This is a genomic window from Dyella psychrodurans (assembly GCF_003363265.1).
Lineage (GTDB): Bacteria > Pseudomonadota > Gammaproteobacteria > Xanthomonadales > Rhodanobacteraceae > Dyella_B > Dyella_B psychrodurans.
This window is the reverse complement of sequence record NZ_QRBF01000010.1, coordinates 1-55,289: the sequence shown is the minus strand read 5'-3', so window position 1 is coordinate 55,289 and position 55,289 is coordinate 1. Positions and strand designations below refer to the sequence as shown.

The window sequence follows — 55,289 nt, the reverse complement described above, 5'->3', positions numbered from 1 at the left end:
CAGCGATCGAGCGGAAGCGCGAGTACTACCGCCTGGTCACTTACGGGTTGATCCACGCCGACGGCATGCACTTGTTGTTCAACATGATGACGCTTTACTTCTTCGGCAGGGAGATGGAGCCGTTTTACAACGACTCGCTTGGAGCGTTCGGATTCGGCCTGTTTTACCTGGGCGGCCTGATCATCTCGATTTTGCCGACCTATCTGAAGAATCGGCACAACAACAACTATCGCAGCCTGGGTGCATCGGGTGCGGTGTCTGCGGTGCTGTTCGGTTTCATCATGCTGTCGCCCTGGACACGCATCCTGGTTTGGTTCGTACCGATACCGGCCATCATTTATGCGGTGCTCTACGTCGCCTACTCCATCTACATGGACCAGCGAGGGCAGGGCAATATCAATCATAGCGCCCACCTTTGGGGAGCGGCTTATGGCGTGGTGTTCACGGTGCTGGTGAACCCCATGGTGTTGCCGCATTTCCTGGGTTCGTTAGCGCAACCCGGCATGTGAATTCCGGCACTTGCTCACGGCGCATACATCCTGATGATGACACTTTGACATCACCGACCACCGGCGGAGTACCCACGCATGGCAACGACCCGCAAGTCTGCCGCGAAGAAGTCCGCGGCCAGCAACGTATCCAAGCGCGTTAGTTCGACCAGGAAGAAGGCAGTCAACAAGCCAGCCGCTGTTCCGAAGAAAGCCCCCAAAAAAGCGGTGGCGAGCAAGAAGGCAGCGAAAAAGGCTCCAGCAAAGGCCGCAAAGAAAGCGGTAAAGAAAGCGGTTGGCAAGAAGACTGTCGTGAGCAAGACCGCGAAGAAAGTTGTTGCGAAAAAAACGGTAAAGAAGACAGCCGTTGCCAAAGCGCCGTTATCGAAGCAGGCAGGGCGAGTTCCGGTCAGCAATGCACCGTCCAAGAAGGCAGCGCAAAAAAAAGCGACGCGCCCTCGCTCTTTGGGCATAACCGCTATTTCCAACGAACCGTTGGCGGCGAAAAAACAAGCTCCAACGGTACAGCCCTCCGTCCTGAGAAAGCCGGAAGAGAGGTCGACGGCCGAGGCGCCGCCCACGACGGCGCATATCAGCCCTGAAGAGGCTGTCGCGCATATTCAGGCCTTGCTGCAAGCCAAGCAGCAGCGGGTCAAGCAAGGGCCGGCGTGGCCTGGTGCGAATTCGGCTCCGCATCCCGGCAACGGCGATGTCCATAACCACGCAGGCAACCATTCCGCGGAATCGGCGCACAACCATATTGCGCACGGACGCGGCGACCAGTCGAAGAACGGTAAAAGCTGATCGAAATCTTCTTTGCCGTATGCCTATGGGTGTAAGGGCCGGTTATCGCATCAGCGCGGGCCGGCCTTTTTTACTCAGAGCATATTCAACGGTTCAGGAGTATTGTATTGACGTAGAAGCATGGAGTCCCCGCCATGAAATCCATCATCAAACGAGTGATATCCGGCCTTGTTCTGGCCGCGCTAACGGGCCTGCTTTCCGGTTGCTACATCGCGCCGGGATACAGCTATGTGCAAGGCAACGGCTATGCGGGCGATGCCTATTACGGAACGGGACCTTCCGTCGTCTATAGCTACCCTTACTACGGTTATTACCCGTACGGTTACGGCTACGGCTACGGGTACTACGGCTGCTGCTATGGCCCGGGTGTCATCGTCGGCGGCTATTGGTACGGTGGTCATTACTACCGTGGCGGTGGCGGTTGGCACGGGCGTGGTGGCTGGTCCGGCGGACATGGCGGCTGGTCTGGCGGTCACGGCGGCTGGTCTGGCGGTCACGGCGCATCGCACGGGTCTTCGGGCGGCGGACACGGCGGCCACTGACCGCGGCTGAGTCTTAGGCCAGAATGCGGGAGATGACACGACTTCGCATTCTCCTTCCAAGCGCCAGACTGATCGGCTGCATCGTGGTGATCTCCGTGCTTGGTGCCTGTGCCGATCTCCGCTATTACGCTCACGTCACGCATGGCGAAAGCGCGTTGCTGTTGCGGCGACGGTCGGTAGACAAAGTCATTGCCGATCCCGCCACCGATGCCAAGCTGGCGGCGCGCCTCGCGCTTTCGCAGCAAGCGCGTCAATTCGCCTCCAAGCAGTTATATCTGCCGAATAACCGCAGCTACACCTATTACGTGGAGCTGCATCGGCCGTATGTGGTCTGGAATGTCTACGCCACGCCGCGTTTCTCGGTGGATGCAGTACTTCAATGCTTTCCGATTGCCGGCTGCGTGGCCTACCGGGGTTGGTTTGATCAGAAGAAGGCCGTCGACAGTGCCGTGCATTTGCGTGCACAGGGCAACGATGTGTATGTCGGCGGCGTTCCTGCGTATTCCACGCTCGGGTGGTTTGCCGATCCCATTCTCAGCAGCATGATGCGCTGGGACGATGATGAACTGGCCGGCACGATATTCCACGAACTTGCCCATCAGCTGATTTATCTGAAGGGCGACACGGCCTTCAATGAAAGCTATGCGATGTTCGTGGAGAACCAGGGGCTGCGCGAATGGCATCGTTCGCGCGGCGAGCCGGTCGGCGACGATCGCGGCCAGGCGATGGAAGACGGTTTCACCCAGTTGGTGCTCGACCTGCGATCACGTTTGAAGACGCTCTACGCAAGCGGCGCCGACGATGCGGCGATGGCTGCGGGCAAGGAACGCGAGATCGCGGATTTCCGCGCACGCTATGCCGCTTGGCGCGACAAGAACTGGCCGAACGATCACCGTTACGATGCATGGGTGGCGCGGCCCATCAACAATGCCACCTTGCTGCCATTCGGTCTCTACGACCAATGGGTGCAGGCATTCGCGGTGCTGTTCAAGCAGGCGGGCAGCCGATGGCCGGCTTTTTACGACAGCGTGCGCGAGCTGGCAAAAGCACCGAAGCAGGAGCGCGAAAACAGACTCAAGGCGCTGCTGAAAGAGTCCGGCTCACTGTCGACCGCGCTCGCGCATTGAGGCCGTCACTGCGTGACCTTGTGCTGCGCCATGTAGCGGAGGTACGCAAGCAACGCGTCCAGGTCGGCATCCGAAAGCGATTCCTTGGTCGGGAATCCGAGCATCTTTGCCTGCGGCCAAAGATGCAACGACTGCGGATTGCGGATGAAAGCGCGCAGCGTCTCGTCACTCAGGTAATCGGTCGGGCTGTGCGGAATGTTGAGATCCGGCCCCATGTGCGCGTCGCCTTCCCCGTTGAGGGTGTGACAAGCAAAGCATGTGCGCTGGAACACGGCGTAGCCATGGCGGATCGGGCTGTCTGTGGGCACGGATACGGCCGGTGCCGTGTGCGGAAAGCGCTCTGCGATGCTCTTTGTGCGCTGAATGCGTGCAAGCTGGTAAGGCCATTGCTCGGTGCTCACACCGGCGGCCGCGGGCCGGGTCCATACGACGTAAAACGGCCCCGCGTCTCCCTTGTTATTTGGCAGGCCGGGCCACGGCTTGTCGGAATCTTCGATGGCAAGCCATGCCTTGGCGCCGGCCGTGTTGAGGATCGTATCGGCGGGAATGTCGACAGAGAACCCGTCGCAGGCAACGAATTGCAGTTGATCGCCATGTTCCAGTCCAGGCAGCAGGCTGCGCAGTGGAACGGCGCGATAGCGCATGGTCTGGCGGAACGCCACATCGACGGGGATGGTCACGGTCTGTACGTCGGGGTGTGACAAAAGCTGCGCCGTGGTCCAGATGCGAACGCCGTGACCGGTATCGACACTCAGGTTCGCCGCGTGCAAGGGCAGGGCGAGGCATAGTGCAAAAAGGCATAGGCAACGACGTAGCATGGCAAGTCCCTTTAACGACAAGCACTTGGAAATGTGCGCACATGAAACCGTATGGTCCGGCGCACTGCAAGTTATAGAAAAGCTGAACCGATTCGATAGTAGCCTTGAACTTAGCCTGCAACGACCACACTAAAGACTCGTATCGCCGTGAGGCGACGACCGGGTGGCACAGAATATCGTGACATCCAGGGGTCGGTTCCTTTTTTACCCTCCCCCCGGAACGCGACCTAACAAGCCCCGGCAGTTACTCCCCTGGCTGCCGGGGTCTTATCTTTCTCTATTCATAACGATCGCTCCGGCAGGATAATTATCGAGTGCTGCGCCATGGCCGCGGCGTTTTTCTCCCCCGGCATGGAAGTGATCCATGATCGTCAGTTCGCTGCTCGACACCGACCTCTACAAGTTTTCGATGATGCAGGTGGTGCTGCATCAATACCCCGCCGCGCATGTGGAGTACCGATTCAAGTGCCGTAACCCCGGCATCGACCTGGTGCCCTATATCGACGAGATTCGTGAGGAGCTGCACGCGCTGTGCAGCCTGCGATTCACAGAGCAGGAACTCAATTACCTGCGCGGATGGCGCTTCCTCAAGAGCGACTTCATCGACTTCCTCGGTCTGTTCCAGCTCAACGCGAAGTATGTGGAGATAACTCCTTCTGCGTTGGGCAATGGCGAGATCGACATCAAGATTTGCGGTCCGTGGCTGCATACCATCCTGTTCGAAGTGCCGCTGCTGGCAATCGTCAACGAAGTCTATTTTCGCAACACGAACGCCGGTCTGGATCTGGCCGAAGGGCGCCGCCGCCTGCGCGAAAAGGTCTCGCTGTTGCGGGATACGGCCGGCTACGCCGAGTGCCGCATCGCCGACTACGGCACGCGTCGTCGCTTCTCGCGCGAGTGGCACAAGGAAGTGGCGACCACCTTGCGCGACGGCCTTGGCGCGCAACTGGCTGGCACCAGCAATGTATGGCTGGCATGGCAGCTCGGTTTGCGTCCCCTGGGCACGCTTGCCCACGAATACCTGCAGGCGCATCAGGCGCTGGGTCCGCGTCTGCGCGATTCGCAGGTGGCTGCGCTGGAGGCCTGGGCGAAGGAATATCGCGGCGACCTGGGTATCGCGCTATCGGATGTCTACGGTCTCACCGCTTTCCTGCGCGACTTCGACATGTATTTCTGCAAGCTGTTCGACGGCACGCGACACGACTCGGGCGATCCTTTCGCATGGGGCGAACGGGTGCTGGCGCACTATGAGGCCAATCGTGTGGACCCGCGCAGCAAGATCCTGGTCTTCAGCGATGGTCTGGATATCCCGAAAGTGATGAAGCTCTATCACCACTTCCACGGCCGGTGCCAGCTTGCGTTCGGCGTCGGCACCAATCTCACCAACGATGTGGGGCCGACACCGCTCAACATCGTGATCAAGATGGTTCGCTGCAACGGCCAGCCCGTGGCCAAGCTCAGCGACTCGCCAGGCAAGAACATGTGCGAGGACGACGCCTATATCACCTATCTGCGGCAGGTGTTCGACATTCCCGTGCCTGTCAAAGCCTGAGCGAAAAAAAGCCCGCACGGTTGGTGCGGGCTTTTTGTATGCGGAATCGACGGATCAGAACGCCGGCAGTACCGCACCCTTGTATTTCTGCTCGATGAACGCCTTGATTTCAGGGCTGGTCAACGCCTGGGCCAGCTTCTGCACGCGCGGATCGTTCTGATTGTCCGGACGGCCCACCAGATAATTCACATACGGCGAGTTCTTGTCTTCGATCAGCAGTGCGTCCTTGGTCGGATTGAGTTCGGCGGCGAGTGCGTAGTTGGTATTGATCAGAGCGAGATCGATCTCATCCAGCGTGCGCGGCAGCATCGCCGCTTCCAGCGGCTTGAACACGAGATTCTTCGGATTGGCCACGATGTCCTTCGGCGTCGCCAGCTCGTTGTTCGGATCGTTCAGCGTGATCACTCCGTTCTTGGCGAGCAGAAGCAGGGCACGGCCCTCGTTCGCCGGATCGTTGGGAAGCGTGACCGTCGCACCGCTGGGCAACTGGTCGATCGATTTGTACTTGCGCGAATAAGCGCCGAACGGTTCGATGTGAACGCCGGTGACGATCACCAGGTTGGTCTTGTGCTCGCGGTTGAACGTGTCCAGAAAGGGCTTGGTCTGAAAGTAATTCAGATCGATGGCCTTTTCGACGACCTGCGTATTGGGTTGCACGTAATCGGCGAACACCTTGATCTGAAGATCCACGCCTTCCTTCGCCAGGATGGGCTTGACCTGCTTGAGGATTTCCGCGTGCGGAACGGCGGTGGCGGCCACGGTCAGCGTCTGGCCGTTGGAGTCGCCGGAACCCGAAGACGAGCAGCCGGCCAAAAGAAGCGCGGCGGCGAGGAGTGCCATCAGCTTTTTCATGGGGATATTTGTCCTTGTGCGACGCAACAGAATAGCCGTCCATACGGCCGATTGCAAAAGCTATCCTCGTCACCGCCGCATTTTCAGACAAGTTTTAACGGCGGCTGTAATGCGCCACGATGTGGTCGCCGACCATCTGCAGCAGCTGAACCAGCACGATCAGCAGCAGCACCGTGACAACCATGTAGTCGGACTTGTAGCTCAGATACCCATACCGGTAAGCCAGGTCGCCCAGGCCTCCCGCGCCGATGGCGCCGCCCATCGCGGTATATCCGACCAGCGCAATGGCCGTCACCGTGACACCGGCCCAGAGACTGGCGCGCGCTTCGGGAAGCAGCACATGGCGGACGATTTGCCACGTGGTTGCACCCATCGCCTGCGACGCTTCGATCACGCCCTGCTCGACTTCGCGCAGCGCCGTTTCCACCAATCGCGCGAAAAAGGGCGCGGCCCCGATCACCAGCGGTGGTATCGCGCCGCGGATGCCCAGCTTGGTGCCGACCAACACATAGGTCAGCGGCATCAACACGATCATCAAAATGATGAAGGGAATCGACCGAAGCACATTCACCACCAGCGATAGCGCCGCATAGAGCTTCGGCATCGCATGCAGTTGGCCTTTTCCGGTGAGGAAAAGCAGCACGCCAAGCGGCAGTCCGATAAGTATCGTCAGCAGCAGCGATCCGCCCAGCATCAGCAATGTGTCGATGCATGCCTGGCCCATTTCGCCCCAGTCGTCGATGTTGGGAAACAGGGTTTGCAGCAAGGGTGCGGCGATCATCGTGTGAGCTCCTCGACGTCAATGCCAGCCTCGCGCAACGCCTTCAGCGCCGCGTCCACGCCGGCGCCTTGCATGGCCAGTGTCAGCTGACCGTAGGGCAGATCCTTGATGCGGTCGATGCGTCCGGCAAGGATGTTGAAATCCACGCCTGTTTCGCGCGTTATGCGCCCCAGCGTCGGCGACCATGTAGCTTCGCCGCGGAATGAAAGACGCATGATGCGCCCCGGCACATGCTGATAGGGTACGTTCGCGCCGGCTTCTTCTTCCGGGAGTGCTTCGCTGACGAACCGGCGCGTGGTCGCATGCGTGGGACGCAGGAACACGTCGGCGACGGCGCCTCGTTCCACAATGCGTCCTGCATCCAGCACGGCCACGCGGTCGCACACGCGGCGCACCACGTCCATCTCGTGCGTGATCAGCACGATGGTGAGTTTCAGCTCACGATTGATTTCGGCAAGAAGATCCAGCACGGATGCCGTGGTCTGCGGATCGAGCGCGCTGGTGGCTTCGTCGCACAACAGAATCGAAGGACGGTTGGCCAGCGCACGCGCAATGCCGACACGCTGTTTCTGGCCGCCCGATAGCTGCGACGGATATTTATTGGCGTGATCGCTCAGCCCGACCCTATGCAGCAATTCATTGACGCGCGAGCGAATGGCGGTCTGATCTTTTTCGCCCGCGATGCGCAGTGGAAACGCGACGTTCTCGGCGACCGTCTGCGAAGCAAGCAGATTGAAGTGCTGGAAGATCATGCCGATGCGCTGCCGCGCCGCGCGCAGTTCGGGTTCGGGCAGGGCCGTCATGTCGGTATCGCCGATCACGATGCGTCCGCCGCTTGGGCGTTCGAGCAGGTTGATCAGGCGTATAAGCGTCGATTTGCCGGCACCGGAATGACCGATGATGCCGAACACGTCGCCGTCGGCGATGTCCAGGCTGAAGGGTTCCAGGGCGGGAACGTCCTTGCCATCGACGCGGTAAGACTTGTGGACATCGACAAAACGGATCACGACGAACCTTGGACAGTGGCCGGAGCGTGCATTCTATGCCAGCAGGCCCTGGGGCTGGGGTAGACTGTCCTATCGACATCACCGGAGCGATGACCATGACCACCGTCTACGATTTCAGTGCGCGCGATATCGATGGCAAGGAACAATCGCTCGATGCCTGGCGCGGCAAGACCATGCTGATCGTCAATGTGGCGTCCAAGTGCGGGTTCACGCCGCAATACAAGGGGCTGGAGGCATTGTGGCGCGGTCAGCAGGACAAGGGGCTGGTGGTGCTGGGCTTCCCCTGCGACCAGTTCGGTCACCAGGAACCCGGCGACGAGGCGGAGATCAAGAACTTCTGCTCGACCAGCTACGACGTGACTTTCCCGATGTTTTCCAAGATCGACGTCAACGGCGAGAACACCCATCCGCTCTATCAGTGGATGAAGAAGCAGGCCAAGGGTCTGCTCGGCAGCGAATCGATCAAGTGGAACTTCACCAAGTTCCTGGTCGATGCCGAAGGCAACGTGGTGAAGCGCTACGCGCCCAACGACACGCCGGAGAAAATCGAAAAGGATCTGCAGAAGCGCTGAAGCGCGTGGATGCCGTGTTTCAGGTGTGACCCTGGAACGCGGCCAGCATTTCCGCAATCGCGTCGAGATCGCGGCTTGCGCTAGGGTCGTCGCCCTGGCGCACGTAGTTGTTGACCATCAGGGCGAACGCGAGCCGTTCGCCCGATGCCGTGGTGACGTAGCCGGCCAGGCAATGCACATACGTCATGCTGCCGGTCTTGGCTTGCACGTTGTCTGCCGCGGCGCTGTCGCGCATGCGGAATTCAAGCGTTCCATCCACGCCCGCGCTCGGCAGCGCGTTGCGCAGTTGCGCGCTGTAGGGTTGGTTCGACAGGTAGCTCAGCAGCTGCACCATCGCGTTGGGCGTGGCCAGGTCTTCGCGCGATAAGCCCGCGCCTTCTTCGATTTGCGCGGCGTCGGGCGCTATGCCTATACGATCGAGCAACTGGTGCATGGCGCGAATGGCCCACGCCTCGCTGCTCAGGAACCCCTCGCTAGGATCGCCCGATTGCTCCGCATTCGCCTGCGCCTTGACGCCTGCGATCTGCAACAGGTTTTGCAGGTAAAGATTCTGCGAACGCTTGAGTCCGCGCGAGAGCACGTCCATCACCGGCGGCGACAGTACTTGTGCCACGACGGTGGCTTTGTCCAGGCCGATGTGATTTTGTTCCGGCCAATGCTGGACGCGCACCTGGCCCTCGATGCGGATGCCGTGCCGGGCAAGCGCGCTGCGCAGCAACGTGCCCGCAAACCATGCGGGGTCGGCGATGGCGAGTCTGAATGTTTGCGGTTCCGCGCGTGCCGGCATGTTGCCGAAGGCGTAAAGCGTCCCATCGCCCGGTGCGCGATAGAGATTGATGTCGCTGCGCGTGTGCTGCGCGCCGGTCGTCATGGTGTTCACGACGTGAGGCAGCGCACCCGGCGGATCGAACATCAGCGATACGGAACCGCCAGGCTGGCTTGACGGCGTCACGGTGAGATCGACCACGTTTTCCTGCACGCTCAACGCGGAAGAGGGCACGGCGAACCAGCTTTGCAGATCGCGCGCTTCCCAGCCGGAACCGGCAGGCGGACCGCTGAAGTAACTATCGTCGGCGATGAGGTCGCCGTGTACCTCATGCACGCCGTTGGCCGCCAACTGCGTGGCGAGCTGGTCTGCCCAATCGCTGTTGGTGTCTGGCGTGCCAAGCGTGGGATCGCCCATGCCGTGAAGAATCAGCGGGCCGTCCAACTGGCCGTGTTCAATCGGCCGGGTAACCAGCAACTGCGTGGGAATGCGGTAATCGGTACCCAGCGTATCGAGCACCAGCGCAGCGGTGTACAGCTTCGCGGTGGAAGCAGGTTGCAGCAGATGGTCGGCATCGTGCGCATACAGCGTGCGTCCTGTATCGAGCGACACCACGGCAATGCCCCAGCTCGACGAGTTGTAGCGAGTTTGCGCGACCTGCGAATCGATCGCGGTCGTGAGTTGCTGAATGGAGGTGGCGGCCGCAACCGTCGCGTTATCGGAAGCATGTGCGGCGACGATCGCGCCGAGCAACGCGCAGGCGGCACCCAGCCTGCGCAAAGATGGAGACAGGAAAACGTTCATGGGTTTTAGTATGCCCAGCCTGCCGAGGCTGCGATAGGTTCAGGCGACCCACGCGCGACGTCGGCGAATACGCAGGCCGAACCACGCCAGGCTCAATCCGCGTATCGCCATGAACGCCAGAAACGCCAGCCACAATCCCTGGTTCCCCATGCTGCGGGTGGCCCGGACGAGCAGTGCGAAAAACAGCACCGACACCATCATGCCGTCGCGCATTTCGCGCGCGCGGGTTGCACCGATGAACAGGCCGTCGAGCAGATAACTCCAGACGCCCACGACCGGAAGCACAGTCAGCCAGGGCAGGTAGCGGTAAGCGATGTCCCGCACCTCTGGCAGATTGGTCTGCAGGTCGACGAAGAGATGTCCCGCCATGGCGAAAAACAAGACTGCACCCAGGCTGCCGATCAACGACCAGCCACCCGCGACAACCAGCGCGCGACGCAATGCATGCCCGTCGCCTGCGCCGATAGCGTGGCCGCAGAGCGCTTCCACGGCGTTGGCCAGGCCATCGAGGCCGAAGGCGGTCAGGATGAGCCCATTGAGCAGCAAGGCGTTGGCCGCCACCGTGGCATCGCCTTCGCGCGCACCAAACAGCGCCAAGCTGAAGAACACACCTTCAAGCGCCAGTGTCCGCACGAAAATGTCTCTGTTGACCAGCAGCAAGGGACGCCAATGGTCCCAGCCACGCATGGCCGGCCAGTCGACATGCCCGCCGAGTTGGTGAACGGCCTGACGCGCGCGCCACAGCCCATACAGGGCGCCAAGCCATTCGCCGCTCACCGATGCCAGCGCGATGCCTGGAACACCCCATCCAAAACCGGGCACGAACAGCAGGTTCAGGGCGATGTTCACGATGTTCGTCACTAGCAGCAGCGCCAGCGTGGTACGTGCGCGCTGCACGCCGATGAACCATCCCGCGAGGGCGTAGTTCAGCAAGGCCGCAGGCAGCCCGAGCAGGCGCAGATGCAGGTAGTCCAGCGCACGTCCGGTCATCAGCGGCGTGGAATGCATCTGGCCCAGCAGCCAGGGCAGCAGGGGCAGCATCGATGCGCCCACGAGCACGCCGAGCAACGCGGCCAGCAGCAGCGCCTGCATTTGAACCGTCCGCAAAGCCGATGCGTCGTTGGCGCCCTTGGCCTGGGCAGCGAACCCCGTGGTGCCCATGCGCAGGAAACCGAGACTCCATAGCGGCAGCGTGTAAACCGCGCTGCCCACCGTCACGGCGCCGAGATCCTGCGTCTGCGGCAGATGACCGGCGACCGTGCTATCCACCAATGCCACCAGGGGCACGGTGAGATTGGACAGCATCATCGGCAACGCCAGCGACCACACTTGCCGGTGGGTCTGGCGGTCGCGCCAGGCTTCGATAAGAGGTGTCATAGGGATGGTCCGCATTCTGGCATGTTCGGGCGCGGGACCACAGAGGGATGTTAATCTTGCCCATTCGTCGGCGAAGGTCGGCGATCCATCACTCCAGCGAGATCATCATGCAGATTGCCGACAACACTGTAGCGTCCTTCCACTACACCTTGACCGACGACAACGGCCAGGTCATCGACAGCTCCGAGGGGCGCGAGCCGCTCGCTTACCTGCATGGCAGCGGCCAGATCGTGCCGGGTCTGGAAAAGGCGATGACCGGTCGTGCCGCCGGCGATCAATTCAAAGTCGATGTGGCGCCTGCCGAAGGCTACGGCGTACATCACCCGGAACTCGTGCAGGTACTGCCGCGCGAGGCGTTCCAAGGCGTGGAGGACATCCAGCCGGGCATGCAGTTTCAGGGCCAGGGTCCGCAGGGCGTGATCAACGTGACGGTGACCAAGGTCGACGGCGAAACCGTGCATATCGACGGCAATCATCCGCTTGCCGGACAGACGCTGCATTTCGATATCGAAGTGACCGAAGTGCGTCCAGCGACCGAAGAAGAACTTGCGCATGGCCATGTGCACGGTGCTGGTGGTCATCACCACTGAAGTCCGCTGCGACTGAGTCAGGCTCCAACGCGATGGCCGGCCCATATAAGGCCGGCCATTTTTTACGTCCCAGACGCATGGTGTTACTGCGTCGTATCGCTTAGTTCAAGTTCTGCAACCAGCGCTCGTATTGCGACTTGGAGATACGGTCGCTATGGCCGGCGACATAACTGAAGTCGTTGGCGAGCGGCGGATAGGCGCTGGCCTGATCCTCGGTGATGAACTTCGAGCCGCCGGAAAGTTGCTCAAACGACGGCGGTGAAGCTGTCGAAGGCGTCTGGCTCATCGTCGAATGGATGGTCACCTGGCCTTGCGAAGCATTGAACGTCGTACTGTCGGTGCCCGTTGTCGGAGGTGCGACGTTGCTTTGCGGCGGATTCGCCGGTGGCATCGTCTGGCTCTGCGCAAACGCGATACCTGTGAAGAGCAGGCCGGCACTGACGAGGGAGGCTAGTAGTGGGATGCGGTATGTCATTGTGATAGCTCCTGCGAGAACGCTCGAGAAGCCAGGACTGCATGCTTGCCGCAGCTGAGGTGGCCTAAAACGATCCTGGCCCATCAAGCTCGATATCCACGTTAGCAAGCGGACGATAAATCCAAGCACAATAGCCATGTCATCATTTCGTAAAGGCGTGCGTCCGTTGAGCGAATCTTCATCTGGCGGCAAGGCGATCACCGTGACGCAAGCGCGTGCGTTGCACTTGGCGGCACAAGGACTGCTTCAGGCGCCGCGACGTCGCGCTCAGCGCGATGATCTGTTGGCAACCATTCAACGTATGCGTCTGCTTCAGATAGACAGCATTCATGTTGTTGCGCGCAGTCCGTACTTGGTCTTGCACGCCCGTCTGGGCGACTATCCTTCATCGTGGCTCGAAGAAGCACTCGATACCGGTCGCATCGCCGAATGCTGGGCGCATGAAGCGTGCTTCGTCACCGCGTCGGATATCGGCCTGCATCGCGCATGGCGCGCGCAAGCCGAAAGCAATCATTGGGCGGACAGGCATGCATCGCGAACTCGCGACACTCACTTGAAGGAAATGCACGATCTGCTTGCTCGCATTCGCGAGTCGGGGCCGGTGCGTGCCTCCGATTTTGAACGCGCGGATCGCGGCGTTTCCGGCTGGTGGGAATGGAAACCCGAAAAGCGGTGGCTGGAGGCATGGTTTGCGTCGGGAGATTTGATGGTGACGCGACGCGAACGCTTCCAGCGCGTTTACGACCTGGCCGAGCGCGTTCTGGCCAAGCTCGACCCGCCGTTCGACGAAATGGCGATGACGCATTCCCAAGCGGCATTGCGCAAGCGCTTCATCCTGGACAGCGTGCGAGCACTGGGCATCGCACAGGCGCGATGGATTGCGGACTATTTCCGGCTCAAACCTTCTGTCGACGCAGGCGAGCTGGAGCCTTTGCTTGCGACAGGGGAGTTGCTGAGCGTACGCGTTGCCGGTTGGGAGCATCCGGCTTACATCCACGCGGACCATGCTGCATTGCTGGAGAAAGCGCGAGACGGAAAACTGCGCGCCACGCATACGGCACTGCTTTCGCCTTTCGACCCGGTGGTGTGGGATCGTGCGCGCGCGAGCGAACTGTTCGATTTCGACTACACCATCGAGTGCTATGTCCCCTCGGCGAAGCGTCAGTACGGCTACTACGTGCTGCCCATCCTTCATCGAGGACGCCTCATTGGACGGCTCGACGCGAAGGCGCACCGTGCCGAAGGCGTGTTCGAGGTGAAAGCCCTGTTTCTCGAAGAGGGTATAAAGCCTTCGGAACGCATGCTGGATGAGCTGGCCGCGGCTATAGCCGTCACCGCCCAGTGGCACGGCACGCCGAAGATTCGACTGGGGCGTTGCCGGCCAGCGCCGGTCGCTTCGGCCTTGCGCGCGTTATGGCGTCACTAGGGCTTGTTCGCACTCTTCGCGTTGCCGCTTGCCGTCTGCGTATTGCAGGAACGTCCTTTCAGCGCTGCGCTCAACTGCGCTTGCAGACCCATGCAGCGGTTGGCGAGATAAGGGCGCGTGCGCGGGTCGTTCGCGTCTTGCAGCAGGCCAGTGCGGATGGCCTGGTAGTGCGCCTGCAACGTGTCGGGCGTGTAGATTTCCGCGGCACGATGGCAGGCGAGGTAACTGTCGAGGTAGGCGTCGCAAGGGGAAATGCCGGTGGCAGCGACGGGTTTGGGAGGAGGAGGTGGTGGTAGCGTTACCTTGCGCGTTGCATGGCCGCAACCGGCCAAAAGTAAGCCCAGAGCAAGGCAGCCCAATCGGGTCGTAGGGGCCTGTCGAAATAAGGCTGCCTTATTAGCCAATTCCATGGACGCGTTCCTAATGCACTAATAAAGGGCATTAAACACTGCTTTGGCGGCGAGCAAAACAGCGTTCCTGAACACCCATTCGCTTTGCTCGCACATTTGCGGTTATGATGGTGCCACTGTGTTTGCCGGGGTCACCAGAGTCATGTGACCCGATGCAGCCGATTACGATCTGCCTCATCGCTCACCCCTAGGGTTTTCCTTAGCACACCAGTAAGTCGACCCCGTCCGCGGTGGTTCAGTCTCTTTTTGCGAAAAACCTAGTTTTGGAGTGTGTTTCATGTCTGATCGTCAGATCGGTACCGTCAAGTGGTTCAACGATGCCAAGGGTTTCGGCTTCATCAGCCGCGACAATGGCCCGGATGTTTTCGTGCATTTCCGCGCGATCCAGGGCAATGGCTTCAAGAGCCTCCAGGAAGGCCAGAAGGTCAGCTTCAAGGTGGTGCAGGGCCAGAAGGGCCTGCAGGCCGACGAAGTCATTCCGGCCTAATTGCCTGAATAGATCGATTTAAAAAGCCGGGCTTAATGCCCGGCTTTTTGTTTTTGGGGTATTTAGATTCGATTTTCTAATGTGACTTCAAATGTGAATTTTTCATCACACATGCTTTCACGATTGTGATTATGCTTTATTCACTGCGTCTGCTTGGTAACGTGCGTGTCCGGATGCCGTCCGTCCGTGTCGTTCACTCGATCTCAGCATACCCAGTAAGCCGTTGGCCCGGGCGGGCCAACTGGTCTCAGAGTCAAACGCTCGAACGGATGGAGTGAATCATGTCGGATCGTGAGGTTGGTACCGTCAAGTGGTTTAACGACGCGAAGGGCTTTGGTTTTATCAGTCGCGAGAATGGTCCCGATGTCTTCGTACATTTCCGAGCCATTCAGGGGAACGGATTCAAGAGCCTTAAAGAAGGTCAAAAAGTGAGCTTCAAGGTAGTGCAGGGACAGAAGGGTCTGCAGGCTGACGAAGTCAGCCCGGCTTGAGTTCTGCGAACCTATGCGCAAAAGGCCGGCGGACGCCGGCCTTTTTGTTTCTGCAACGCGCATTAGTTAACCTGCGCCGATGTCCGCGTTGCTTACGTCGTCAGCTTTGAATACGCCATCGTCTACCGTCGTGCCCGTTCTTGCAAAAGACGGTGCGCGCAGCGAATTGATCATTGTGCAGCCGGGCGAATCGCCGGCGCACGTCATTTATTGGTTGCCTGCGCTAGGCGTTCCCGCAAAACACTATCTGCCTCTGGCCGAAGCGTTTGCAAAGCATGGCATGGCGATGGCTTTGCACGAATGGCGTGGCCTTGGATCGAGCGATCGTCGTGCAGGTCGACAATGCGACTGGGGATATCGCGAACTGCTGGAGGCGGATGTGCCGGCAGGTATCGCCGAGGCCCGTGCACGCTGGCCAAGGGCGACATTGTGGATCGCCGGCCACAGCCTCGGCGGCCAGTTGTCGTGCCTGTATGCCAGCCTTCATCCGGATACCGTGGCGGGCATCATGCTGATCGGCAGCGGTTCTCCTTATTGGCGGCGGTTTCGTTTCGGCGCGCTGCTTTCCATCGCCTACAGGCTTGCATCGCCTTTGGCGCAGCTCGTCGGTTACCTGCCCGGGCGTCGCCTCGGGTTTGGCGGCAACGAGGCGCGCGGCGTCATTGCCGATTGGTCGCGCAGCGGGCGCACCGGATGCTATTCGGCCGATGGCATGGCGGTGGATTTTGAGCGGCAGCTCCGTGCGCTCGCGATGCCCGTGTTTGCGCTCCGTCTTCGCGACGACTGGCTTGCACCGCAGTCTTCGTTGGCGTGGCTGCTCGACAAGATGCCGAAGACGTTCCAGCGCATGGACGTCATGACGCCGGAACGCATGGACGGGCAGGCGGCCGATCATTTCAGCTGGATGAAGTTTCCCTATGCACTTGTCGCGCAATTGAGCGAGTGGATTCAACGCAGCGAAGCCGTGCGCGGGAGTCTGGAAAGTGCCGGGTCTTGATCAAGGCAGATGTCGACGCCATGTGTCTCCACTCCATCTACGCCGGTATCGCCCATGAAGCTGTTCGAAACCTACGCCCAGCGCAGCCTCACGTTTCGCAATCGCATCGTGGTATCGCCGATGTGCCAATACTCGGCGACGGACGGTGTGCCCAATGACTGGCATCTGGTCCATCTGGGAAGCCGTGCCGTCGGCGGCGCTGGCGCGGTGATTGCCGAGGCCACGGCGGTTTCCCCGGAAGGCCGTATTTCCGCCCACGACGTCGGCATCTGGAACGACACCCAGGTGAAGGCATGGCAGTCGATCGCGGCATTCATTGCGGAAGAAGGTGCGATTCCCGGCGTGCAGCTGGCCCATGCAGGCCGCAAAGCCAGCGTGCTGCGTCCGTGGGAAGGTGGCGGTTCGCTGAGTGTGGCGCAGGGTGCGTGGCAAACGGTCGGGCCATCGGCCATGCCTTTCGATACGGACTGGCATGTGCCCCAGGCACTGGATGCGGATGGCATACGCAAAGTGGTTTCGGATTTCCGCGCGGCCGCGGTGCGAGCGAAGGACGCAGGATTCAAGCTCATCGAACTGCATGGTGCGCATGGTTATCTGCTGCATCAGTTCATGTCGCCGCTGAGCAATCACAGGAACGACGAATACGGCGGCAGCTTCGAGAACCGCACGCGGCTCGTGCGCGAGGTGATCACGGCGGTGCGCGAAGTCTGGCCGGCCGAATGGCCCTTGTGGCTACGCATTTCGGCGACCGATTGGGCCGAAGGCGGTTGGGACATCGACGACAGCGTGCGGCTGGCGGGCGAACTCAGCGCATTGGGTGTCGATCTGGTCGATGTTTCGAGCGGCGGCTTGGTGCCTCACGTAAAGATTCCGGTTGCGCCGGGTTACCAGGTACCGTTTGCGGCGCGCATTCGGCAGGAAGCAGGCATTCCTACGGGCGCAGTGGGTTTGATCACGGAACCCGCCCAAGCCGATGGCATCATCGCCGGTGGTGCGGCGGATCTTGTGCTGATTGCGCGGGCCAGCCTTCGCGACCCTTATTTTCCGCGCCGTGCCGCGCAGGAATTGGGTGCAACGATCACGCCACCCGTGCAATATCAGCGAGCCTGGTGAGGAGACCGCATCGTGGAACAGCAACCCACTCGCATCGAAAACGGCCGCCTGCACGATCTGGGCGATGGATTTTTTGTGAGGCGCATGCTGCCTGTGTTGATAGCGCGTCGCGTCGGGCCCTTCGTTTTCTACGACCACATGGGGCCGGCTGAATTCAAGCCCGGCAATGGCATGGACGTGCGTCCGCATCCGCATATCGGATTGGCGACGGTCACGTGGTTGTTCGAAGGTACGATTCGACATCGCGACACGCTCGGCAGTCTGGCGGATATCACGCCGGGTGCGGTGAACTGGATGACGGCAGGCCGGGGCATCGCGCATTCCGAGCGCACGCCGCCGGATGCGCGCCGGGACGGTCAGCGCATGCACGGTATTCAGGTATGGGTCGCGTTGCCCCGCGCCGATGAAGAGGTTGCACCGGAGTTTCACCACCACGAGGCAGCAAGCCTGCCGCACATCGAACAGCCCGGCGCACAGCTGGTCTTGATCGCAGGTACGGCGTATGGACAGGCGTCGCCGGTAAAAGTGTTCGCGCCGATGTTTTTCATCGAAGCGCGCATGGAAGCCGGTGCGCATTTGGTGTTGCCGCAGGAGCACCACGAACGTGGCGTGCATGTAATTGAAGGCGAAGTCAGCTGGGGAGGCGTCACGCTGGCTGCCACCGAGATGGCGGTCAATGCCGGCGATTCCGCGCCGGCGGTGCAGGCGAAAGCGGCGAGCCGCTTGATGCTGTTCGGCGGCGCGCCGCTGGATGGCGATCGCCATTTGTGGTGGAACTTCGTGTCCAGTTCGCGGGAGCGTATCGAGCAGGCCAAGGCGGATTGGACTGCCGGTCGTTTCGGCAAAGTGCATGGCGACGAAGTCGAGTTCATTCCATTGCCCGGTTGACGTGCGCCACGCAGGTGTTCGGGCTAACCTTGATGACAGTCAGGTTACCGGGGGTGCCTCATGTCCGCCTTTGCCAGTTTTCGGGATTTCTATCCCTACTACCTCAATGAACATCGCGACCGGCGTTGCCGTCGACTGCACTTCATCGGCAGCTCGCTCGTGCTGCTGATTCTGTTTTATGCGCTGTTTTCGGAAAGGTTCGTCTGGCTGTGGCTGGCACCTGTGGTCGGCTACGGCTTTGCCTGGATCGGACATTTTGTTTTCGAAAAGAACCGGCCAGCCACGTTTCGCCATCCGCTTTACAGTCTGATGGGCGACTGGGTGATGTACTGGCAGGTGCTGCGCGGGCAGGTAAAGATCTGACGGCGCGGCGGTTCCTGAATCGAACGCGTTTTTGTTGCATTTGAGTTACACAACATCGAGTCACTTCGATAGTCCGACTTTTTTTCGGGCATGACGGAAGTCACGGTTTGAATGCGCCGTCTGAACGCGCACCAACTTGTCACAAATACCTGACAACGATTCAATCTCTCTAGCGTTAGATTGCGCATCCCCAGCCGAGATTGATGGTCGAATTATCATGTCGGTGCATTACCCCCGTCAGTTAAGGCGCGTGCACACCGGTCGCGTTGTTGTCGCTTTCCTCCTGGTCGCCGTAGTTTGAAGGCGTCCATGCTGATCGACCGCGACCACCTGCGCGATGGCGAAAAATGGCCCGCCGGCGATATCGCCTGGATGGTGGCGGTGCTGTGTCTGGGCTTGGTGGTGCGGTGGTTTCGTATCGATCATCAACCGTTCTGGCTCGATGAGGCGCTGACCTCCCAACGCATTCAGCTGGGGCCTAGCGGCCTGATCGCCGACAGTTTCACCAACCGGCACATGCCGACGTACTTCCTGCTGCTGCAGTTCATTTCCCAGTTCGGCTCCAGCAGCGCGTGGCTGCGCATGCCTTCGGCGCTGTTCGGTTCCGCTTCGATCGGCATGGTGTTTGCGATGGCGCGTCGCATCGGCGGTCGTGGCGCTGCGATTGTGGCCGGATTGCTGATGGCACTGTCTCCCTTGCAGGTGCAATACGGACAGGAGGCGCGTTCCTATACTTTGGTGACGCTGTTGATCACGGTCGCCCTGTGGGGACTGTTGCGCCTGGCGCAGAATCCGCAACGCGCGGCCTTGGATATCCGCAACGTCGATGCCGACCGGTGGGGATGGGGCACTTATGTGCTGGGCACGATCGGTGCGCTGGATGTGCTTGGCGATGCGGCGCCGTGGCTGCTTGCTTCCAACCTCTCGCTGTTCCTGTTGTGGCGCTCGCTTCGCGCGGAATCGTCGAGCGACCTGACCGGCGGTTTTCGCCGCAACTGGCTGTTGAGCGCATTGGCCATTCTGGCGTGCACGGTGCCGCTCTACGGTGCAATCCTCGCCGCCGGCAATAGCCACATCCTGCAGAATTTCGACTGGATTCCCCAGTTGAGCTGGCAGCACCTGTGGGTGGCGGCCAGCAGCGTCTATCTGATGCGCATGCCTGCCGTGGTCAAGTTCGACGTGTTGCACACGGCCGTGCCATTGCTGGGCGGATTCGTCGCATTGTTGGGATGCGCGGGCGCGCTTCGCACCTGTCGGCAGCTTGAACGGCGTGTCCTTCTGCTGGGCGTGCTCGTCTTGCCGATGCTGATCCTGACCATCTCGCTGTTCAAATCGATGTTGTTGCCGCGCTATATCCTCTGGAGCGCTGCGCCCTTTTTCGTGCTCGCCGGCCTTGGCGCCGCCGCCTTGCCGCGCCGAACGTACGTTGTGGGAGCCACGGCTTTGTTCCTGCTCGGCGCTATCAATCTTGGGCCTGTGTACAGGATAGAGACCAAGCCGCGCTGGGATATGGCCGCCGCAACATTGGCGGCGAATGTGCGACCTGGCGATACGGTCTACACATCGGATCCGAATGCACCCACGATGCTGGCCGTGCTGCAACCCAAGAGCGGCACGCCGATCGAAAGTTCCGCGTTGGTCACATCCCAACTCGACCAAGCCTTGGTGCGCTGGAAACAGGGTGGCCGCGTTTGGGCGGTGAACGGACGCTCCGCGCTGGGAGAGCGCGAGGATCTGGATGCTTTCAAGAATCGTATTGCCGTGCTGGGTACGCCGGCGGTGGAAATACCTCAGGGCAAGGAAATCACCATCCTGATGTTCCCCGCCCCGGACGATGCCGTACCGAACTGACCGCCTCTTTCAGCCAACTCAGCGATATTGCTTGTGGCATTGGCTGCACACCTCGTCTACCGGTTTCAGCGCGGCGACTAGTGCCGGGCAATCTGCGGGTGACGACTGCGCAGCGTTTTGCAAAGCCGTGCGCAGATGGCCGGCGAGATCCAGGAACGGCTGCTGCGCATCGGGAAAGGCGAAGGGGATGTCGGAGGCGGTCATCTGCATGTGCTGCAGCTGGCCGAGGCTCGCGGCGGCTTCGCAGCGTTGCCCTTTGATCGCCTGCTGCAGTTGATGGCGATGGAAACCCATGGTCACCATTACCGCGTGCGGCAACGGGTTGCGCTCGTTCAGCGCGCGCATGGCGAACACGGTGCCGATGATGCCAATGGCCAGTCCAAGCACGATCAGGAGCGCTGCACGCATAGCCTTGTCCATGTGAGGGTCAGTGGCCCCGGAGCATACCGCAGCGATATGGCCGCCTGGCAACCTCGGCACACGGTTAAAATGCGCAAGATTTTCTGATTGGGCAAACCTGTGAATCCGGATGTTTTCAAACCCACCCGGGGTGACCGGGCGTGAGTGGCGCAGCTTTTCCAACCGAACGCTTCGACGGTGTCGAGCGGCTTTACGGTGTGGGCAGTCTCGCGCGCCTGGCGCAGGCGCATGTCTGTGTGATCGGCATCGGCGGGGTCGGCTCCTGGGCCGCCGAGGCATTGGCGCGCACAGGCGTGGGGCGCTTGACCCTGATCGATGCGGATGAAGTCTGCGTTTCCAACACCAATCGTCAGCTTCATGCACTGGATGGCGAATACGGCAAGCCGAAGGTCGGTGTGATCGCCGCACGTGCGCATGCGATCAATCCGGCGATCCGGCTGGAGGCCGTCGAGCGTTTTCTTACACCCGCCACGCTGGATGAATTGCTCGATCGCGGTTACGACGTCGTCCTGGATGCTTGCGATGCCTTCCGCGTGAAGCTGGAAGCCATCGCCTGGTGCCGGCGGCGCAAGCTGCCGATGGTGACGGTGGGTTCGGCAGGGGGGCGCACGGATCCCACGCAGGTTCGCGTGCGCGATCTTTCGCGTACCGAACACGATGCGATGTTCAGCCTGATCCGCAAGAAGCTCCGCCAGGACTTCGGCTTTCCACGCAATCCTGATCGCTATTTCGGCGTGTCGGCGGTGTATTCGCTGCAGAACGTCCAATACCCGCAACCGGATGGCACCGTGTGCGGCACGCGTCCGCCGGGTGGCGATGCCCTGAATCTTGCGTGTGGTGGCGGCCTGGGGGCCGCCACGCATGTAACGGGTGCGTTTGCTTTCGCCGCGGTGGGCAAGGTGTTGGAGAAACTGCTGGAGCGCTAGCTCCAGCAGTGTTTACCAACCCATGTAGTGACCACCGTTGATCGCCAGGTTGGCGCCGGTGATCCAGCTTGCTTCGTCGGTCGTGAAGAACGCCACGGCGTGGGCGATTTCCTCCGGCTTGCCGAGGCGGCCGACCGGGATCTGCGCCACGATCTTTTCGCGTACTTCTTCCGGCACCGCCATCACCATGTCAGTGGCGACATAGCCGGGAGAAACGGTGTTTACCGTGATGCCGAAGCGGGCGTTTTCCTGTGCCAGCGAAATGGTGAAGCCGTGCATGCCGGCCTTGGCCGCCGCGTAGTTGGCCTGACCGTACTGGCCCTTCTGGCCGTTGATCGAGCTGATCTGCACGATGCGGCCCCACTTGCGCGTGCGCATGTCCTCGATCACCGGACGGGTGACGTTGAAGCAGGCGTTGAGGTTGGTGTTCACCACGTCCATCCACTGCTGGTAGGTCATCTTGTGGAAAGTGGTGTCGCGGGTGATGCCGGCGTTGTTGACCAGGATGTCGATGGCACCGCACTTGTGGTGGATGCCTTCGATCAACGCTTCGCACGATTTGTGGTCGGCGACATCGCCGTGCACCAGGCAGACCTGGATGCCGTCGTCCGCCATGGCTTTCTGCCAGACCTGTGCCTTGGCCTCATCGCGGAAGTTGGTGGCAACACGGTGTCCCTGTTTGGCCAGATAGCGCACGATTGCGGTACCGATGCCGCCAGTGCCGCCTGTAACCAATGCCGTACGCTGTGTCATGACCTATCTCCTTGATTGTCTACTTGGGGAGGCGCGCACCGCATCGACGGTGTGGCCTGGGGTTATACGCTGACAGCACGAAGCACTATCGGTTCTCGATGTCACCTAAATGTTGCAGCGATGCATCGACTGTTATACCGGGTTAAGCCACGCGATGACCGCTGCATTGCGTCAATTTACGCGGATCGAAATGTGTCAACGCGGCGTGGAGAAGGTCGGGCACGTTGGTGGCCGTTTCGTCCGCCTCCGCGCCCAGAAACGCAAGCGCCCGACGCAGGCCGGGGAGTGGATGCGCAGGGTCGACTTCCAATGCGCGCTCGGATTTGGACAGCTTTCGGCCGTGGTCGTCGAGCACCAAGGGCAGATGCAGGTAGTGCGGCGTGGGTAAACCCAGACAGCGCTGCAGCCAGATCTGCCTGGGGGTGGAGTCGAGCAGATCGCTGCCACGGACGACTTCGGTCACACCCTGCCAGGCATCGTCCACCACACAGGCCAGCTGGTAGGAATAAAACCCTTCCACACGGCGTATGACGAAGTCGCCAACCGCCTCGCGCAGGTGCTGCCCTTGGGGACCCTGCAAGCCATCCACAAACGCGACTTCCTCGTCCGGCACACGAACACGCCACGCTGGTGCGCGGCTCTCGTCCACCTGCGCGATACATCGTCCATCGCGGTGCAGTCCCGTGGCGGTGGCCAGGTCGTTGCGGCTGCACCAGCAAGGAAAGACCAGATCGGCGCGACGCAGTTGCTCGAAGGCGGCGTCATAGGCGGCGAGGCGCGACGACTGATAGACGACGCCACCATCGGGGACCAGGCCGAACATCGGCAGCGCGGCGAGAATGGCCGCCGCGGACCCGGGAACTTCGCGCGGCGGATCGATATTTTCCATGCGCACCAGCCACTGGCCGCCCGCATGACGGGCACAGAGCCAGCTGCCCAGGGCTGCGGCCAGCGAACCCGCGTGCAGAAGACCGGTGGGTGAGGGGGCGAAGCGTCCGCGGTAGTTCATCGGGTCATTCTACGTGGGCTGACCGGACCTTCGACATGAACGCACGTTCATCTGCTTAGCTCTTGAAAGCGCGCCATTTTGCCGGAATCTCTAGCAACGGATTACCATTGTCCGACTGTGTGACGACCTGAGAAAACTATGCGCCGTATCGCACTCTTCCTACTTACCAATATCGCCGTCCTGTTCCTGCTGAGCATCGTCTGCCACCTGTTCGGCGTCGATCAGTGGGCCGCCGCGCGCGGCTACGGCGGCATGACGGGACTGCTTATCTACGCCGCCGTGTTCGGCATGGGCGGCGCTTTCATTTCGTTGGCCATGTCCAAATGGATGGCCAAGATGTCCACCGGCGCCCGGGTGATCGAGCAGCCGCAGAGCGAGGCCGAACGCTGGCTGGTCGAAACCGTGCGCCGCCATGCGCAGAACGCCGGCATCGGCATGCCCGAAGTGGCGATCTACGACGCGCCGGAAATGAACGCGTTCGCCACCGGCATGACTAAGAACAGCTCGCTGGTGGCCGTCAGCACCGGTCTGTTGCAGCAGATGGATCGCGATCAGGTCGCGGCGGTGCTCGGGCACGAGATCGGCCACGTCGCCAACGGCGACATGGTGACGCTTACCTTGATCCAGGGCGTGCTCAACACGCTGGTGATCGTTGCGGCACGCATCGTTGGCCGTCTGGTGGACAGTTGGCTTTCCGGTGGTCGCGACAATCGTGGCGGCTCGGGCATCGGCTATTTAGTCTCGGTGGTGGTGTTGCAGCTGGTGTTCGGCGTGTTCGCCTCGATGATCGTGATGGCGTTCTCCCGCTGGCGCGAGTTCCGTGCCGATGCCGCGGGCGCCAAGCTCGCCGGGCGCGGCGCCATGATCTCCGCGCTGCAGCGGTTGCAGCTCAACCATGGCGAAAGCACCTTGCCCAAGACGATGGCCGCATTCGGCATCTCAGGCCCGCTGGCGCAGGGGATGCGGCGCCTCTTCATGAGCCATCCGCCGCTCGACGAACGTATCGCTGCGCTGCAGAAAGCGCAGTAAACCAATCAGCAGGCAGCTCATCGCCACGCTTCGGCGACTTTCACGGGCGCCGAAGCGTTAGTGCGTAACACTTATTCGACATAAACAAGCTTGGAAGCATTCGTATGACCGCCACAGAAACCCGCAAATTCGAAGCCGAAGTCGCCCAGGTACTGCACCTGGTCACCCACTCGCTCTATTCGCACAAGGAAATCTTCCTGCGCGAACTGATTTCCAACGCATCCGACGCTTGCGACAAGCTGCGCTTCGAATCCATCGCCAAACCTGTATTGCTCGCCGGCGATGCCGAGCTGCACATCGACGTGAGCTGGGACCCCGAAGCCCGCACCATTACCGTGCGCGACAACGGCGTCGGCATGAGCCGCGATGAGATCGTCGCGAACATCGGCACGATCGCCAGCTCCGGCACGCGTCGTTTCCTGGAGGCGATGAGCACCGAACAGAAAAGCGATGCGCGCCTTATCGGCCAGTTCGGCGTAGGTTTCTATTCCGCGTTCGTGGTGGCGGACAGGGTGACGGTGCTGAGTCGTCGCGCGGGCTCGCCTGCCAGCGACGGCGTGAAATGGGAAAGCGACGGCAAGGGCGAATATTCGCTGGAGCAGATCGAGCTGCCCGAGCGAGGTACGGCGGTCGTACTGCATCTGAAGGCCGACGAAGACGAATTCCTCAAGCGCTGGGAATTGCGTTCGCTCATCACTCGTTACTCCGACCATGTCGCTTTCCCCATTCGCATGCCGGTCGAAAAAGACGACAAGCCCAGCGACGAATGGGAAACGGTGAACGCGGCATCGGCGTTGTGGACCAAGCCCAAGAGCGAGATCAGCGACGAGGATTACCAGAGCTTTTACAAGTCGCTCGGCCACGATTTCAACGACGCGCTGGCGTGGACGCACAACCGCGTCGAAGGCAACCAGAGCTTCACCACGCTGCTCTATATCCCTTCGCAGCCGCCGTTCGAGCTGATGATGGGTGGACGCGACGAACGCAAGGGTCTGAAGCTCTACATCAAGCGCGTTTTCATCATGGACGCGGCGGAAGAACTGTTGCCGAACTATCTGCGCTTCGTGCGCGGGGTGGTCGATGCCGACGATCTGCCGTTGAACGTGAGCCGCGAGATTCTGCAGCAGAATCGCCAGCTCGAGCGCATCAAGTCCGCTTGCGTGAAGCGCGTGCTGGATCTGATCGAGAAACTCGCCAAGGACGAGCCCGCGAAGTTCGAAACCTTCTACAAGGCTTTCGGCAACACGCTCAAGGAAGGCATCGTCGAGGATCATGCCAACCGCGAGCGCATCGCCAAGCTGCTTCGTTTTGCCTCGACCAAGGGCGAGGGAAATGTGCAGAACGTGTCGTTGGACGATTACATCGGCCGCATGCAGGTCGGGCAAGACACTATTTGGTACATCACGGCCGACAGTCACGCTGCAGCGGTGGGTAGCCCGCAGCTCGAGGCATTCAAGGCCAAAGGTATCGAGGTGCTGCTGATGTCCGATCGCATCGACGAATGGATGCTCGGCAGCCTCAACGAATACGCGGGCAAGAAGCTCCGCAATGTGGCCAAGGGCGATCTGCCGCTGGACGAAGAGGGCAAGAAGCAGCAGGAAGAAGCCAGCAAGTTGGCCGAGCCGCTGTTGAAGAAGCTCAAGGATCTGCTGGGCGATCGCGTGGCGGATGTGAAGGTTTCCGCACGCTTGACCGATTCACCGTCCTGCCTGGCGCTTTCCGATTACGAGATGGCACCGCATCTGGCGCGCCTGCTGCGCGAGGCAGGCCACGACATGCCGGCAAACAAGCCGACGCTGGAGATCAACCCGCAGCATGCGTTGCTCAAGCGAGTGGAAGCAGAAAGTGATGAGGGCAAGGCAGGGGATCTCGCCAATCTCCTGCTCGAACAGGCCGAGATCGCAGCCGGTGCGCAACTGCCCGATCCCGCCGCTTTCGTGCAGCGTATGAACCGCGTATTGCTGGGTTGAGGGCAGTCCAGACTCATCGTTATTGCAAGCGTAGGAAAGCAGGGCGGCCTCTATACTGAGGCCGCCTTTTTCGTTTCAGGAAACCGATGAGCGCACTGCTTTTGTTGTTTGCCTGCCTCGTGCTCGGCATGGTCGTCGCGCGCTGGGCGAAGCCGCCCGCGGGCGCGGTGCCGGGCATCAACTGGTGGGTCATCAACGTCGCATTGCCCGCACTGGTGCTTGATCTCATCCCGCGCGTGAAATTCGATGCCCAGCTATGGCTGCCCGTAGCAGCGATGTTCATCGTGTTTGGTGGTGCATGGTTGTTGTTCGGTTTGCTTGGTCCGCGCCTGGGCTGGTCGCGCGGACGTATTGGCGCGCTGACGCTGGTATGCGGACTGGGCAACACCTCGTTCATGGGTTATCCGATGATCCAGGCCTTGCACGGTCAGGCAGGGCTGTCGCTGGCGGTGGTGGCGGATCAGCTCGGCACCTTTCCGCTGCTTGCATCGGGTGGCGTGATGGTGGCTTCCATCTATGCAGGGCGTAGCGCGAGTGCAGGCGTCATTGTGCGCCGCATACTGACGTTTCCCGCGTTCGTGGCGCTGATCGCGGGCATTGTCGCCGGTGTCCTCGGCGGCTGGCCCACCGCGTTGCATGATGTGTTTGCACCGCTGGGCGCAACACTCACGCCGCTGGCGTTGTTCTCTGTCGGCATGCAGTTCCGCTTTCAGCTGGGCAGGGGACAAGCCGACGCGCTTGCGCTGGGCCTTGGATGGAAACTGCTGCTGGCGCCGCTGCTGTGCTGGTTGCTGGCGCGCGCATCCGGCGTTGGCGGATTGGTGATGACCGTCAGCGTGCTTCAGGCAGCGATGGCGCCGATGATTTCGGCAGCGATACTTGCCGACGAATACGAACTCGATCCGCAAATCGCCAATGCCGTGCTGGGTGCGGGCATCGTGCTGTCCTTGCTGACGATACCGCTTGGAAACGCACTTTTACCCGCGAATTAATGCAACGCGTGAAGTCGAGGCAGATGCATGCCGAAGACCACGGCCATGACACGCACGCCAAGGATCACCACCACTCCCACGCCGACGGCCAGGCTTCGTGGCGTGCTCAACTTCTGCAACAACAGATACACGACGATGCCCGCGATCGCCGCGGTCGCGTAGAGATCCTGCGTGAAGATCAATGGAACACGCGCGCTCATCACATCGCGCAGCATGCCGCCTGCCGTACCGGTCATCGCGCCCATCAGCACCACGATCAAGGGCGACAGGCCCGCGCTTTCCGCAATCTGGGCGCCGCTGATGGCGAATAGCGCAAGGCCCAGCGCATCGGCCATCAGCAGGCTGTTTCCCGGCGGCGGAAGGAACACGATGTAGATCATGGTCAGCGCCGCGGCGATGAGAATGACCAGCAGATAACGCGCATCGCGTATCCAGAAGATCGGGTGGCGATTGAGCAGCACGTCGCGCAGGGTGCCGCCGCCGATCGCGGTGAGGGCGGCCAGCGCGAAACCTCCCAGCAGATCGAGCCCCGACCGCGAGGCGGCGAGCACGCCGCTGACCGCGAAGACCGCAACACCGATCAGGTCGAGCAAATAGAAGAGCATTCCGGCCCCTTGTGCGCGAATATTGTCAGCCTGGTGCAAGTTTAGTGAGCGACTCCATCGCGTGGAGCCGGCAATGAATCGATAATGCCACCGATGAAACACGCAACGACTGAAGAACTCACCGAAGTAAGGGCCGATGTTTGGCTTTGGGCGGCCCGCATGTACAAGACGCGCAGCCTGGCCAAACAGGCGATCGACGGGGGCAAGGTCGACGTCAATGGCGCCGGCTGCAAGCCCGCCAAGGTCTTGCACGTGGGGGACAGGGTTCGTTTGACTCGCGGCGAAGAGCGGCTGGAGCTGGAAATCCAGGCGCTTTCCTTGCAACGCGGACCGGCTAGCGTGGCCGAGTCGCTTTATCGCGAAACCGAAGCGAGCCGCACGACGAGGGAACAGGCGCGCGAGCAGCGTCGCCTATCCGGATCCGGACTGAATCGCCCTCCGACGCGTCCAAACAAGCAGGAACGTCGAGAACTGCGACGGCTTAAGGACTCCTCATGAGCAGCACATCTCAGAAATCCCTTTGAATCTGCGGGAATATCCTTCCAAACACAGGCGGTATGGCGCGATGGGCCGCTGAAATAACGCATTTGGAAGTTGCAGGGTTAAGGGGAAGCCATGAACGGGATCGAATTCTTCAAGCGTTTGCTCGGCAATCATGCGCCGCAGGCCGTCCAGCAGGGACGGACGCTGCAGGCCACTCTGGGCACTCGGATGTTTGTGGTGGACGACTCGCCCACGATTCGCGCCGTGCTCGGCAAGCTGCTCGGACAGGAAGGTTATGCCGTGCAGAAGGCGGTCGATGGCGAAAGCGCGATCGAATTGGCCAAGGCCGAGCAACCCGATCTGATCTTCCTCGACATCGTCTTGCCGGGGCTCAATGGTTTCGCCGTGCTTCGCGCCTTGCGCCACGATCCGCTTACGCAACACATCCCGATCGTGATGATCAGCGGCAACCAGCAGGCCACCGAGCAGTTCTACGTGCAGCGCTTCGGTGCCGACGACTTCATCAAGAAGCCGTTCGGTCAGCGCGAAGTGCAGCAAAGCATTCATCAATTGGTTTGCGCGGGCCGCCTCTCCGCTCGCGCAGCAGCACCTGTAACACCAGTGACGGCCGTGCCTTCCGAAACCGTCACGCCATACCAGGAGATCCGCAGCACGGTCTCGGGCATGGCCGCCTGATTCACTCCCGCAGCAAGCCGCCTGACTTCAGACGGAAACGCCGCAACGTGGGGACGCTGCGGCTTTTTTTTCATTCCGTGTTCCCTGGCTCGCGCCTGGCACGCACTTACGCAAGGTCGAAGCGATCGTGGTTCATGACTTTGTGCCACGCCGCTACAAAGTCATGGACGAATTTCTCCTTCGCGTCCAAAGCCCCATAGACTTCCGCCAAGGCACGAAGCTCGGAGTTCGAGCCGAAGACGAGATCGACACGCGTGCCGGTCCATTTGACTTCACCGGTCTTGCGATCGCGCAGCTCGAACACGTCTTTATCGTCGGAGACTGGTTTCCACTCCGTGCCCATATCGAGCACGTTGACGAAGAAGTCGTTGGTCAACGCCTCCGGCTTCTTGGTGAAGACACCATGCTTGGTATGTCCAACGTTGGTGTTCATCGCACGCATGCCGCCCACCAGCACGGTCATCTCGGGCGGGGTCAATTTCAGCAAGTTGGCCTTCTCCACCAGTAGCGTTTCAGCCGGTACGGGGGGCTTGCCCTTGATGTAATTGCGGAAACCGTCAGCGACCGGTTCGAGCACCGCGAACGACGTCACGTCGGTTTGATCCTGAGAGGCGTCTGTGCGCCCGGGCGAGAAGGGGACGGTGATATTTACGCCTGCATTCTTCGCCGCCTGTTCGACGCCGGCGCAACCGGCCAGGACGATCAAGTCGGCGAGCGAGACTTTCTTGCCGCCGGACTGCCCGCTGTTGAACTCGTGTTGGATACCTTCGAGCGTCTTCAGCACTTTCGCCAGTTGCGCAGGCTCGTTGACCTCCCAGTCCTTCTGGGGTGCCAAGCGAATGCGTGCGCCGTTTGCACCACCGCGCTTGTCGGTGCCCCGGAAGGTCGACGCGGAAGCCCACGCCGCCGACACCAGCTGCGAAACGGGTAAACCCGAGGCCAGGATCTTGGCCTTGAGGGACGCAACATCCTGAGCATCGATCAGCTTGTGATCGACTGCGGGAACCGGGTCCTGCCAGATCAGTGCTTCGGCGGGCACTTCCGGGCCGAGATAGCGGGCGCGCGGCCCCATGTCGCGGTGTGTCAGCTTGAACCACGCACGAGCGAAGGCGTCGGCAAGCTGGTCCGGATTTTCGTAGAAGCGCCTGGAGATCTTTTCGTAGGCCGGATCGATGCGCAGGGACAGATCCGTCGTCAGCATGGACAGTCCTCGACGCTTTGACGGATCGCTTGGATCCGGTATGGTCCCGGCGCCCGCATCGCCCTTGGGCTTCCACTGATGCGCGCCAGCCGGGCTCTTGGTCAGCTCCCATTCGTGACCGAACAAATTCTCGAAGAAGTTGTTGCTCCATTGGGTCGGCGTGGTGGTCCAGGTCACTTCCAGGCCACTGCCGATCGCATCACGGCCTTTGCCGGTGCCGAAGCTGCTCTTCCAGCCGAGACCCTGTTCCTCGATGCCGGCCGCTTCCGGCACGGGACCCACGTGGGACGTAGGGCCGGCGCCGTGGGTTTTGCCGAAGCTATGGCCACCCGCAATCAGCGCGACCGTCTCTTCATCGTTCATCGCCATGCGGGCGAAGGTCTCGCGAATATCCGTGGCTGCCGCGAGCGGGTCGGGGTTGCCGTTCGGGCCTTCCGGATTCACATAGATCAGACCCATCTGGACGGCACCGAAGGGTTTTTGCAGATCCCGCTTGCCTGAGTAGCGATTGTCGCCCAGCCAAGTGGTCTCGGAGCCCCAGTTGATGTCCTGGTCCGCTTCCCAGACGTCCTCGCGTCCAGCGCCAAAACCGAAGGTCTTGAATCCCATCGATTCCAGCGCGACGTTGCCGGTAAGAACGATCAGATCGGCCCAGGAAATTTTCTGGCCGTATTTCTGCTTGACCGGCCACAGCAGCCGGCGTGCCTTGTCGAGGCCGACGTTGTCGGGCCAACTGTTGAGCGGAGCGAAGCGTTGCTGGCCAGAGCCTGCGCCGCCACGGCCGTCGCCGATGCGGTAGGTGCCCGCAGCGTGCCACGCCATGCGGATGAACAGCGGGCCGTAGTGACCGAAATCCGCCGGCCACCAGTCTTGCGAATCGGTCATCAGCGCCTGGATATCTTTCTTCAGCGCGTTGTAGTCGAGGCTCTTGAACGCTTCGGTGTAGTTGAAGCTCTCATCCATCGGATCCGACTTGGTCGAATGCTGGCGCAAGATATTCAAGTTCAGCTGGTCGGGCCACCAGTCCCGGTTGGTCGTACCGCTACCGGCGGTGATGTGATTGATTGGGCACTTCGATTCGATTGCGGCTGACATGGCTTATCCACCTTTGGTCGTTGGCGTCCTGCTGATCTATGCGTGTTGCATACGGAAATCGAAAAGTGACGGGCTCTTAACTCATCGCCTCCAGTGCCGCACGCGCGTTTCGATGAGGGGCGGCCCTGCATCGGCGGCGGGCCAGCGAGGTAAAACGGTTGCGGCTATCGGAAGCCTGCGCGTCATAGGTGATGGGCGTATACCGTTCGCTGCTCATGGCGGTTCCCTTTGCGCGGCGGAGTTTGTGGCTGGCGTCGGCTGGCTAGGAGCGAATCTACGCATTCTGCTCAGCCACCGGAATTTGATATTTCTAATGCATTCCATAGGAGCGGGCTATCACCAGAACAGGTGATTACAAGCATGAAGAAATGCAGTGATATCGCGGTTTCATGTCAAAAGCCGCATCGCCGGCGAACATGGCCGACAAGCGGGCCTTGTTGGCGTCACTCTTTTTGGGGGGGGCAGACGCCGACTTCTGAGTGTTGTGCGCGTCTTGTAAACCTTCAGTGAAAAGCGGCTTTACAAATAGCGAATGGGCGACGCTCAGCGGCCAGGGCATGACAAAACAACGCCCTCCATGGCGAATAGTGCGGGAGCGAGGGATGCGATGCCGTTTGCGTCGAGCTTGTCTATTGCGCAAGCCGCTGGCGCATGCGGGTTTTCAAGAGAGCGACTTCAGCCGATAAAGTGCTTCGAGCGCCTCGCGAGGTGTCATGGCATCCAGGTCCATGGTTTTCAGCTCGCGTTCCACGATGGAGGGCGCGGCTGCGAACAAGCCCAGTTGCGGAGATGCGGGTTCTTCCCTGGCAGGTGATGCAACATGCGCGTGCATGCCGCGCTCCAACTCGGCTAGCGTACGTCGCGCATCGGCAATCACCGATTTGGGCAGGCCGGCCAGCGCGGCCACTTGCAATCCGAAGCTGCGATTGGCGGGGCCTTCCTTTACGGCATGCATGAAGACCAGTTGGTCGCCGTATTCGACGGCGTCCAGATGCACGTTTGCAATCGTGGAATACTCCGATGCAAGTTCGGTCAGTTCGAAATAATGCGTGGCGAACAAGGTGTACGCGTGACTGGTGGCCGCCAGATGCACAGCGGCCGCGCGTGCGAGCGCAAGGCCGTCGTACGTGCTGGTGCCGCGGCCGACTTCGTCCATCAGAACGAGGCTTTGTGGCGTGGCGTTGTGCAGGATATTCGCCGTTTCGCTCATTTCCACCATGAAGGTGGATTGGCCGCGCGACAGATCGTCGCCCGCGCCGATGCGCGTGAAGATGCGGTCGACCGGACCGATGGCGGCCCGCGCCGCCGGCACGTAGCTGCCAATGTGCGCCAGCAGCACGATCAACGCATTCTGTCGCATGTAGGTGGATTTACCGCCCATGTTCGGGCCGGTGATCACCAGCATTCGGCGGTCGTCGTCCAGCGCGAGGTCGTTCGGTTCGAACGGTTCCTCGCGAACTTTCTCCACCACCGGATGACGGCCGCGTTCGATCGCGATGCCGGCGACATCGGTGAGTTCGGGAGCACTCCAGTCGAGTGCTTCGGCACGTTCGGCCAGCGTGCAGAGCACATCGAGCTCGGCCATCGCGGCGGCAGCGTGCTTGAGCGGCTCCAGCCGTTCGGTAAGCGTATCCAGCAAGGCTTCGTACAAGGCGCGCTCGCGCATCAGCGAACGCTCCTTGGCGGAGAGCACCTTGTCTTCGAAGGTTTTCAGTTCTTCGGTGATGTAGCGCTCGGCGTTCTTGGTGGTCTGGCGGCGCGTGTAGTGCGTGGGAGCTTTGTCGGACTGTGCCTTGGTGATCTCGATGTAGTAACCGTGCACGCGGTTGTAGCCCACCTTCAGCGTGGGAATGCCGCTGGCGGCTTTCTCGCGCTCTTCCAGCTCGACCAGATATTGGTCGGCATGCGTGGCGAGGCGGCGCAACTCGTCCAGTTCGGCGTCGTAGCCGTCGGCGATGATGCCGCCGTCACGAAGCAGTACAGGTGGCTGCTCGGCAATGGCATGCTTCAACAACTCCGCGCTCGCCGCGTGATCGCCGATGCCATCGACGAGATCGTGCAACAGCGGGCTGTCGACGGAGCTTATCGATGCGCGCAAGGCCGGCGCTGCGGCCAATCCATCGCGCAGCGTGGAGAGATCGCGCGGCCGGGCCGAGCGCAACGCGACGCGTGCGAGGATGCGCTCCAGATCGCCGATGCCGCGCAGCTGATCGCGCAAGGCTTCGTAACAGCGCGTTTCGATCAGCGCGCCGACAGCCTGATGGCGGCGACGCAGCGTTTCGCGCGAACGCAGCGGACGATTCAGCCAACGCCGCATCAGACGCGCGCCCATCGGCGTCACGGTTTCATCCAGTACACCCAGCAATGTGTGCTCGGTGCGCCCGCTTGGGTGTGTGTCCAATTCCAGATTGCGACGCGTGGCAGCATCCAGCGCGATCGTTTCGCTGGCGCTTTCCACCGCCATGCCCGACAGGTGCGGCAGCGCACTTTTCTGGGTTTCTTCCACATAGCCGAGCAGGCAGCCCGCGGCGGCGATGGCGAGCGGCATGTTGTCGACGCCAAAGCCGCCGAGATCGCGCGTGCCGAAGAAACGATTGAGTTCGCGTCGTGCGGCATCGCTGTCGAAATGCCACGGCGGCCGCTTGCGCAGGCCGGGCAGGGTGCTGACCAGTTTCGGCCACGCGACATCTTCACCGACCAGCGTTTCCGCGGGCTGCAACCTCGCCAGCTCGGCGGCGAGCGCTTCGGCATTCGACACTTCGCTCAGCAGGAATCGTCCGCTGGAAAGATCGACCCACGCCAGGCCGTAGCTGCCGTGCGCGCCGGCTGCGATCGACAGCAGGAGATTGTCGCGACGTTCCTCCAGCAGCGCTGCATCGGTCACCGTGCCAGGTGTCACGATGCGCACCACTTTGCGTTCCACCGGGCCCTTGGCGAGCGCGGGATCGCCGATCTGCTCGCAGATCGCCACCGACTCGCCCAGTCGCACCAGCTTGGCCAGATAATTCTCGACGGCGTGATACGGCACGCCGGCCATCGGAATCGGCTGGCCCGCCGACTGGCCACGTTGCGTCAACGTGATATCGAGCAACCGCGCCGCCTTGCGTGCGTCGTCGTAGAACAGCTCGTAGAAATCGCCCATGCGGAAGAACAGCAGCACGTCCGGATGCGCGGCCTTGGCCGCAAGGTACTGACGCATCAGAGGGGTGTGCAGGGAAAGTTCGTCCTGATTCATTCGGTCAAGTCTTGGCGTCGTGGCGCGGAAGGGGTACAAGAAAAGCTTCGCGCCGGAAAAATGGGGCGTCGAGAGAATTGTGGAGTCTCGCATGGAGTTGTCATCCGTTCCTACTGATGCCGAATTGGCAGCGTGGGCAACCCAAGTCGCCGACGATGTGCAGCGGGGCAGGCTGATGCTGGTGACAGCCGAGTCCTGTACTGGCGGCTGGATTGCCAAGGCGCTGACTGATCTGCCGGGTAGCTCGGCCTGGTTCGATGCGGGCGTGGTTACGTACAGCTACGCCGCCAAGGAATCCCTGCTGGGCGTCAATCGGAGCACGTTGGAACGCACCGGCGCGGTCAGCAGGGAAACAGCGCTTGAAATGGTGTCCGGCGCGTTGGTGCGCTTCGACGCAGGCGTGGCGGTTGCGGTGACGGGCATCGCCGGTCCCACCGGCGGGACGCCGGAGAAGCCCGTGGGCACGGTGTGGATCGGCTGGCAGAAGCGCGGCGGCGAAGCGCGCGCCAGGTTGTTCCAATTTGCCGGCGACCGCGAGGCGGTGCGGCGGCAAACCGTGGCGGCGGCGCTCATCGGCATACGCGAAACGCTGACCGGTTGAGTAGAAATTAGCCAGCTGACCGGCTTGACCGATGTGGGATACTCAGGTTCTGCATGATCCCAGTCCGTGAGACGGCAAGGGGGCATCATGCACGCCATATTCACCACGACCGGAATCAAGACGATGGATGACAACAAGCGCAAGGCGCTCGCTTCTGCCCTCGGCCAGATCGAGAAGCAATTCGGCAAAGGCGCCGTGATGCGTCTGGGCGACCGCACCGACGAGAGCATCGAAACCGTGTCCACCGGCTCGCTGGGCCTGGACATTGCGCTTGGCGTCGGTGGCTTGCCGCGCGGCCGTGTCGTGGAGATCTATGGTCCGGAATCCTCGGGCAAGACCACGCTGACCCTGCAGGTGATCGCCAACTGCCAGAAGAACGGTGGCACGGCGGCGTTCGTCGATGCCGAGCATGCGCTGGATCCGAGCTATGCGCAGAAGCTTGGCGTGAAAGTGGACGACCTGCTCGTGTCGCAGCCCGATACCGGCGAACAGGCACTGGAAATCGCGGACATGCTGGTGCGCTCCGGCGCGGTGGACGTGGTGGTGGTCGACTCCGTCGCCGCACTTACGCCGAAAGCCGAAATCGAAGGCGAAATGGGCGACTCCCACGTCGGCCTGCACGCGCGTCTGATGAGCCAGGCCTTGCGCAAGCTCACCGCGAACATCAAGAAGTCCAACTGCCTGGTGATCTTCATCAACCAGATCCGCATGAAGATCGGCGTGATGTTCGGCAACCCCGAAACCACCACCGGCGGCAACGCGCTGAAGTTCTACGCCTCCGTGCGCCTGGACATCCGCCGCATCGGCGCGGTGAAGAAAGGCGAGGAAGTCATCGGTTCCGAGACGCGCGTAAAGGTGGTCAAGAACAAGGTGGCGCCGCCGTTCCGCCAGGCCGAATTCGAGATCCTCTACGGCGAGGGTACCTCGCGCGAAGGCGAGATCATCGAGCTTGGCGTGGCGCAGAGCCTGATCGACAAGTCCGGTGCGTGGTACAGCTACAAGGGTGAGCGCATCGGCCAGGGCAAGGAGAACGTGCGCCAGTTCCTCCGGGACAATGCAGCGATCGCCGACGAGATCGATCGCGAGCTGCGTGCGCGTCTGCTGGTGAATGGCGGTGGCGCGCCGGCATCTTCCGAAGAAGCGCTGGAAGAGGCCTGAGCATGAGCGAGCGGCGCTTGCGGATTCTTGTTGTCGGTGCGTCCGGCACGCTGGGAAAAGCGGTCGCCGCCGAGCTTGCGCAACGCCATGAAGTGATGGCTGCCGGACGCAACTCCGGCAGCATCCGCATCGACCTGACCGATGTCCAGAGTATTGGCCATGCGCTGAAACAAGCGGGCGAACTGGATGCCGTCATCAGTGCGGCGGGCAATGTGACGTTCGCGCCGCTCGCAGATTTCAAGCCTGCGCCGTATGGCGAATCGCTGCACACGCTGGGCATCGCGGACAAATTGCTGGGGCAGGTGAATCTGGCGCTGGCTGCACGCGACCATTTGCGTGGTGGCGGTTCCATCACGCTCACGACGGGCATTCTGTCGGAGCAGCCTATCGTGGCGGGTAGTTCCGCCAGTCTGGTCAACGGTGCCGTGGAAGCGTTTGTTCGCGCTGCCGCTGTCGAAATGCCGCGCGGTCTGCGTATCAATGTCGTCAGCCCTACTGTGCTGGTCGAAGCCATGCCGGCGTACGCGCCGTTCTTCCGTGGATACGAACCCGTGACCGCTGCAAGGGCTGCGCTGGCCTACAGTCGTAGTGTGGAAGGTGCGCAGACTGGGCAGATCTATAAGGTTTTCTGACGTTGTTTTTCGCTCCATCTCTCCTGCGGGGAGAGGGAGTTGAGTTCGCGACATCATGAAAAAACGTGGCGACAATCCCGATGCAAAACCCAAACCCAGTGCCTACAGCAAGGCGCTGGGCATGCTTGCGCGTCGTGAGCACTCCCGCCGCGAACTGCGGCAGAAACTGGATCGGGGCGGCTACGCCCGCGATGAAGCCACGGACGCGCTGGATCGCCTTGGCGAGCAGCACTATCAGGACGATGACCGCTTCGCCGAGGCGCTCATCCGCAATCGTTCCGCGCAGGGCTATGGCCCGATGCGCCTCCGCGCGGAACTGAAAAGCCATGGTCTGGCGGACGCGCATACTCGCCGGTTGCTCGATGCCGCCGACATCGACTGGGCCGCTTTAGCCGCAGGTCAACTGCGTCGCCGATACGGTTCCGCCGGGGCTGCAGACCCCGCCGAACGCGCCCGCAGGGCGCAATTCCTCTTGCGCCGAGGCTTTCCCGCCGCCACAGTACGGGATGTAACCCACGCCGACGTGGACGACGCTGCCGACGAAACCCCTTGATGTCCACGCTTCTGGCTGGCTGAACGGGCGGTTCGAAGGGCGCCGCGACGTCGCGTCCTTATCGTTCTTAAGCCCCCGAACCGCATGAAAACCGCCGATATCCGCTCTGCTTTTCTCGACTATTTCCGCGCCAAGGATCACACCATCGTGCCCTCCAGCTCGCTGGTGCCGGCCAGCGACCCGACCCTGCTGTTCACCAACTCGGGCATGGTGCAGTTCAAGAACGTGTTCCTGGGCAGCGAGAAGCTGCCATACGTGCGCGCAGCCGATGTGCAGCGCTGCCTGCGCGCGGGCGGCAAGCACAACGATCTGGATTCGGTCGGCTACACCGCGCGTCATCACACTTTCTTCGAGATGCTGGGCAACTGGTCGTTCGGCGACTACTTCAAGCGCGATGCGATTCGCTATGCGTGGGAATTGCTGACCGTCGTCTTCAAGCTGCCGGCGGAAAAATTGTGGGTCACCGTCTATCACACCGACGACGAGGCCTACGGCATCTGGAACAAGGAAATGGGCGTGCCGGCCGAGCGCATCGTGCGCATCGGCGACAACAAGGGCGCGCCGTTTGCGTCCGACAATTTCTGGCAGATGGCCGACACCGGTCCTTGCGGTCCGTGCACCGAAATCTTTTACGATCACGGCCCGGGAATTGCCGGCGGCCCGCCCGGCTCGCCCGATGAGGATGGCGATCGCTACATCGAAATCTGGAACCTGGTGTTCATGCAGTTCGACCGTGCGCCCGACGGCACGCTGTCGCCGCTGCCGGCGCCGTGCGTGGACACGGGCATGGGCCTGGAACGTCTCGCCGCCGTGCTCCAGCATGTGCATTCCAACTACGAGATCGACCTGTTCCAGCACCTCATCAAGGTCGCTGCAGAACTTACGAATACGAAGGATCTTGCCAACAAGTCCCTGCGCGTGATCGCCGATCACATTCGCGCCTGTTCGTTCCTGATTGTCGACGGCGTGCTGCCTTCCAACGAAGGCCGTGGCTATGTGCTGCGTCGAATCATCCGCCGTGCGTTGCGCCACGGCTGGATGCTCGGCGTGCGCGGCGATTTCTTCTGGAAGATGGTGAAGCCGCTCGTCGAAGAAATGGGCGGGGCTTATCCGGAGCTTGTCGCGAAGCAGTCCTTCGTGGAGGAGGCGTTGCGCACGGAAGAGCAGCGCTTCGGCGAAACGCTGGAACACGGCATGCGCGTGTTCGATGACGTGGCGAGCAAGTCGGGCACGACCATTCCCGGTGAAGATGCTTTCCGTTTGTACGACACCTACGGCTTCCCGGTCGACCTCACGGCGGATATCGCGCGCGAGCGCGGCCTGAGCATGGACATGGCCGGTTTCGACCTTGCGATGGAACAGCAGCGCGAACGCGCGCGCGCCGCCAGCCGCTTCGAGGCCAAGGGCCAGATGCCGGCGGAACTCGCCAGCCAGCTCAAGCCGACCGTATTCCTGGGTTACGAGGCGTTGTCGGGCCAGGCCTGCAAGGTCGTCGGCATCGTGCGTGCCGGCAAGCAGATCGATCAGCTCAATGAAGGCGAAGAAGGTCTGGTGATCCTGGATCGCACACCGTTCTACGCCGAATCCGGTGGCCAGGTGGGCGACACGGGCAGCTTGTCGAATGGCGCGGGCCGTTTCGATGTAGCCGATACGCTCAAGATGGGCGGCGTGTTTTTTGGTCATGCCGGTCGCTGGCATGGCGCGCAACCGTTGCGCACGGGCGATCACGTGGATGCTGGCGTGGATACGTCGCGTCGCCAGGCGATCGTGCTCAATCACTCCGCGACGCATTTACTGCACGCAGCGTTGCGCAAGGTGCTGGGCACTCACGTCACACAGAAAGGTTCGCTGGTTGCGCCGGATCGCCTGCGTTTCGACTTCTCACACTTCAAGCCGCTCAGTCGCGAGGAACTGGCGCAGATCGAAGCGCTGGTCAACGCTGAAGTGCGTCGCAACGCGGAGGCTGAAGTGCGTCACATGGCGTACGACGATGCCATCGCCTTCGGTGCCATGGCTCTGTTCGGCGAGAAGTACGGCGACGAAGTACGCGTGCTGAAAATGGGCGAATTCTCGACCGAACTCTGCGGTGGCACGCATGTCGGCCGGACGGGCGATATCGGTCTGTTCAAGATTGTCAGCGAGGCAGGCGTGGCTTCCGGCGTGCGCCGTATCGAGGCGGTGACGGGCGCTGGCGCATTGGCGTACGTGGTGGATGAAGAGCGTCGTCTCGGCGAGCTTTCGCACTTGCTTTCCAGCACGGGCGACGACGTCACCGAGAAGCTTCGCCAACTGCTGGACCGACAGAAAAAACTGGAACGCGAATTGGAATCGCTGCGTGCCAAGGCCGCAGGTTCCATGACCAGCGATCTCGCCAGCAGCGCACGCGATGTCGATGGCATCAAGGTCGTTGCAGCGCGATTGGAAGGCCTGGATGCCAAGGCGCTGCGCGATGGCGTCGATCAACTCAAGCAGCAACTTTCCGATTGCGTGATCGTGCTGGCGGGCGCGGCGGATGGCCGTGTTTCACTTGTCGCCGGCGTCCATGGCAAGGCCACCGGACGCATCAAGGCGGGCGATGTGGTGGCGCACGTCGCAGGCCAGATCGAAGGCAAAGGCGGCGGTCGCCCGGACATGGCGCAAGGCGGTGGCCTTGACAAACCGCAATTGCCCGACGTCCTGGCAGGCACGGTGAATTGGATCGATCAACAACTCGCTGGTTGACGCGCTGCGTATGGACCACATGTCAAAATTATGTGTAGATTGCACCCAGCGCAGACGCTCGGCTAGTATCGGTTAGATTGGTGTCGCTGGTTGCGCTAGTGTTGTACGCGGTGAGTTGTCTTTCGAGGCATCTCGAAGTGTTTGGAGCCGGGGAAGGCGGTAAGGCCTTTGACGGACGCAAGCGTCAGAAACTGCATGGTGCTGTGCTCAGGGGTGAGGCGACACCACGTAGATGGCCTGTGACCACAAGCATTAAATGGAGTAGCAGCTATGTTGATTCTGACCCGCAGGGTCGGTGAAACCCTGATGATCGGCGACGAGGTGACCGTTACCGTTCTCGGCGTGAAAGGCAACCAGGTTCGCATTGGCATCAATGCGCCCAAGAACGTGGCCGTGCACCGCGAAGAAATCTACCAGCGCATCAAAGGCGAGAACGAGAGCGAAGGCGGCTCCTCAGGTGAATCGGGCGCGCATTAACCGCCTCTTTACCTAGAGGGTCATGCCCGGTATCCTTGCCGGCTCCGTGACGCCACGGAAGCAAATGTGGAGAGATGCCCGAGAGGCCGAAGGGGCTCCCCTGCTAAGGGAGTATAGGGTCAAAAGCCTTATCGAGGGTTCGAATCCCTCTCTCTCCGCCACCCAAGAAAAGCGCCCCTCGTGGGCGTTTTTTGTTTCCGTGTGGATGAGCGGCGACGACGATATCCGCACTGAAATTATCGTGCCTTGGATAATGTCCTCGACAGGCATTGCCCACTCCCGGCGACCGGACACCTGCACTAGAGTCTTGGCGAGAGCGAGCGAGTGAGGTGAGCCATGCGCTACGAGGACTTTTACCGGCAATCGATCGAGCAGCCGGAGTTGTTCTGGTGCGAACAGGCGCGGCGCATCCATTGGGATACGCCTCCGCAAAAAATCCTCGATCAGTCGCATCCGCCATTTCGCCGCTGGTTCGTCGGCGGCACGACCAATCTCTGCTTCAACGCGGTCGATCGACATCTCGACGAACGCGGCGACCAAGTGGCGCTGGTGGCGGTTTCCACGGAAACAGGTACGGCACGCGAGCTGAGCTATCGCGAACTTCATCGCGAAGTGAATGCATTCGCCGCGGTGCTGAAGTCCCTGGGCGTCGGCAAAGGCGATCGAGTCGTTATATACATGCCTAATATCGCCGAGGCCGTGTTCGCCATGCTGGCGTGCGCGCGTATGGGGGCGATTCACTCGGTGGTGTTCGGGGGCTTCGCTGCGCACAACCTTGCCTTGCGTATCGACGATGCTCAGCCGAAGCTGCTGATCGCCGCCGATGCCGGCATGCGCGGCGGCAAAGTGATTCCGTACAAGCCGATGGTCGATGCAGCGCTCGAAGAGTCGCATAGCCCGCCATCGCAGGTGCTGATCGTGGACCGCAAGCTGGACCCGCAAATGACCCGCGTGGATGGCCGCGACCTCGACTACGCGACGCTGCGTGCACGGCATATCGACGACATCGTGCCGGTGGTGTGGCTGGAATCGAACGAACCCAGCTATCTGCTTTACACCTCCGGCACCACGGGCAAACCGAAAGGCATACAGCGCGATGTGGGTGGCTATGCCGTCGCGATGGCGTTGTCGATCACCACGATTTTCGATATCGCGCCGGGCCAGGTGATGTTCACCGCCTCCGACATCGGTTGGGCAGTGGGGCATTCCTACATCGTGTACGCACCGCTGATCGGCGGCGCGACCGTGGTGATGTACGAAGGATTGCCCACGCGTCCCGATCCTGGCGTGTGGTGGTCGTTATGCGAGCGCTACGGTGTGCGGACGATGTTTTCATCGCCTACCGCGATTCGCATGTTGAAAAGGCAGGATCCGTCCTGGCTGAAGAAATACGATCTTTCAAAGCTCAAGTGGCTTTTCCTTGCCGGCGAGCCTCTCGATGAACCCACTGCGCAGTGGATCACCGATGGGCTCGGAGTGCCGGTCATCGACAATTACTGGCAGACAGAAACGGGGTGGCCTGCGATTACGCTGATGCCTGGCCTTGACCTCAAGCCGGTGAAGTTCGGCTCGCCCGGGCTGCCGTCGCCTGGCTACCGCATGAAAGTCATCGACGACGCGACGGGCGCGGAAGCGGCGCCGGGCGAGAAAGGTGTGCTCGTCTTCGAGCTGCCGTTGCCACCCGGATGCCTGAGCACGGTGTGGCACGACGATGCGCGTTATCTCCACAGTTACTTCGGCCATTTCGGCGAGCAGGTCTACAGCTCGCTCGACTGGGCCATCCGTGATGCGGATGGTTACTTCACGATCCTGGGCCGCACGGACGATGTCATCAACGTCGCGGGTCATCGCCTCGGCACGCGCGAAATCGAAGAAGCCGTCGCCACGCACGCCGCCGTGGCGGAAGCCGCGGTAATTGGCGTGCAGGACGAACTCAAGGGACAGGTGCCGGTGGTCTTCGCCACACTCAAGCAAGGCGTGACCGATGCGCCCGCCGTGGTGGCGCATGCCATGCAAGTGCGCGTAACCGATCAACTCGGCGCGCTGGCACGCCCTGCGCGCATCTATCTGGTGAACGCCTTGCCCAAGACGCGCTCCGGCAAGCTGCTGCGCCGGTCGCTGCAGGCGCTGGTGCAGAATGCGGATCCAGGAGATCTCTCGACGTTGGATGATCCCGCTGCGCTCGATGAAGTACGTCGCGCGTTGCAACGCGGTCCGGATACATGATGCGCCGATGACTCAGTCTTCCCGCACAGGCATGCGACCGACATAACTGGCGCGCGGACGAATCAGGCTGCCGCTTTCCTGCTGCTCCAGCGCGTGCGCCAGCCAGCCGGCCATGCGTCCGGCTGCGAATATCGCCAGCGCTGCATTGGCATCGAGTTCATAGGCCGACGCAATGGCCGCGAGCGCAAAATCCAGGTTGGGACGCTGGCCGCACTGCGTCTGCACCAATTCGATGAGATGCAGGATGCGGCGAAGCTGCGCCGATTGCGGATGCATGGCACCCAGCTTCTCAAGCAACATCGCACCGCGAGGATCGCCCTCGTTGTAAAGCGGATGGCCGAGTCCCGGCAGAATATCCCCGCGGCGCAGGCGTTCGCGCAGTTTCTCCGACGGATGGCGTTCGTGCAGCATGTCCTGGATGAAAGCATGTGCACGCGCCACCGCGCCGCCGTGATGCGGGCCGGACAGTGTCGCCAGGCCCGCGCAGACGGCCACATGCAGACTGGCACCCGTGGATGCGGCCACCCGTGTTGCAAACGAGGATGCATTGAGTTCGTGGTCCGCACAGAGCACCAAAGCGCAGCGCACCAGCTCGGAAAGATGCGCATCTTCGATCTGCCAGTTCGTCACCATCAATTGATGGATGGGACGCGGGTCTGGATGGGCACCGCATAACAACGCTGCGGTTTCACGCAGTAGCAGCGCAGCGTAGTCGCGGCGATGACGCGGATCGGCGCTGTGCGTATGAGGTGCATCGAGCGCAAGCAGCGGCAGTGCTGCTGTCGTGCGTTCAAGCGGCGGTATGTCGGGTTGGCGCAGCAGTGATGAAATCGCCTCGGGCCAGGTGTGCGCTGGCGTTACCGCAAACGGATCGTGGTCGCCGCAATCCCACAAAAGCCGAGCGACGTCTTCCAATGTCGCGCCGGACTCGGCCAGCGCGATGGCCGACACGCCGCGGTAGTAGTGCCCGTGCGGGCGGATCAGCGAAATGCGCGTCTCGAGCACCGGCAAACCCCAGGCGAGGCTGTGCGCGGCCGCCTGCACGGCGCCTCGTCCGGCCTGGCGGCGTTCGATCAGCTGGTCGATGTCGTTGGCGCTGTATTCGCGGCTGCGCCCATCCGTGCCAGCGCGCGAATCGATGCGTCCGCGGCTTACGTACGCGTAGAGCGTGGCAAGGCTGACGCCTAGCCGTGAGGCAGCTTCCTGGGCGGAAAGGTAATCGGTGCGCATGGCCGATATATTGATCCTTTTAATCAAGATTGATCAATATATTTTCGCGTGACACAGTGACGTCCTACGGATTCATCCCGGTATCCCCATGGCCACAGTCGAATCGGTATGCGATGCGTTTGCCTGGCAGGCGCGCTACTGCGACGCGCACGGTTCGCCATTCACTGCACGCTTGCTGCGTGGCCTGGCGCAAGCCATCCAGGAAGGCGAGCCCGCGTTGCGCGCCGTGGCGTCGTGGGCTGGCGGTCCATTGCCGGATGTGTTGGCGTTGCGCGTGGCCGGAGCGTTGCACGCGCTGGTGCTCGATGGGTGCGTGCCGGACCTGGCGCGTTGCTATCCGGGCGGCGATCGCGAAGGCGACGCATCCGCGCTTCGGCATGCCGCTATCGCCGCGCTGGCATCGCATTCCGATGTGTTGGCGGCGTATCTGTCCACACCGCCGCAGACCAACGAAGTAGGGCGCTCGGCCGTGTTGTTCGGCGGTTTCATGGTCATCGGCGAATACACGGGATTGCCGCTGCGCCTGTTCGAACTTGGCGCGAGTGCCGGGTTGAACATGAACTGGGATCGCTATCGTTATCGGCTCGGCGATTACGTCACGGGCGATACGTCGAGTGCGCTTGAGTTGGCACCGACATGGCATGGCGAGCCACCCCCGCTGCTGCCGATGAATGTGGCATCGCGCGCTGCATGCGACCGCTCGCCCATCGACATCACGGATGTTTCGCAACGGCAGCGTTTGCGCGCTTACGTATGGCCCGATCAGACGGCGCGCCTGCGGCAGTTGGACAGTGCGCTGGCGATTGCCGCGCAACGCCCGGTCCATGTTGAGCAAGCCGACGCCGATCTCTGGATCGAGCGCATACTCGCAGCTCCCCTGCCTGCCGGCGTGGCAACGGTGGTCTATCACACGATCTTTTGGACCTATCTCCCGGCCGAAACCCAGGCGCGGATCGAGTCGGCGATTCGACAGGCCGGCCAAAACGCCACACCCGAAGCGCCGTTGGCATGGCTGCGTTTCGAGAGCGAGGAGTTGCAGAACCGTCAACGGCTGCGGCTGAGCCTGTGGCCCGGCCCGCAAAGACTGCACTTGGCCGACGCGCAGGCGCATGGCAGCGAGGTTTTCTGGCACGCCGCCGCGTTGAACGACCTTTCCCTTACTGCGCCGCGACATCGCCATGGCGGCACATCACTTACAATTCATCGTTTCGGAGAACCAAGATGACCCAGCTCGACTCCGCCGGCAGCCGCTTCCGCGCCGCACTCGCCGCCGAAAAACCCCTGCAGGTGATCGGTGCCATCAATGCCAACCATGCGCTGTTGGCCAAGCGCGCGGGTTACCGCGCGATCTACCTGTCGGGCGGTGGCGTGGCCGCCGGCTCGCTCGGCATGCCGGACCTGGGCATCAACACGCTCGACGACGTGCTGACCGACGTGCGGCGCATCACCGACGTGTGCGACCTGCCGCTGATGGCGGACATCGACACCGGCTTCGGTCCCAGCGCCTTCAACATTGCGCGTACCGTGAAGAGCCTGATCAAGTTCGGCGCGGCTGCATGTCATATCGAAGACCAGGTCGGCGCCAAGCGTTGCGGTCATCGTCCCGGCAAGGAAATCGTGCCGGCAGGCGAAATGGCTGATCGCGTGAAGGCGGCAGCCGATGCGAAGACCGATTCGAATTTCTTCCTCATCGCGCGCACCGACGCCATCGCGGTGGAAGGCGTGGATGCCGCCATCGAGCGCGCGATCGCCTGCGTCGAAGCCGGCGCCGATGGCATCTTCGCCGAGGCTGCCTACGATCTGCCGACCTATCGTCGTTTCGTCGACGCCGTGAAAGTGCCGGTGCTGGCCAATATCACCGAGTTCGGCCAGACCCCGCTATTCAGCGTCGACGAACTGCGCACCGCGGGTGTGGGCATCGTGCTGTATCCGCTCTCGGCGTTCCGCGCCATGAACAAGGCGGCGGAGACGGTTTACCAGTCCATTCGCCGCGACGGGCATCAACGCAATGTCGTGGACATGATGCAGACGCGCGAAGAGCTTTACGACCGCATTGGCTATTACGACTACGAGAAAAAACTCGACACGCTGTTCGCCAACAACAAGAAGTAAGACTTAAATTCCAACTCGACCGCAAACGCAAAATGTGGCCGTGAATGACGTATCGCACCCTGGAGCACTACCGATGAGCGAGCAATCCGCAACCGCCCCCAAGCCGAAGAAATCCGTCGCCCTGTCCGGCGTGACCGCGGGCAACACCGCGCTGTGCACGGTCGGCCGCAGCGGCAACGACCTGCATTACCGCGGCTATGACATTCACGATCTGGCGGCAAAGGGCTGCTTCGAGGAAGTGGCCTATTTGTTGGTGCACGGCGTGTTGCCGAACTGGGCGGAACTCAATGCCTATCGCGCCAAGCTCAAGCGCCTGCGCGGCCTGCCCGCTCCCGTGAAGAGCGCGCTGGAACTGCTGCCCGCCGCCACGCATCCGATGGACGTGATGCGTACCGGCTGCTCGGTGCTGGGTACGGTCCTTCCGGAAAAGGAAGATCACAACGTGACCGGTGCGCGCGATATCGCCGACCGTTTGATGGCCAGCTTCGGTTCCATGCTGCTGTACTGGTACCACTTCAGCCACAACGGCAAGCGCATCGAAACCGAAACCGACGACGAATCGATCGCTGCGCACTTCCTGCACTTGCTGCACGGCAAGAAGTCGAGCGAGCTGTGCGCGAACTCGCTGGATCGCTCGCTGGTGCTGTACGCCGAGCACGAATTCAACGCATCCACCTTCACCGCGCGCGTGATCGCGGGTACCGGTTCGGATATGTATTCGGCCATCACCGGCGCCATCGGCGCATTGCGCGGTCCCAAGCATGGCGGCGCCAACGAAGTAGCGATGGACATCATCGCCCGCTATCGCAGCGCGGCCGAGGCGGAAGCGGATATCCGCGCCCGTGTGGAGCGCAAGGAAATCATCATCGGCTTCGGCCACCCGGTTTACACCGTATCCGATCCGCGCAACGTGATCATCAAGGAAATCTCGCGCAAGCTGTGCGCCGAAGGCGGTAATCCCAATTTGTTCGATGTCTCCGAGCGCATCGAAAAGGTGATGTGGGAATTGAAGAAGATGTTCCCCAATCTCGACTGGTACTCGGCCAGTGCCTACCACATGATGGGCGTGCCGACGGCCATGTTCACGCCGCTGTTCGTCATCGCGCGGACGTCGGGATGGAGTGCGCACGTCATCGAGCAACGCGAAGACGGCAAGATCATTCGCCCGAGCGCCAACTACATCGGACCGGAAGATCGCACTTACGTGCCGATCGAAAAGCGCTGATAAAACGCGTTTCACGAGCAAGAGAAAAAGGGGCTTCGGCCCCTTTTTCATACATGTTTTTCACGAAACGTTCGCTTTATAGCGTGCCACGCGTGCATAAGCAGTGTTGCATCTCTGATACATCGTGAAACACAGGGGCATTTCGCCGGAATCGCTATTCCTAAAGCGCATATCGGCGCGTGAACGTTTGAAAATGCATTCGCTGAATGGGAGGTGTTGCATTCGTGCATCACTTTATGACTCAACGATGCCTTGGCGTTTTCGCCGGTTGTCCGCAATCGACTGATTTCATTGCATGTTGTTGGCCCCTTTTCGAGCCCATCCTGCTGGCATGCACCTTGCCACATGTAGGAGCTACACCAGCAAAACAGGGGGTCATCGCATTCCGGTTTCCGGGAGGAATCAACATGCGCAAGACTCTAATTTTCATGGCAGTGACGCTTGGCTTGGGACTTGCTCTCCCGGCTATGGCAGATAACAACTCTCACCAGAACAATGGAAACTCAGGGACCATAACGAGCTCAAACACCAACTCATCCACGGACTCGAGTACTCACTCCAAGACCGTCACAAAGGCCTATAGCGAAAGCGGCAACGACAACAGCGTGACAAGTGACGGCATGGGAACTGCAGCCGCCAACAATGGTGGCACCGCAACCTCCACGGTCAGTGATGCATTCAATACCAGCAATGCGATCGCAACGACCAACCTCAACGGCTACGTCAGCAATGTCCAGGTTTACGGCATTGGCAACAGCGCGACCGATAACGGCAACGCGAGTGGCGGAAGAGGCGGCAAGGGCGGCGCAGGCCTCGGTGGCATAGCAGTGGAAGGCGGCGGCGGATCGGGTGGCAGCGGCGGCAACGCTTATGCACACAGCGGCAAGGCCGGTGGTTCGCTGTCCAACAGCGGCGGCGCATTTGCGGGAAGCGGTGCGAACGAAGATGGCGCATCGGGTTCTGGCGGCAACGCCAAGGCCGGTGGCGGCAGTGGGACCGCGGATGCCGGTTCGGGTACAGGCACGGGCGGTACCGCAACAGCTGGCGCAGCATCGTCGACGACCGGCAGCAGCACCTCGAGCGGCGGAACCAGCGGCACAGTAGCGAGTGCTGGCGGTGAAGGCGGTGCAGGCGGCGCGGGCGGCATGGCGACTGGCGGCGCAGGCTCAGGTGGTGCAGGTGGTAGCGGCGGAGCAGGTGGAAGCACCGATGCCAATGCTGGCACGTTCGACATGTCCAACACGATGGATAGCACCGCGGCAGCGGCGGCTGGCATCACGACCATTGCTCAGAACAGCGGCGCAGCCGCGTTGATCCAGCAGGGCGTGACAGTTCAAGCCAACCTGAACGTGGGCGGCCATTGAGTAGCGACTGATCGGCAAAAGTGGAGCACGCATCGCTCCACTTTTGCTATGCAAGCCGGCCGGCTGTTTCGTGCAACCGGCCGGCACACGGTCGTATTCGATGCGCCAACGCGATCGGAGTCGTGCCATGTCTCTTGTAAGAGCAGTAGCAGGTGTGACGTTGTCGTGTGTGGCGGGATTGTCGGGTTTTGTGTTTGCAGCAGACGCACCCGGCAACACCACAAACACTCAGCAGGGAAGTCGCGCGCCGGCGCCCGCGAACGCACAGCCGGTCTATATCGATGGATTCGGTCAAGCGGTAAGTGCCGGCACGTTGGGGCATTACAGCGGCGGTAACGGCAATATCTCAGTGCAAGCCGGCATTCAAACGATGACCGGAACGGTTTCCAATGACACCGCCACGAATGTCACGACGGGAGCTAACACGATCTCGGGAGATTCGTTCTCCAATGCATCGGGGTTGCCTTCGGTGATCCAGAACACCGGCAACAATGTGCTGATTCAAAGCGGCGTTATCGTCAACGTGCAGATGAAACCATGAGGCGACTGCTGCCGACGCTTGCTTTCGTCGCGCTGTGCATCGCGCTGCCGACGAGCGTGCGCGCCGGCACGATGGCGTTGAACGACAATGCGGGGCAGACCTACACGTTGCACATATTGACGTTGAAGGAAGTGAAGTTCCGCAACACGATCCACCAGAAATACGATTTCAGCTGCGGCTCGGCGGCCGTGGCGACCTTGTTGACCTACCAGTACGACTATCCGGTCAACGAACAGGTCGTATTCGAGCAGATGTACGCGCATGGCGACCGCAACAAGATCAACAAAGAAGGTTTTTCGCTGCTGGATATCAAGCTCTATCTGGAAAGCATCGGCTTCGACGCCGACGGTTTTCGCGCATCTCTCGATCAGCTCCAGAAGGCCAATCTTCCGGCGATCGTGCTGATCCAGGATCGCGGCTATCACCATTTTGTGGTGATCAAGGGGATTCGCTATGGGCGCGTTCTGGTGGGCGACCCCGCGCGAGGTACGCGGGCGATCCCGCTGGATCGCTTCAACCAGTTATGGACGAATGGGTTGGTGTTCGTGATCCACAACCGGCGCCAGTTCGCGCACTTCAATACTGATGGCGATTGGCATAACGCACCCATCGCGCCGTTGGGTATCGGTATCGATCGGCGGGGGTTGGACACGATCACCATGTCGAAATACGGGCCGGGCGACATATGAGGTGGATCATGTCCCTCGCACACGTTCTCTCGCGCCTGGCATTGCTTGGCGCATGTCTGGCATGCGCCGCTGTCGTGCATGCGCAATCGTCGCCTGCATCCGATCAGCCGACCGCAGCCGCGCACCGCATCGCAGATCTCGGCTATCCGGTTCCCTTCGAAAAGCTTGCTGCCGTGCGCGGCGGTTTCGATCTGGGAGACGGCCTGGAAGTATCGTTCGGCATTGAGCGCGCGGTCTACATCAACGGCGATCTGGTGACGTACAGCAGCGTCAACATTCCCGATGTCGCTCATATCACCACGCAGCAGGCGACAGCACTCGCCTCGGCACTCGGCACGGTCAATGTCGTGCAAGACGGCCCTGGCAATACCTTCGATCCTTCGTCGATGGGGCAGACCGCCGCGGCGACGGTCATCCAGAACACGCTGAACAACCAGACGATCCGAAGTCTTACAACGTTGAACGTGTCGGTGAACACGCTCAATGCATTCCGTGGTCAAGGACTGCAGCAAGCCTTGCAAGCAGTGCAAGTGCAAGCGCTGGGCCACTGAGGGCGCAAGACGAGGTCTTATCGGAGAGCCGACATGAATAAGAAGGATCGGGATGGCGGGATGGAACGAAAGCGCACACCTTTGGCGTGCGCGATCGGCTGTGCGTGTTTCATGTTCTCGTATGGCGCGTTGTTTGCGCAGGACGCGTCAGCGCCGGCATCCAGCACGGGTAGCGTGCCTTCTCCTGAAATAAGGCAGCGTTTGCAGGAGCAGGACGCGCGCATCGAAGCCATGCGCAGCCAGATCGACGCACTCCAGCACCAACTCGCCGAGCAAGAGGCCGACTACAAAGCCCTTCGGCACGCCGTCGGCATGGATGTGCTGGATAAGCAGCGCGGCGGCAATATCGCTGTAGCGGGCGCCAACGCCACTGCGTTGCCGATGCCGTCGCCGGATATGTCGGCAGATCAGCAGGCGGCACAGCCGCAGACGGCGACGCCCAGTACGCCGGTAGGACAGGCGCCTCCCCAGAATTCTCGGCCGCCTGAGGTGGCTCCGATCTTTCAGCAACCTGGCGTGCTGACCCCCAAGGGAAAATTCGTCATCGAGCCGGCTTACCAGTTTGGCTATTCGACGGCGGATCGTGTCGCATTGGTGGGTTACACGATCATTCCGGCCATCTTGATCGGGTTGATCGATGTTCGACAGGTTCGCGACACGACGCAGACTGCGATTCTGACAGGGCGTTACGGCATCACCAATCGACTGGAAGTAGAAGTGCGCGTGCCTTACGTCGATACGCACGACGACACCGTGAGCCGCGCAGTGCTGACGGGTTCGGCGGTAAACAGTGTTTTCAGTTCCAGCGGCAAAGGATTGGGTGATATCGAGGCAACGGCGCGTTACCAGATCAACGATGGCGGCGCGGACAAGGCGTACTACATAGGCTGGTTTCGCTTCAAAACACACACAGGTACCGATCCGTTCCAAGTCGTGACCGATTGCGTGACGCGTTGCGTGCAGAACCTCACCGGTACAGGCTTGCCCGTGCAGCAACCCACGGGTACGGGCTTTTATACCTTGCAACCTGGTGTCACTTGGTTGTTCCCGTCTGACCCGGTCGTGTTTTTCGGCAACCTGAGTTATCTCTACAACATTGAACGACACAATGTTTACGAGCACATCCTGCTGGGCGGTACGCAATTCCTCGGCAACGTGAAGATGGGCAACGAGGCGGATGTCAGTATCGGCATGGGCATGGCGCTGAACGACAAGGCGTCGCTCAGTATCGGCTACGACCAGACATTTATCGGCACGACTTACGAGAGTGGCCAGAAGTTGCCGGGTTCAACCAAGGTGTGGCTGGGGACGCTGCTGATCGGCGGCTCGTATCGCTTCAATGAGAAGCGCACGTTGAACTTCACGCTTGGCGTGGGTGTGACGCGCGATACGCCGGACGCGACGGTAACGATTCGTGTGCCGATGATGTACTGACGGAAAATTGAGCGCGAGTGCTGCTGCGTCGGTTCTTTTCTCAAGTGGCGCACGTGCGTCGATTAAGCAACCAACGCCCGCCGCAGATGACGACGACCAGTGTCACTTCCAAAACATGTTTCATCCATCCATGCGCCGTGAACCAATTCAGCCACAGTCTTTCGTGACTGATCATGCGGCCCGCTGTCCACGCAATAGCCGCCGCGCCGGCATAGACGATGATCGGAAAACGTTCGATCAACTTCAGGATCAGCGTCGAACCCCACACCACCAGCGGGATGCTGATCAACAAGCCGACGACGACCAAGCCCGTATGACCTTTCGCAGCACCGGCGATGGCCAGCACGTTGTCCAGGCCCATCAAGGCATCGGCCACCACGATCATGCGCAGTGCGGCCCAGAAGTTGGCGGCAGGCGCCATGTTTTGAGTTTCGGCGGGATCGGGCTTCAGAAGATTCCATGCGATCGGCAGCAGCAACAGGCCACCCACCAGCATCAATCCTGGGAAAGTGAGCAGGTAAACCACCAACACCGTAAGCACGATGCGCACGGCAACGGCACCGAAGGTGCCCCAGAACACCGCCCGGTTCTGCAGCGAGCGGGGAAGGTTGCGGGCAGCGAGAGCGATGACGATGGCGTTGTCGCCGGCAAGCACCAGGTCCAGCAGGACGATGGTAAGCAGATCCGATAGCAAATGAGTGGGGAGAATCATGCAGTGTCCTTGGCGCGCCGGACTCAAGCAATGACGACGGACGCGCGCGGCCCGTTGTCATCGCAAAAGTCTCGTTCGAAGCACTTGCCACCGCGGTGCCCGGAGCGAAGCCTCGCTCGTGATGACGAACGCCGCGCGGATGCGGCATGGCCGCGTCCGGAACTACTCCCCTTTGGGATGATTCGGGGGCATTTTCGACAGGGGCGGGGCAGGCGGTCAAGGCGCCTCTTCGTGCGTAGACGGGCTCTCACAGCGGGGAAGGCCGGATACAATGGGCGTTTTCCCTACATCGAGACCCTGCCATGAGCGCGCACGATATCCGTTCCGCCAAGCGTCCTGACCCCGATCAGCCGCTGGTCGACATCGCCAACTACGTTGCCGATTACACGATCGATTCGACCGAAGCGTACGACACTGCGCGCTATATGCTGCTCGATTCGCTGGGTACGTCCATGCTGGCGATGAAGTTTCCGGAATGCGTAAAGCACCTCGGGCCGTTGGTTCCCGGCGCAACGCTGCCGGGCGGTGCACGCGTGCCGGGTACCAGCCATGAGCTGGATCCGGTGCAGGCTGCGTTTGCGATCGGTACGCAGATCCGTTGGCTGGACTTCAACGACACCTGGCTGGCCGCCGAGTGGGGCCATCCGTCGGACAACCTCGGCGCCATCCTCGCCGTGGCCGATTACCTCAGCCGCAAGGCCGAGCGCGAAGGCGGCAAGCCGCTGACCGTGCGCGATGTGCTCGCCTATGCCATCAAAGCCCATGAAATCCAGGGCTGCTACGCGCTGCTCAACAGCTTCAATCGCGTCGGCCAGGACCACGTGATCCTGGTGCGCCTTGCTTCCACGGCGGTCGCCACGGCCATGCTGGGAGGCAACAAGGAGCAGATCACCACGGCCGTCTCGCACAGCTGGATCGACAACGGCGCACTGCGTACTTACCGTCACGCCCCGAACACCGGGCCGCGCAAGAGCTGGGCTGCCGGCGACGCGTGCCGCCGCGCCGTCACTCACGCGATCAATGCCGTCTACCGTGGGGTGGTTGGTTATCCCTCGGCGCTGTCGGCGAAGACCTGGGGTTATTACGACGTCGCCTTCAAGGGCAATGCTTTCCAGTTCGAGCGGCCGTTCGGCAGCTACGTGATGGAAAACGTGCTGTTCAAGATCAGCTTCCCGGCCGAATTCCATGCGCAGACCGCCGTGGAGTGCGCCATGAAGCTGCACGGTCAGGTTGCCGGCAAGCTCGATCAGATCGAGAAGGTGGTGCTCGAAACCCAGGAAGCGGGTTGCCGCATCATCGACAAGACCGGCCCGCTCGCCAACTACGCAGACCGCGACCATTGCATCCAGTACATGGTGGCCGTCCCGTTGATCTTCGGCCGCCTCACCGCCGATGACTACAACGACGACGTCGCCGCCGATCCGCGCATCGACGCCCTGCGCGAAAAGATGGTGGTGGCGGAAAACCCGCAATTCACCAAGGACTATTTCGACCCCGACAAGCGCTACATCGGCAACTCGGTGCAGGTGTTTTTCAAGGACGGCACCAGCACCGAAAAGGTGTCCATCGATTACCCGATCGGCCACCGCAAGCGTCGGGCGGAGGGTATCCCCGTACTGCTCAAGAAGTTCGAGGCTGCCATGCGCGGGCATTTGCCTGCCAACCGGGTCAAGGCGATTCTGGAAGCCACGGCCGACCCGGCCAAACTGGACGCCATGCCCATTCAGGCGTTCCTGGGTCTCTTCACGCTGTAAAGACAGCGTGAGCAGAGAATTTAGGATGAATTAGAGTCGATTTTGCAAAACATTTAGTTTTTGTTAAACTCGATTATGCAGGGTGCACGTTCATCGCAGGGAATTTCGCGGTTCGTACAGGGCCGCGAAATAACGAAAAGCGATTTTCATTCTTGGCGGGATGAATGCCCTAAATCATTAAGAAGAGGAGACATCTGATGAAGCATAAGGGCCTATATTTTCTGATCGCTCTTGCCCTGGGCGGCGTGGGTGCCGTTCACGCGCAGGACAACACTGCCGCCCCGGCAGCTCCGGCATCCAGCAGCTCAAGCAGC

54 protein-coding genes and 1 tRNA gene (1 of these 55 running past the window's edge) are annotated in these 55,289 nt (G+C 61.2%); 38 read left to right on the top strand and 17 right to left on the bottom strand.

Going from position 1 to position 55,289, the window contains the following annotated elements:
• From DWU99_RS19545 to DWU99_RS19530, 4 genes are all read left to right on the top strand, one after another.
• Nucleotides 1–509: the 3' portion of a rhomboid family intramembrane serine protease gene (locus DWU99_RS19545; RefSeq protein WP_115479774.1), read on the top strand. 112 nt of this gene lie to the left of the window's left edge; 509 of the gene's 621 nt are visible here — the last part of the coding sequence; its start codon lies beyond the left edge, outside the window; it ends in the stop codon at nucleotides 507–509.
• A gap of 78 nt (nucleotides 510–587) precedes the next feature.
• On the top strand, nucleotides 588–1,292 hold the full coding sequence (locus DWU99_RS21055) for a hypothetical protein (protein WP_158543370.1): 705 nt from the start codon (nucleotides 588–590) through the stop codon (nucleotides 1,290–1,292).
• Between the two features lie 134 nt (nucleotides 1,293–1,426).
• Complete coding sequence (locus DWU99_RS19535; RefSeq protein WP_199535873.1) at nucleotides 1,427–1,834, top strand: hypothetical protein; 408 nt, start codon at nucleotides 1,427–1,429, stop codon at nucleotides 1,832–1,834.
• A gap of 32 nt (nucleotides 1,835–1,866) precedes the next feature.
• Entirely contained in the window at nucleotides 1,867–2,961 is a 1,095-nt protein-coding gene (locus tag DWU99_RS19530; protein ID WP_115479772.1) for an aminopeptidase, read from the top strand.
• 5 nt (nucleotides 2,962–2,966) lie between these two features.
• On the opposite strand, the gene DWU99_RS19525 is transcribed toward DWU99_RS19530, so the two are convergent.
• Nucleotides 2,967–3,779 carry a c-type cytochrome gene (locus tag DWU99_RS19525; protein WP_115479771.1) on the bottom strand — a complete coding sequence of 271 codons (813 nt, stop codon included), beginning with the start codon at nucleotides 3,777–3,779 and terminating at the stop codon, nucleotides 2,967–2,969.
• 364 nt (nucleotides 3,780–4,143) lie between these two features.
• Between DWU99_RS19525 and pncB the strand changes: the two genes are divergently transcribed.
• Nucleotides 4,144–5,331 (top strand): nicotinate phosphoribosyltransferase, encoded by a 1,188-nt coding sequence (gene pncB, locus DWU99_RS19520; protein WP_115479770.1) that lies wholly within the window; start codon nucleotides 4,144–4,146, stop codon nucleotides 5,329–5,331.
• Between the two features lie 54 nt (nucleotides 5,332–5,385).
• On the opposite strand, the gene DWU99_RS19515 is transcribed toward pncB, so the two are convergent.
• The 3 genes from DWU99_RS19515 to DWU99_RS19505 form a co-directional block, all read right to left on the bottom strand.
• The gene (locus DWU99_RS19515; protein ID WP_115479769.1) at nucleotides 5,386–6,183 is read right to left on the bottom strand and encodes a MetQ/NlpA family ABC transporter substrate-binding protein; all 798 of its coding nucleotides are present in this window, start codon (nucleotides 6,181–6,183) and stop codon (nucleotides 5,386–5,388) included.
• A gap of 94 nt (nucleotides 6,184–6,277) precedes the next feature.
• Nucleotides 6,278–6,964: a methionine ABC transporter permease gene (locus DWU99_RS19510; RefSeq protein ID WP_115479768.1), complete on the bottom strand. Its 687-nt coding sequence runs from the start codon at nucleotides 6,962–6,964 to the stop codon at nucleotides 6,278–6,280.
• The gene (locus tag DWU99_RS19505) at nucleotides 6,961–7,971 is read right to left on the bottom strand and encodes a methionine ABC transporter ATP-binding protein (protein WP_115479767.1); all 1,011 of its coding nucleotides are present in this window, start codon (nucleotides 7,969–7,971) and stop codon (nucleotides 6,961–6,963) included. The genes DWU99_RS19510 and DWU99_RS19505 overlap by 4 nt, the downstream gene beginning before the upstream one ends.
• A gap of 95 nt (nucleotides 7,972–8,066) precedes the next feature.
• On the opposite strand from DWU99_RS19505, the gene DWU99_RS19500 reads away from it, so the two are divergent.
• The gene (locus DWU99_RS19500; protein ID WP_115479766.1) at nucleotides 8,067–8,543 is read left to right on the top strand and encodes a glutathione peroxidase; all 477 of its coding nucleotides are present in this window, start codon (nucleotides 8,067–8,069) and stop codon (nucleotides 8,541–8,543) included.
• A gap of 19 nt (nucleotides 8,544–8,562) precedes the next feature.
• Here the strand turns inward: DWU99_RS19500 and dacB are convergent, their stop codons facing one another.
• A complete protein-coding gene (gene dacB, locus DWU99_RS19495) occupies nucleotides 8,563–10,113 on the bottom strand; it encodes a D-alanyl-D-alanine carboxypeptidase/D-alanyl-D-alanine endopeptidase (protein ID WP_115479765.1) in 1,551 nt (516 codons plus the stop codon).
• Between the two features lie 39 nt (nucleotides 10,114–10,152).
• On the bottom strand, nucleotides 10,153–11,490 hold the full coding sequence (locus DWU99_RS19490; RefSeq protein ID WP_115479764.1) for an MATE family efflux transporter: 1,338 nt from the start codon (nucleotides 11,488–11,490) through the stop codon (nucleotides 10,153–10,155).
• A gap of 107 nt (nucleotides 11,491–11,597) precedes the next feature.
• Between DWU99_RS19490 and DWU99_RS19485 the strand changes: the two genes are divergently transcribed.
• Nucleotides 11,598–12,080, top strand: coding sequence for an FKBP-type peptidyl-prolyl cis-trans isomerase (locus DWU99_RS19485; protein WP_115479763.1), 483 nt, complete (start codon nucleotides 11,598–11,600; stop codon nucleotides 12,078–12,080).
• 100 nt (nucleotides 12,081–12,180) lie between these two features.
• Here DWU99_RS19485 and DWU99_RS19480 read toward each other — a convergent pair whose 3' ends face one another.
• Nucleotides 12,181–12,555, bottom strand: coding sequence for a hypothetical protein (locus DWU99_RS19480; protein WP_115479762.1), 375 nt, complete (start codon nucleotides 12,553–12,555; stop codon nucleotides 12,181–12,183).
• Nucleotides 12,556–12,691: 136 nt separating this feature from the next.
• Here DWU99_RS19480 and DWU99_RS19475 point away from each other — a divergent pair, with 136 nt between their 5' ends.
• Nucleotides 12,692–13,981, top strand: coding sequence for a winged helix-turn-helix domain-containing protein (locus tag DWU99_RS19475; protein ID WP_115479761.1), 1,290 nt, complete (start codon nucleotides 12,692–12,694; stop codon nucleotides 13,979–13,981).
• On the opposite strand, the gene DWU99_RS19470 is transcribed toward DWU99_RS19475, so the two are convergent.
• Nucleotides 13,978–14,391: a hypothetical protein gene (locus tag DWU99_RS19470; RefSeq protein WP_115479760.1), complete on the bottom strand. Its 414-nt coding sequence runs from the start codon at nucleotides 14,389–14,391 to the stop codon at nucleotides 13,978–13,980. The two genes, DWU99_RS19475 and DWU99_RS19470, sit on opposite strands and share 4 nt — an antisense overlap.
• A 277-nt stretch (nucleotides 14,392–14,668) precedes the next feature.
• Here DWU99_RS19470 and DWU99_RS19465 point away from each other — a divergent pair, with 277 nt between their 5' ends.
• The 7 genes from DWU99_RS19465 to DWU99_RS19435 all read left to right on the top strand — a co-directional run bounded on the left by DWU99_RS19465 (nucleotide 14,669) and on the right by DWU99_RS19435 (nucleotide 20,581).
• Nucleotides 14,669–14,878, top strand: a complete 210-nt coding sequence (locus tag DWU99_RS19465) for a cold-shock protein (RefSeq protein ID WP_115479759.1) — start codon at nucleotides 14,669–14,671, stop codon at nucleotides 14,876–14,878.
• 281 nt (nucleotides 14,879–15,159) lie between these two features.
• The gene (locus DWU99_RS19460) at nucleotides 15,160–15,369 is read left to right on the top strand and encodes a cold-shock protein (protein WP_115479758.1); all 210 of its coding nucleotides are present in this window, start codon (nucleotides 15,160–15,162) and stop codon (nucleotides 15,367–15,369) included.
• 79 nt (nucleotides 15,370–15,448) lie between these two features.
• Nucleotides 15,449–16,366 (top strand): alpha/beta hydrolase family protein, encoded by a 918-nt coding sequence (locus DWU99_RS19455; protein WP_115479757.1) that lies wholly within the window; start codon nucleotides 15,449–15,451, stop codon nucleotides 16,364–16,366.
• Between the two features lie 54 nt (nucleotides 16,367–16,420).
• Entirely contained in the window at nucleotides 16,421–17,479 is a 1,059-nt protein-coding gene (locus tag DWU99_RS19450; protein WP_115479756.1) for an NADH:flavin oxidoreductase/NADH oxidase, read from the top strand.
• Between the two features lie 84 nt (nucleotides 17,480–17,563).
• A complete protein-coding gene (locus DWU99_RS19445) occupies nucleotides 17,564–18,367 on the top strand; it encodes a pirin family protein (RefSeq protein ID WP_199535879.1) in 804 nt (267 codons plus the stop codon).
• 60 nt (nucleotides 18,368–18,427) lie between these two features.
• Entirely contained in the window at nucleotides 18,428–18,730 is a 303-nt protein-coding gene (locus DWU99_RS19440) for an Mpo1-like protein (RefSeq protein ID WP_115479754.1), read from the top strand.
• A gap of 309 nt (nucleotides 18,731–19,039) precedes the next feature.
• Entirely contained in the window at nucleotides 19,040–20,581 is a 1,542-nt protein-coding gene (locus tag DWU99_RS19435) for a glycosyltransferase family 39 protein (RefSeq protein ID WP_115479753.1), read from the top strand.
• 18 nt (nucleotides 20,582–20,599) lie between these two features.
• On the opposite strand, the gene DWU99_RS19430 is transcribed toward DWU99_RS19435, so the two are convergent.
• Entirely contained in the window at nucleotides 20,600–20,989 is a 390-nt protein-coding gene (locus tag DWU99_RS19430; protein ID WP_115479752.1) for a cytochrome C, read from the bottom strand.
• 152 nt (nucleotides 20,990–21,141) lie between these two features.
• Between DWU99_RS19430 and DWU99_RS19425 the strand changes: the two genes are divergently transcribed.
• Entirely contained in the window at nucleotides 21,142–21,927 is a 786-nt protein-coding gene (locus tag DWU99_RS19425; RefSeq protein WP_115479751.1) for a tRNA threonylcarbamoyladenosine dehydratase, read from the top strand.
• A 12-nt stretch (nucleotides 21,928–21,939) separates the two neighbouring features.
• Here DWU99_RS19425 and phbB read toward each other — a convergent pair whose 3' ends face one another.
• Together phbB and gluQRS are read right to left on the bottom strand one after the other, a co-directional pair.
• A complete protein-coding gene (gene phbB, locus DWU99_RS19420; protein WP_115479750.1) occupies nucleotides 21,940–22,680 on the bottom strand; it encodes an acetoacetyl-CoA reductase in 741 nt (246 codons plus the stop codon).
• Between the two features lie 142 nt (nucleotides 22,681–22,822).
• Entirely contained in the window at nucleotides 22,823–23,689 is an 867-nt protein-coding gene (gene gluQRS, locus DWU99_RS19415; protein ID WP_115479749.1) for a tRNA glutamyl-Q(34) synthetase GluQRS, read from the bottom strand.
• A gap of 138 nt (nucleotides 23,690–23,827) precedes the next feature.
• Between gluQRS and htpX the strand changes: the two genes are divergently transcribed.
• The 3 genes from htpX (at nucleotide 23,828) to DWU99_RS19400 (ending at nucleotide 27,680) form a co-directional block, all read left to right on the top strand.
• The gene (gene htpX, locus DWU99_RS19410) at nucleotides 23,828–24,718 is read left to right on the top strand and encodes a protease HtpX (protein WP_115479748.1); all 891 of its coding nucleotides are present in this window, start codon (nucleotides 23,828–23,830) and stop codon (nucleotides 24,716–24,718) included.
• A gap of 104 nt (nucleotides 24,719–24,822) precedes the next feature.
• Nucleotides 24,823–26,688 carry a molecular chaperone HtpG gene (gene htpG, locus DWU99_RS19405; protein ID WP_115479747.1) on the top strand — a complete coding sequence of 622 codons (1,866 nt, stop codon included), beginning with the start codon at nucleotides 24,823–24,825 and terminating at the stop codon, nucleotides 26,686–26,688.
• 86 nt (nucleotides 26,689–26,774) lie between these two features.
• Complete coding sequence (locus tag DWU99_RS19400; RefSeq protein WP_199535872.1) at nucleotides 26,775–27,680, top strand: AEC family transporter; 906 nt, start codon at nucleotides 26,775–26,777, stop codon at nucleotides 27,678–27,680.
• Here the strand turns inward: DWU99_RS19400 and DWU99_RS19395 are convergent.
• On the bottom strand, nucleotides 27,677–28,285 hold the full coding sequence (locus DWU99_RS19395; RefSeq protein WP_115479746.1) for a trimeric intracellular cation channel family protein: 609 nt from the start codon (nucleotides 28,283–28,285) through the stop codon (nucleotides 27,677–27,679). The genes DWU99_RS19400 and DWU99_RS19395 overlap by 4 nt on opposite strands.
• Nucleotides 28,286–28,378: 93 nt before the next feature.
• Here DWU99_RS19395 and DWU99_RS19390 point away from each other — a divergent pair, with 93 nt between their 5' ends.
• Nucleotides 28,379–28,783 carry an RNA-binding S4 domain-containing protein gene (locus DWU99_RS19390; RefSeq protein ID WP_115479745.1) on the top strand — a complete coding sequence of 135 codons (405 nt, stop codon included), beginning with the start codon at nucleotides 28,379–28,381 and terminating at the stop codon, nucleotides 28,781–28,783.
• A 117-nt stretch (nucleotides 28,784–28,900) separates the two neighbouring features.
• Nucleotides 28,901–29,464: a response regulator gene (locus DWU99_RS19385; protein ID WP_115479744.1), complete on the top strand. Its 564-nt coding sequence runs from the start codon at nucleotides 28,901–28,903 to the stop codon at nucleotides 29,462–29,464.
• Between the two features lie 106 nt (nucleotides 29,465–29,570).
• Here the strand turns inward: DWU99_RS19385 and katG are convergent, their stop codons facing one another.
• The 3 genes from katG to mutS all read right to left on the bottom strand — a co-directional run bounded on the left by katG (nucleotide 29,571) and on the right by mutS (nucleotide 34,995).
• Nucleotides 29,571–31,760, bottom strand: coding sequence for a catalase/peroxidase HPI (katG, locus tag DWU99_RS19380; protein WP_115479743.1), 2,190 nt, complete (start codon nucleotides 31,758–31,760; stop codon nucleotides 29,571–29,573).
• Nucleotides 31,761–31,836: 76 nt separating this feature from the next.
• Nucleotides 31,837–31,977 carry a hypothetical protein gene (locus DWU99_RS21050; RefSeq protein ID WP_158543368.1) on the bottom strand — a complete coding sequence of 47 codons (141 nt, stop codon included), beginning with the start codon at nucleotides 31,975–31,977 and terminating at the stop codon, nucleotides 31,837–31,839.
• 444 nt (nucleotides 31,978–32,421) lie between these two features.
• The gene (gene mutS / locus DWU99_RS19375) at nucleotides 32,422–34,995 is read right to left on the bottom strand and encodes a DNA mismatch repair protein MutS (protein WP_115479742.1); all 2,574 of its coding nucleotides are present in this window, start codon (nucleotides 34,993–34,995) and stop codon (nucleotides 32,422–32,424) included.
• Nucleotides 34,996–35,086: 91 nt separating this feature from the next.
• Here mutS and DWU99_RS19370 point away from each other — a divergent pair, with 91 nt between their 5' ends.
• The 8 genes from DWU99_RS19370 to prpE all read left to right on the top strand — a co-directional run bounded on the left by DWU99_RS19370 (nucleotide 35,087) and on the right by prpE (nucleotide 43,363).
• Nucleotides 35,087–35,596, top strand: a complete 510-nt coding sequence (locus DWU99_RS19370) for a CinA family protein (RefSeq protein WP_115479741.1) — start codon at nucleotides 35,087–35,089, stop codon at nucleotides 35,594–35,596.
• Between the two features lie 123 nt (nucleotides 35,597–35,719).
• Entirely contained in the window at nucleotides 35,720–36,754 is a 1,035-nt protein-coding gene (recA, locus tag DWU99_RS19365; RefSeq protein ID WP_115479839.1) for a recombinase RecA, read from the top strand.
• 2 nt (nucleotides 36,755–36,756) lie between these two features.
• Complete coding sequence (locus DWU99_RS19360) at nucleotides 36,757–37,386, top strand: short chain dehydrogenase (RefSeq protein ID WP_115479740.1); 630 nt, start codon at nucleotides 36,757–36,759, stop codon at nucleotides 37,384–37,386.
• Nucleotides 37,387–37,441: 55 nt separating this feature from the next.
• Entirely contained in the window at nucleotides 37,442–37,939 is a 498-nt protein-coding gene (locus tag DWU99_RS19355) for a regulatory protein RecX (protein WP_115479739.1), read from the top strand.
• Nucleotides 37,940–38,023: 84 nt separating this feature from the next.
• Nucleotides 38,024–40,660, top strand: coding sequence for an alanine--tRNA ligase (gene alaS, locus DWU99_RS19350; RefSeq protein WP_115479738.1), 2,637 nt, complete (start codon nucleotides 38,024–38,026; stop codon nucleotides 40,658–40,660).
• Between the two features lie 270 nt (nucleotides 40,661–40,930).
• Nucleotides 40,931–41,137 (top strand): carbon storage regulator CsrA, encoded by a 207-nt coding sequence (gene csrA / locus DWU99_RS19345; protein WP_115479737.1) that lies wholly within the window; start codon nucleotides 40,931–40,933, stop codon nucleotides 41,135–41,137.
• 68 nt (nucleotides 41,138–41,205) lie between these two features.
• Nucleotides 41,206–41,298 (top strand) — tRNA-Ser (locus tag DWU99_RS19340).
• 175 nt (nucleotides 41,299–41,473) lie between these two features.
• Entirely contained in the window at nucleotides 41,474–43,363 is a 1,890-nt protein-coding gene (gene prpE / locus DWU99_RS19335) for a propionate--CoA ligase (RefSeq protein WP_115479736.1), read from the top strand.
• 12 nt (nucleotides 43,364–43,375) lie between these two features.
• On the opposite strand, the gene DWU99_RS19330 is transcribed toward prpE, so the two are convergent.
• Nucleotides 43,376–44,593: a citrate synthase family protein gene (locus tag DWU99_RS19330; protein WP_115479735.1), complete on the bottom strand. Its 1,218-nt coding sequence runs from the start codon at nucleotides 44,591–44,593 to the stop codon at nucleotides 43,376–43,378.
• An 88-nt stretch (nucleotides 44,594–44,681) separates the two neighbouring features.
• Between DWU99_RS19330 and DWU99_RS19325 the strand changes: the two genes are divergently transcribed.
• The 8 genes from DWU99_RS19325 (at nucleotide 44,682) to DWU99_RS19290 (ending at nucleotide 52,509) form a co-directional block, all read left to right on the top strand.
• Nucleotides 44,682–45,818 carry a DUF2332 domain-containing protein gene (locus tag DWU99_RS19325; RefSeq protein ID WP_115479734.1) on the top strand — a complete coding sequence of 379 codons (1,137 nt, stop codon included), beginning with the start codon at nucleotides 44,682–44,684 and terminating at the stop codon, nucleotides 45,816–45,818.
• The gene (prpB, locus tag DWU99_RS19320; RefSeq protein ID WP_115479733.1) at nucleotides 45,815–46,705 is read left to right on the top strand and encodes a methylisocitrate lyase; all 891 of its coding nucleotides are present in this window, start codon (nucleotides 45,815–45,817) and stop codon (nucleotides 46,703–46,705) included. Before DWU99_RS19325 ends, prpB begins: the two co-directional genes overlap by 4 nt.
• Nucleotides 46,706–46,778: 73 nt before the next feature.
• Nucleotides 46,779–47,930: a bifunctional 2-methylcitrate synthase/citrate synthase gene (gene prpC, locus DWU99_RS19315; RefSeq protein ID WP_115479732.1), complete on the top strand. Its 1,152-nt coding sequence runs from the start codon at nucleotides 46,779–46,781 to the stop codon at nucleotides 47,928–47,930.
• A gap of 620 nt (nucleotides 47,931–48,550) precedes the next feature.
• The gene (locus DWU99_RS19310; protein ID WP_199535871.1) at nucleotides 48,551–49,294 is read left to right on the top strand and encodes a hypothetical protein; all 744 of its coding nucleotides are present in this window, start codon (nucleotides 48,551–48,553) and stop codon (nucleotides 49,292–49,294) included.
• Nucleotides 49,295–49,421: 127 nt separating this feature from the next.
• Entirely contained in the window at nucleotides 49,422–49,835 is a 414-nt protein-coding gene (locus DWU99_RS21275) for a hypothetical protein (protein WP_233511222.1), read from the top strand.
• A complete protein-coding gene (locus tag DWU99_RS19300; protein WP_115479730.1) occupies nucleotides 49,832–50,524 on the top strand; it encodes a C39 family peptidase in 693 nt (230 codons plus the stop codon). Before DWU99_RS21275 ends, DWU99_RS19300 begins: the two co-directional genes overlap by 4 nt.
• 8 nt (nucleotides 50,525–50,532) lie before the next feature.
• Entirely contained in the window at nucleotides 50,533–51,075 is a 543-nt protein-coding gene (locus DWU99_RS19295) for a hypothetical protein (RefSeq protein ID WP_115479729.1), read from the top strand.
• A 33-nt stretch (nucleotides 51,076–51,108) separates the two neighbouring features.
• Nucleotides 51,109–52,509, top strand: a complete 1,401-nt coding sequence (locus DWU99_RS19290; protein ID WP_199535870.1) for a coiled-coil domain-containing protein — start codon at nucleotides 51,109–51,111, stop codon at nucleotides 52,507–52,509.
• Between the two features lie 40 nt (nucleotides 52,510–52,549).
• Here DWU99_RS19290 and DWU99_RS19285 read toward each other — a convergent pair whose 3' ends face one another.
• The gene (locus tag DWU99_RS19285; RefSeq protein WP_115479728.1) at nucleotides 52,550–53,221 is read right to left on the bottom strand and encodes a TerC family protein; all 672 of its coding nucleotides are present in this window, start codon (nucleotides 53,219–53,221) and stop codon (nucleotides 52,550–52,552) included.
• A 302-nt stretch (nucleotides 53,222–53,523) separates the two neighbouring features.
• On the opposite strand from DWU99_RS19285, the gene DWU99_RS19280 reads away from it, so the two are divergent.
• Complete coding sequence (locus tag DWU99_RS19280; RefSeq protein ID WP_115479727.1) at nucleotides 53,524–54,975, top strand: bifunctional 2-methylcitrate dehydratase/aconitate hydratase; 1,452 nt, start codon at nucleotides 53,524–53,526, stop codon at nucleotides 54,973–54,975.
• Nucleotides 54,976–55,289: the final 314 nt, after the last annotated feature.

What these genes read in the sequence shown, in the direction of transcription:
- DWU99_RS21055 (WP_158543370.1), top strand. Translation starts at nt 588, where the DNA reads ATGGCAACGACCCGCAAGTCTGCCGCGAAGAAGTCCGCGGCCAGCAAC.
- DWU99_RS19535 (WP_199535873.1), top strand. Translation starts at nt 1,427, where the DNA reads ATGAAATCCATCATCAAACGAGTGATATCCGGCCTTGTTCTGGCCGCG.
- DWU99_RS19530 (WP_115479772.1), top strand. Translation starts at nt 1,867, where the DNA reads ATGACACGACTTCGCATTCTCCTTCCAAGCGCCAGACTGATCGGCTGC.
- DWU99_RS19525 (WP_115479771.1), bottom strand. Translation starts at nt 3,779, where the DNA reads ATGCTACGTCGTTGCCTATGCCTTTTTGCACTATGCCTCGCCCTGCCC.
- pncB (WP_115479770.1), top strand. Translation starts at nt 4,144, where the DNA reads ATGATCGTCAGTTCGCTGCTCGACACCGACCTCTACAAGTTTTCGATG.
- DWU99_RS19515 (WP_115479769.1), bottom strand. Translation starts at nt 6,183, where the DNA reads ATGAAAAAGCTGATGGCACTCCTCGCCGCCGCGCTTCTTTTGGCCGGC.
- DWU99_RS19510 (WP_115479768.1), bottom strand. Translation starts at nt 6,964, where the DNA reads ATGATCGCCGCACCCTTGCTGCAAACCCTGTTTCCCAACATCGACGAC.
- DWU99_RS19500 (WP_115479766.1), top strand. Translation starts at nt 8,067, where the DNA reads ATGACCACCGTCTACGATTTCAGTGCGCGCGATATCGATGGCAAGGAA.
- dacB (WP_115479765.1), bottom strand. Translation starts at nt 10,113, where the DNA reads ATGAACGTTTTCCTGTCTCCATCTTTGCGCAGGCTGGGTGCCGCCTGC.
- DWU99_RS19490 (WP_115479764.1), bottom strand. Translation starts at nt 11,490, where the DNA reads ATGACACCTCTTATCGAAGCCTGGCGCGACCGCCAGACCCACCGGCAA.
- DWU99_RS19485 (WP_115479763.1), top strand. Translation starts at nt 11,598, where the DNA reads ATGCAGATTGCCGACAACACTGTAGCGTCCTTCCACTACACCTTGACC.
- DWU99_RS19480 (WP_115479762.1), bottom strand. Translation starts at nt 12,555, where the DNA reads ATGACATACCGCATCCCACTACTAGCCTCCCTCGTCAGTGCCGGCCTG.
- DWU99_RS19475 (WP_115479761.1), top strand. Translation starts at nt 12,692, where the DNA reads ATGTCATCATTTCGTAAAGGCGTGCGTCCGTTGAGCGAATCTTCATCT.
- DWU99_RS19470 (WP_115479760.1), bottom strand. Translation starts at nt 14,391, where the DNA reads ATGGAATTGGCTAATAAGGCAGCCTTATTTCGACAGGCCCCTACGACC.
- DWU99_RS19465 (WP_115479759.1), top strand. Translation starts at nt 14,669, where the DNA reads ATGTCTGATCGTCAGATCGGTACCGTCAAGTGGTTCAACGATGCCAAG.
- DWU99_RS19460 (WP_115479758.1), top strand. Translation starts at nt 15,160, where the DNA reads ATGTCGGATCGTGAGGTTGGTACCGTCAAGTGGTTTAACGACGCGAAG.
- DWU99_RS19455 (WP_115479757.1), top strand. Translation starts at nt 15,449, where the DNA reads ATGTCCGCGTTGCTTACGTCGTCAGCTTTGAATACGCCATCGTCTACC.
- DWU99_RS19450 (WP_115479756.1), top strand. Translation starts at nt 16,421, where the DNA reads ATGAAGCTGTTCGAAACCTACGCCCAGCGCAGCCTCACGTTTCGCAAT.
- DWU99_RS19445 (WP_199535879.1), top strand. Translation starts at nt 17,564, where the DNA reads ATGCTGCCTGTGTTGATAGCGCGTCGCGTCGGGCCCTTCGTTTTCTAC.
- DWU99_RS19440 (WP_115479754.1), top strand. Translation starts at nt 18,428, where the DNA reads ATGTCCGCCTTTGCCAGTTTTCGGGATTTCTATCCCTACTACCTCAAT.
- DWU99_RS19435 (WP_115479753.1), top strand. Translation starts at nt 19,040, where the DNA reads ATGCTGATCGACCGCGACCACCTGCGCGATGGCGAAAAATGGCCCGCC.
- DWU99_RS19430 (WP_115479752.1), bottom strand. Translation starts at nt 20,989, where the DNA reads ATGCGTGCAGCGCTCCTGATCGTGCTTGGACTGGCCATTGGCATCATC.
- phbB (WP_115479750.1), bottom strand. Translation starts at nt 22,680, where the DNA reads ATGACACAGCGTACGGCATTGGTTACAGGCGGCACTGGCGGCATCGGT.
- gluQRS (WP_115479749.1), bottom strand. Translation starts at nt 23,689, where the DNA reads ATGAACTACCGCGGACGCTTCGCCCCCTCACCCACCGGTCTTCTGCAC.
- htpX (WP_115479748.1), top strand. Translation starts at nt 23,828, where the DNA reads ATGCGCCGTATCGCACTCTTCCTACTTACCAATATCGCCGTCCTGTTC.
- htpG (WP_115479747.1), top strand. Translation starts at nt 24,823, where the DNA reads ATGACCGCCACAGAAACCCGCAAATTCGAAGCCGAAGTCGCCCAGGTA.
- DWU99_RS19400 (WP_199535872.1), top strand. Translation starts at nt 26,775, where the DNA reads ATGAGCGCACTGCTTTTGTTGTTTGCCTGCCTCGTGCTCGGCATGGTC.
- DWU99_RS19395 (WP_115479746.1), bottom strand. Translation starts at nt 28,285, where the DNA reads ATGCTCTTCTATTTGCTCGACCTGATCGGTGTTGCGGTCTTCGCGGTC.
- DWU99_RS19390 (WP_115479745.1), top strand. Translation starts at nt 28,379, where the DNA reads ATGAAACACGCAACGACTGAAGAACTCACCGAAGTAAGGGCCGATGTT.
- DWU99_RS19385 (WP_115479744.1), top strand. Translation starts at nt 28,901, where the DNA reads ATGAACGGGATCGAATTCTTCAAGCGTTTGCTCGGCAATCATGCGCCG.
- katG (WP_115479743.1), bottom strand. Translation starts at nt 31,760, where the DNA reads ATGTCAGCCGCAATCGAATCGAAGTGCCCAATCAATCACATCACCGCC.
- DWU99_RS21050 (WP_158543368.1), bottom strand. Translation starts at nt 31,977, where the DNA reads ATGAGCAGCGAACGGTATACGCCCATCACCTATGACGCGCAGGCTTCC.
- mutS (WP_115479742.1), bottom strand. Translation starts at nt 34,995, where the DNA reads ATGAATCAGGACGAACTTTCCCTGCACACCCCTCTGATGCGTCAGTAC.
- DWU99_RS19370 (WP_115479741.1), top strand. Translation starts at nt 35,087, where the DNA reads ATGGAGTTGTCATCCGTTCCTACTGATGCCGAATTGGCAGCGTGGGCA.
- recA (WP_115479839.1), top strand. Translation starts at nt 35,720, where the DNA reads ATGGATGACAACAAGCGCAAGGCGCTCGCTTCTGCCCTCGGCCAGATC.
- DWU99_RS19360 (WP_115479740.1), top strand. Translation starts at nt 36,757, where the DNA reads ATGAGCGAGCGGCGCTTGCGGATTCTTGTTGTCGGTGCGTCCGGCACG.
- DWU99_RS19355 (WP_115479739.1), top strand. Translation starts at nt 37,442, where the DNA reads ATGAAAAAACGTGGCGACAATCCCGATGCAAAACCCAAACCCAGTGCC.
- alaS (WP_115479738.1), top strand. Translation starts at nt 38,024, where the DNA reads ATGAAAACCGCCGATATCCGCTCTGCTTTTCTCGACTATTTCCGCGCC.
- csrA (WP_115479737.1), top strand. Translation starts at nt 40,931, where the DNA reads ATGTTGATTCTGACCCGCAGGGTCGGTGAAACCCTGATGATCGGCGAC.
- prpE (WP_115479736.1), top strand. Translation starts at nt 41,474, where the DNA reads ATGCGCTACGAGGACTTTTACCGGCAATCGATCGAGCAGCCGGAGTTG.
- DWU99_RS19330 (WP_115479735.1), bottom strand. Translation starts at nt 44,593, where the DNA reads ATGCGCACCGATTACCTTTCCGCCCAGGAAGCTGCCTCACGGCTAGGC.
- DWU99_RS19325 (WP_115479734.1), top strand. Translation starts at nt 44,682, where the DNA reads ATGGCCACAGTCGAATCGGTATGCGATGCGTTTGCCTGGCAGGCGCGC.
- prpB (WP_115479733.1), top strand. Translation starts at nt 45,815, where the DNA reads ATGACCCAGCTCGACTCCGCCGGCAGCCGCTTCCGCGCCGCACTCGCC.
- prpC (WP_115479732.1), top strand. Translation starts at nt 46,779, where the DNA reads ATGAGCGAGCAATCCGCAACCGCCCCCAAGCCGAAGAAATCCGTCGCC.
- DWU99_RS19310 (WP_199535871.1), top strand. Translation starts at nt 48,551, where the DNA reads ATGGGAACTGCAGCCGCCAACAATGGTGGCACCGCAACCTCCACGGTC.
- DWU99_RS21275 (WP_233511222.1), top strand. Translation starts at nt 49,422, where the DNA reads ATGTCTCTTGTAAGAGCAGTAGCAGGTGTGACGTTGTCGTGTGTGGCG.
- DWU99_RS19300 (WP_115479730.1), top strand. Translation starts at nt 49,832, where the DNA reads ATGAGGCGACTGCTGCCGACGCTTGCTTTCGTCGCGCTGTGCATCGCG.
- DWU99_RS19295 (WP_115479729.1), top strand. Translation starts at nt 50,533, where the DNA reads ATGTCCCTCGCACACGTTCTCTCGCGCCTGGCATTGCTTGGCGCATGT.
- DWU99_RS19290 (WP_199535870.1), top strand. Translation starts at nt 51,109, where the DNA reads ATGAATAAGAAGGATCGGGATGGCGGGATGGAACGAAAGCGCACACCT.
- DWU99_RS19285 (WP_115479728.1), bottom strand. Translation starts at nt 53,221, where the DNA reads ATGATTCTCCCCACTCATTTGCTATCGGATCTGCTTACCATCGTCCTG.
- DWU99_RS19280 (WP_115479727.1), top strand. Translation starts at nt 53,524, where the DNA reads ATGAGCGCGCACGATATCCGTTCCGCCAAGCGTCCTGACCCCGATCAG.